The organism is Leifsonia xyli subsp. xyli str. CTCB07, assembly GCF_000007665.1.
In the GTDB taxonomy this organism is placed as follows: Bacteria; Actinomycetota; Actinomycetes; order Actinomycetales; family Microbacteriaceae; genus Leifsonia; species Leifsonia xyli_C.
The window spans coordinates 1,196,097-1,253,767 of the sequence record NC_006087.1 but is presented as its reverse complement, the minus strand read 5'-3'; the positions used below and the strand labels follow the sequence as shown (position 1 = coordinate 1,253,767).

Here is a 57,671-nt window from a genome sequence, read left to right as displayed (position 1 = left end):
CCGGAGACGAGCGCCAGCACCGCCAGGGCGGCCAGCGACCAGCCGAGCGGCGTCACCACACCGCCGATCCGCCCGGCGGCGGCGGCGATTCCGTGGCCGGCCGCCGAACCGGTCCGCACCGCCCCGACGATGACGTCGGCGAGCACACCGTCGCGCTCGCCGACGATGCGGGTCCGTGTGTTTTCGAGTGTCGCCTGGGTGTGGCCGGCCGTGGCAGTCACACGGCGGCCCGGCCGCTCGGCGGCGGCACCTCGATCAGGAACTGGCCGACGACGCTGGAGGCGGTGACACCGTCGAACTCCGCCTCCGGGTCGAGCACGAGGCGGTGTGCGAGCACGGGTTCGGCCAGGGCCTTCACATCGTCCGGCGTCACGTAGTAGCGGCCGGACGCCGCAGCGAAGGTCTTAGCCGCGCGGATGAGCGCGAGAGCTCCGCGCACACTGACACCGAGCCGGATCTCGTCAGCGTTCCGGCTGGCGTCCACGAGCCGGGAGACGTAGTCGTTGATCGTCGTGTCCACATGCACCCCTCGCGCCATCCCGGCCATCTTCGCGACGGTGGCCGCGGAGATCATTTCCGGCACGACGATCTCGTGCGCCCGCCGGCCCGCACCCTCGAGGATGCGCAGCATGGCTTCGTGGTCCGGATAGCCGATCGAGGCCTTCAAGAGAAACCGGTCCAGCTGGGCCTCGGGCAGCCGGTAGGTTCCCGCCTGTTCGATCGGGTTCTGCGTGGCAATGACGATGAACGGCGCTTCGACGGGATGGGGCACCCCGTCCACCGTGACCTGTTGTTCCTCCATGACCTCCAACAGCGCCGACTGCGTCTTCGGCGAGGCCCGGTTGATCTCATCCGCCAGCACGACATTCGCGAAGATCGGCCCCCGATGGAACTCGAACGTCCCGGTTCGCTGGTCGAAGACGTTGACGCCGGTGATGTCGCCGGGCAGCAGGTCGGGGGTGAACTGCACGCGATTGGTCGTGCCCCGCAGACTCTCGGCCATCGCCCGGGCGAGCGATGTCTTGCCGGTTCCTGGGAAGTCCTCCAGCAGCAGATGGCCCTCGCTGAGCAGTGCGGTGAACGCCATGCGGATGACATGGGTCTTGCCGAGCAGCACGCGATCGATGTTCTGCACAAGCTGCTCGAACACGCCTGCGAACCAGCTGGCTTGCTCGGAGGTCATGGTCATTCGGTGGCCTCTCTCTGAGGTGAAGAGCGGGTCGCCAGAGCTAACGGCGCGCCGTCATTATCAATTTTATCGTTATTATTATGCCTTGCTGGGATCATTGCATGCTTGATGCGGGATAGGCGTACCGATAGGCGTCGCCGTTGGCGGAGACGATGATCGTGAGCACCGGGAGCGCGACGCCCGGAGGGACGGTGCAGTCAGCAACCTGCCCGGCAGCCGGCATGTCCTGCCGGGTGATCCCGTCGCAGCCGTACTCGACGCGGTCGTAGCCACTTCCGGTCGGCCAGCCCGTCCAGGTGAACCTCCGGCTCTCCGGATCGTAGCGTGGACTCTCGATCGCCGCGCTGACCGCCGTCCCCATACTGCGGGACGCACTCTGGGAAGCACACAGCTGCGAACCGTCCGGAGAGGTCTCGCAGACGCTCGTGATCCGCACTGTGAGATCCATCCCGTAGTGCTGGCCGCTCGTCCCCGAAAGAACCCCCTTAGTTCCATTCAGCGTTCCGCTGTCGACCACCGCACCGCCGCTGAGGAGCTGGTAGGAGACGGTCGGGTTCGAGCCGCTGCCCGGCGCGTAGCCGACCGAAGCGAAGTAGTCCCAAGTGTTCGCGGCGCCGTTCCGCTCAGGACCGAAGATCCGGACGCTACTTACACTTCCCGGCTTCTGTCGCTGCGTGGCGCTGACCACGGCCGAGGCCGTACACCCCTGACCGTTGTCGGCGTAGACGACGAAGCTGTACGAGTGGTTGGGGAGCAGTCCGGTGAATGTGGCGTTCGCATCGGTGACACGCTGGAACGATCCCGACACGGGATCGACGTGGAGCACCGGCTCGCCCGTCTGCACACCGGTCACCGAGCAGTTCGGCGGCGCACCGCCCTGGAACACCCCGGCGTAGTAGGCGCTGATGGCTTTGCCGTTCTCGCCGAAGACCGACGACCAGGTCAGCGTCGCGCTCGTGCCATCGGTTGTGTCCGGTGTCGCGACGGGTGCGACCCCGGTCAGCACCGGAGCCCCCGAGGGCACAGCGCTGCCTGTGCTCTGGTTCGAGGTCGTGCGGCCCCGGTAGAACCCGTTCCGCGATGCCACGCTGAACGAGAGCACGGCGCCGTTCGCGATTCCCGGGTCGGTGACGTTGAGGGAGTAAGAGGAGCCGACGGCATCCGCGCCGGAGACCTGGACCGTGTTCGTGAGACCGCCGACGGTCACGACGTACGACGTGATCGGGCTAGCGCCTGGGGCATCGACCGGTTTCGTCCAGCTGATCCGCAGGCCGTGGTCAAGCGGCGAGGCGGAGAGCCCGGTCGGTGCGTTCGAGACCACATCCGACCAGACCGGCTCGACATACGCCGTCGGCTCGGAGAGGCCGAGGGCATTCCTCGCCCGGACGCTGAGGGTGACGGCGGCGTCCGGTCCGTTGCCCGGTGTGGGGATGACGCACACTGTGCTGGGACAGCTGGTGGTCGACACGACGGCTCCAGTGGCGGCCCGCGTCTGGGTCACCTCGAACCCCGTGATGGGAGCGTTGTTGAAAGAACCCGGAGTCCAGCTCAGGGTGAGGCTGAGATCCCCGATGGCGGTGACCCGGACGTCCGAAACCGGCGAGGGGCGGTCCTGGACCGAGATGACGACGGTGCCCCAGGTGTAGCGGTCTGGGTCTCCCGTGGCGTCCATGACCTCGTACTGGAGCGTGGTGTCCACCGGGGCGGCCGTGCTCGTGACCGTGACCGCGAGCACGGAGCTGTCTGCGCTCGGGGTCACGGTGACCCCGGCCGGAAGGCTCCCGCCGAGGCCTCGCACGGCGATCATGCGCAGCGCCTGGTTCGGGAACGGGTTCGTCGCGGCGTCGTTCGCCAGAACGTCGACGGTCGTGGTCTGACCGCGCGGGGCGATCACCCGGTCGGGCTGGGGGCTCGCGAGCGGGCGAGTCGAGGGCACCACGGTGAGGTCGATGTGGCCGGGCTGACCGGTCTTCACCACATCCTTCACCCCGATCAGAATGTCGGGCTTGGCGCCCTTCTCCACCCCCGCACCCACTCCAATCGTCAGACTCTGCCCGGAGAGCGACAGCGAAACTCCGTCCGGACGCGGGTCCTGGATACTGTAAGCGAGCTCTGCCAGGTCTTTGGCGTAGGGATAGCTCGTGAGTTTGGTGAGGTCGATCGTCTTGGACTCCCCCGGCTCGAAGTCGATGAGCGCGCCCGTGAACACAGGCGGCTGGTTCTCGCGCGGGGTCACCTCGATCGGCAACACGATCGTCGTGACGTTCCCCTTCGGATCGGTGGGGCTGGATCCGTCCGTGACCTGGAAGGAGATCGAGGCTGGACCGAAGTAGCGGTTGGCCGAAGTGAACTGCAGCGTGTCGCTGTTCGCCACGGGGTCGGCGCCGTTGGAGTGCGTCACCCTGACCGTCGCCGCGTCGGTCAGTCTCACCTTACGTCCGCCGACCGCGACGATGACGTCGTTCAGGTGGATGGTGAGCGTCTTCTCACTCACCACCGAGAGTTCGGGCGCACCGCGTCTCCGTTGCGGCAGCGCGTCGTCATAGCCGGGGACATGCACGAAGCCGTAAGCCGAGTACGACCCGTCCTCGGGGTTCGCCACTTTGAACGGGATGACCTGGCTCTTGGCGCGGATCGTCACCCGGATGCGGCCGGCCGCCGTGGTCTCGGCGCTCCTGCCGTATCCCGGAACGATCGAGAGCTTCAGCGAGCTGACCGGGCCGTCCGCGAAGAACACGCTCGACAGGACGTTGACCGATATCCGGTCCTTCCCCAGGACGTCCGAAAGTTCGAGCGTCGTGTCGGTGACGATCGGCCGCGCGGGAGGGGCGTTCTTGTCCGCCATGACCCGGAGAAAGGCCTGGCTCGTCCCGCCGAGGTCGTTCTGGATAGTGTATAGGAACCCGTACGCGCCCTCCGACCTAGGCACGGCCACCACGACGATATCGCCCCGGATCTCCGCCCTGGCCCTGCTGTCGAGCGAGGTCACCGCCGTGACAGACAGTGGGCTCCCGTCCGGGTCGCTGTCGTTCCTGAGCACCTGGACGCTCAGCGTCTTTCCCGGCCGCGTCGTCACATCGTCCTCGACGGCGACGGGGTTGTGCGCGCCCCCGGACCGCGGCGCGATGCCGACACGGACAGTGCCGGTCGCCCGGGAACCCAGCGCATCCACCACCGTATACGTGAACGAGTCCGTCCCCGCCGCGTAATCGCCGGCCCGGAAATCGAGCCAATCCGACCCGGAAGCGATCACCGCGCCCTTCTGCGGGTTCGTCTCCTGCCCGACGAACTGGACGGAGTCGCCGTCCGGGTCGATTCCCGACAGCGGGATGGCGATCCGCACGGTGTCACCGGCGAGCACGCGCACCGTGACCGTCTTCGGAACCGGGGGATTGTTAGCCGCCTCATCGCGTTCCCGCACCGCGATGCCGACCTCCGCCGTCGCCCACTGCCCGTCCTCGCCGGTGACACGGTAGACAGCGGTGTAGTTACCCGGTCTCGACGGGGCCAAGTAGCGCAGGTGATCGCCGCTGGCGAAGAGCAGTCCCGCACCGGAGGGCAGCGGCGTCGCGAGCGTCGGGTCGAGGGCTAGCTTGCCGCCGTCGGGCTGAACGTCGTTCGCAAGCACGGGGATGTCGACTACATCGTCCACGCGCACCGCGACAGAGTCGGGCGCAGCGACAGGCGGTTGATGCACGGTCAACGGCGGCAGCTGGACAACGGTGACCGTTCCTTCGGCGTCGGCGATGCCATTGGAGAGCCGGTAGTGGAAGTCCACCGACTGCTCGAGGGGGCGGGTGAGGGTCACCCGCAAGGTGCGCTGCTGCAGCGCCTGGACGCGGATGCCGGTCGACGGGCTGGGGCCGGCCACACTCGTGACAAGCAGAACCCCGCCGGAGGGGTCGATGTCGGTGGAGAGGACATCGACGTCCTGGTTGGACAGCTCGCGGATGAACGCCGTGTGCGGTACAGCGATCGGCGCGGTCCTCGCTCCGAGAGACGCCCGGACCACGACCCGGACCACACCGGTCGCGGTCACGGTGCCGTCCGTCACCGAGTACTCGATGGTGTGGGGGCCCGGCTGGTCGGAAACGAAGCGGAACGTGCCGCCCTGGTAGTCGGGCGTGATCGTCGCGTCGGCTTTACTGGGCACGGTGCTCAGGCGGACCGTTCCGTTGCCACCGCGGACGTGGTCGAGCGGCCGGACCATGACTTCCTGGCTCTGGGAGGTCACCACAGCGAACGGGTCGGCGATGATCGGCACCTGGCCCGGCGGCTGCACGGTCACAGCGAGCTGGCCGCTGCCCTCCGCGCGGCCGTCGGAGAGGACGAGGGAGACATCCTTGACTCCGCCGCCCTGACCGTGGTCGGAGAAAGCGACCTGCCCCTGCGGAGTGAACGTCACCGTGTACGGCGCCGGCACGGTCGCCCCGGCGAGGAAGAAAGAGTCGCCGTCTGGGTCGTAGCAGTCGCCGAGCACCGGGGTGGTGACCCGGCCGCCGGCCTGCACCACAGCCTTCGCGGCCCGCACGCACAACGGAGGCGAGTTCTCGACAGGGCTCCGCACGGTGACGGTGACGTGGGCGGTCGCGGTGCCGCCCCGCCCGTCTGAGATCGTGTAGTCGAAAGCGATCGAGCCGGAGGCGGTGGCCGGCAGCGCAATCTGCACCTGCTGATCCGCGTTGGTTAGCTCCAGCGTTCCCTGCGACTCGGGAATGGCCGTGACGGAGTCGATCGTCAGAACATCGCCGTTGGGGTCGTAGTCGTTGAGGAGCACCGGGAGCGGTGTGACCCGGCCCGGACGGGCGCCGAAATGATCGGCCACCGCGACCGGGGGCTGCTCCTGCTTCTCATAGTGTGGCTTCGTGTCCTGCCGGGACTGGTCGACAAGCTCCTTCGCGGTCTTCTGCGAGACCAGTTCGTCCCAGTTGTCGATGCGCGTGTTCCCGTTCTGGACCGCCCAGGCGACACCGGAGCGGGTGTCATTCAGGAGCAGCCGGCCCCGGTTCGCACGGAAGACGAGCGCGCCACCACCCGGAGATCGGTCGATCGTCGAGCGCTGCCCGGGGCCGTCATCCGAGCAGGAACGGAACACCGTGCCGCTTTCCCAAGCCGCGTACGCGCAACCGTGAGACACGGCTGGCGCAACCGGCGTTCCGGACACCGCCGTGAGCACCCGCCGGGGCGCCGAACCGTCGAGCGGAACCCGGAGCAGACCACCGGAGCTCGCGATCCACACCGCTGCGCTCCCGCCCGACGGCTGCTGCACCACGGCGGCGCTGCTGCCGCCGAGCAGCGAAGCGAGGTCCACTTTGCGCCCCGGGAGCCACAGCGTCCGGGCGTCCGGGTCGAACATCGCCCACTGCCCGCCGGCCGTGGTGAGCTGGGCATTCGCGCCGTCCCCGGAGGCGGGAACTCTGCTGGTCGTCCTCGTGGGCTGATCGCCGCCGAGATCGACACGGGTGACGGTCCGGGCGTCGGGCTGGTAGGCGTAGAGCACACCCGCGGGGTCCATCGCAGCGACCGCACGGCCGCCGAGATCCATCGTCGCCACCGAGCTCGAGGCGAACGTCGACAGCTGCCCGACGCTGGTCAGCCACAGCTGCCCCGTCGCCCGCGAGAGCAGAGCGACTCTGCCACCGGCGACGAGTACCTGCGGCGAGCGCGGCGGGAGAGCGACGGACTCGCCAGCCTCCGCCGTGGCCGGGTTGACGACCGCAGCGGTGTTCGCCTCGCGGTCGAGCAGGAGCACGTTCTCCCCGTCCTGCACCACATCCAGCGCCTCACCGGAGCCCGGGACGATCGAGTTGAGCTTGCCGATCTCGGTGTTGGCCCGCCCCAGCGACTTCTTCGCCTCGCTCGCGACCCACACCGAGGCGTCGCCGATCTGGAAGCGCTGGGCGCTGTACCCACCAGAGACCACCGCGAGGGTCGTCACGAAGGCTGTGATCACGGCCCCGCTCACGACTGTCGCCGCGAGGGACTTGTGCGCCATGAGCCAGACGCGGATCACGGCGAATCCATCCGCTGCACGCACTTCTCAGCGCTCGGCTGGCCGGTGTGGTCATCGCGATTCACCGTCACGGTGACGCACACGGTCTCACCCGCTGCGGCATTCACGCGGAACTCCGTGGTGTGCTGGCTGCTCGGCGGATGGCCGTCCACAGCCACCTCGTAGGCATCGCCGTCCTGGAGGCCCGGGTCGCTCCACAGGAACACGATCATCCCGCCGGAGACCCGTCCGCTCAAGTCGCGAACCGTCGGGACGCTTTCGGGCGCTCCCGCTCGAGTGAGCACGAAACCGGCGACGATGGCCAGCCCGACGGCCAGCACCGCGCAGATGACAAGCGCCGCGGTCAGTGCTCGGGAGGGCCACGTCATCGCCACCCGCAACGCATTCGACGCGGTTCCCCTCTGCTGGGGAGCCACAACCGGCGCCCGTGCGGCGGTCACGCGCGGAGTTCTCCGGCGTCGTCGGGCCGTCCCCGTTTCGGTCGTCATCACCTTGACCTGTGTGCGGTCCTCGGGGTCGTCGGCGGTGGCGAGCGCCCAATCGTCCATCGCGACCTCGATCGGCGTCGGCAGCAGCCCGAGCTCCGCCTCGACCATCTGCAGCTCACGCGCGAACTCGAGCGCGCTCCGCTGCCGCTGAGCCGGTCTCTTTGCCATCGCGCGCAGCAGCACCTGCTCCAGCCGTGGAGGCAGGTCCGGCCGGTCGATCGGCTGTGGCTGTCCCTTCGTGATGCGCTGGATCAGCTCGGCAGAGGTGTTGTTCTTGTCCGTCAGCTCGAATGGCGACCGGCCTGCGATCAGCGAGTGTATCGTCGCGCCGAGCGACCACACCTCGCTCGCGATCGTCCCGCTCGTCTCGTCGAGCAGAACCTCAGGAGCCGACCACGGAATAGACAGGCCGAGCGCCTCGCTGACAGCCGATTCCGCCAGCGTCGCCGCGATCCCGAAGTCGCTCAGCACCGGATGCCCGTAGGCGGTGCTCAGGATATTCGACGGTTTGATGTCCCGGTGCAGCACACCCGCACGGTGGGTGGTCTCCACAGCGCTCGCGATCCGGACGCCGACAGCGAGTGCCTCGGTCACCGGAAGCGGGTTCGTGCGGTAGCGCTGCGCGATCTCCGCGGAGCACAGCTCGACGACCAGATACGGGCGCCCGTCCGCCGAGACGCTCGCCTGATACACCGTGAGGATCGAGGGATGCGCGCTCAGCTTGGCCATGAGATTCGCTTCAGCCTGGAACATCTGCTTGACCTGACTCGTCACCACCTCGGTCAGCATGACCTTCACCGCGACCTGACGCCGAGGCAGGTTCTGCTCGTACAGGAACACGTCGGCGAAGCCGCCGGAACCGAGTATTCTCACGAACGAGAAGCCAGGAAGATTCGGCGGCTGAGAAGGCAAGCGCCGGGCCACACGGCTCCTCTCCGGTCGTCATGGATAACATGTCAAAGGTGCAAAAGCGGTTTCCCAATTGTAGGCGGGCTCTCCCACGCTTCGACCAGTCGAATTCAGACGAGATGCACATCACTTACCCCCAAGTCGGGGGACACGGAATCGAGCGACGATACGGACGGCGAAGACGCCGAGCGCTCGTGGGCTGGACGGAGAAAGGCCCTGACAGCTATAGCCCCCGGCAAACACACTCAGCCAGCCCGCCTTTCGGGGACCAGTTCATCAGTGACGGGGGGCTGAGTGGTCCACGCTGCCCTCGGGCGACGCAAGCACATCGACCACAACGACGGTGACGTTGTCGCGGCCACCGTTACCGAGGGCGGCGTCCATCAGCTGCTGGGCGGTGTCGAGCGGCGATCTGCCCGCGGAGAGGAACCAGCGAATGCCCTGCTCGGTCAGCTCTTTGGTGAGGCCGTCGGAGCAGACCAGCAGGCGGGAACCCGCGACGATTGGGAACAGGAAGAAATCGGGGACCGGGTCCTCATTGAAGCCAACCGACCGTGTGATGACATTGCTGTGCGGGTGAACCTCCGCCTCCTCGGGCGTGATGGCTCCGGCATCCATCAGCTCCTGGACGACCGAGTGGTCGACCGTGAGCTGTTCGAGAGCGCTGTCGAAGAAGTTGTAGACGCGAGAGTCGCCGATGTTGAAGACCAGCCAGTACGGCGAGCCGTTCTGCATGGTGAGCGCAATGCCGGTGACGGTCGTCCCGGTTCCCAGGTCGGTCTTGCCCAGGCCGCGCCCCATGTCCTCCACCGCATTGCGAAGCGCGCCCGTGAGCGAGGACTGAGTGACGAAGTCGGCACGAACCTGTTCGGCGAGACGGGTCACCACGGCGGCGCTCGCGAAGTCTCCCGCTGTGTGGCCGCCCATCCCATCGGCGACGGCGAAGATCGGTGAGCGGGCCAGCAGGCTGTCCTCGTTGACACTGCGACGATAGCCGCAGTCGCTCAGCGCCGCCCACGCAAGCGTGATGCGCGCATGCGAGCTGCCGGGGACAGCCACGCTGTGTCGCCTATTGCTGCGACCGATCTGGGTCACTCGGGTCCTTCTTCTCGGCGGTCGCCGATCGGGGCGGCTATGATCTCGATGATATTACCGTCGCCGATCTCCACGACCGTGCCCGCCAACACGACCGCGGACTCCCCTGGCCGCAGCTGAACTGCCTGCGCGCCGGGCCGGAGGACGACGGTCCCATTGGTGGATCGCAGGTCGGTCACGACCGCGGCATCCCCCGACTGCTCGATTCTCAGGTGGGTCCCGGAGACCTCCTGGGTGGGCGAGGGGACCGGAAGCAACCGCGGTGCGACACCGGAGTCGAGACCCCGGACGGTGGGACGCCGGCCCAGCAGAACCGGGACATCCAGAGGAATGTCGTCCCCCGACCCGATCCGGATGGCGTAAGAGACCGGAGCGGGAGGCAGCCGCACAGGCGCGGTCGGTGCGGACTCGTCCGCCAGCGGCGGGTACCGGGCATCGCTGGGCGCTCCGGCGGGCGCCTCGATATCCACCGTACCCGGCAGCTCGTGGGCGACGGGATGCGGTTTCGCCGCCATGAGCCCGTCTGCGCTCATCCGCGCACCCGCTTCCTCTGGGGGTGTCATGTAAGCGAACAGGCTCGAACCCTGCGACGGAGCCGGGATGACCGTCTCCCCAGCGCCCGCCTTGGAGCCCTCGCTGAGGGCCTCCGGCCGGGGTGCGCTGCGTTCGGCCCGATCGATCGGGGACAGCGACCAGGTCAGCAGCTCCCCGCCCACCACGCCGAGCCCGAGGGGGAGCGAGCCGGTGCCGAGTCGCGCGACCGGGCCGGTCGGCAGATCCTCACCGCCGAGCACGAGCCCGGACACCGAACGGAACTCCGCCAGCACCCAGGGCTGGACGCCACCCGCCCCGAAACGCCGCGCCCCTCCGACCGAGAACACATCGATCGCCGCCGAACCGCGCACGACAGCGGTCACCGTGTTCTCCCCCGCCGCGTTCGGCTCGCCGAGATCAGCGACCGCAAACGAGCGGACGCTGCCCGGCCCAGCCAGCGGGAAAGCCCCGACGACCGATTCGATCGTCGCGAGCTCAGAGTCGGCCAGCCGCCAGACCTCATCCAGGACGCTATCGGCGATCGCACTCTCGATGCACGCGACAAACCGGCGGCCGGCGACGAAGAGCCAGCGCGAAGGTCCGGCGGCCGGAGCGTACCGTGTGAAACCGGGCGTCACCGGGTCGGTCCTCCAGGCGATCGGGTCGGGGCTACTCCCCGATGTACGACATGACGTGCTTGATCCGAGTGTAGTCCTCGAAACCGTACGCCGAGAGGTCCTTGCCATAGCCGGAGTGCTTGAAGCCGCCGTGCGGCATCTCAGCGACGAGCGGGAGGTGGGTGTTGATCCACACGCACCCGAAATCGAGGCGTTTGGCCATTCGCATGGCCGTCCCGTGGTTCTGCGTCCACACCGAGGAGGCGAGGCCGTAGGGCACACCGTTCGCGCGACGCAGCGCGTCCGATTCGTCGGAGAATGTCTGAGCCGTGATGACCGGACCGAAGATCTCATTCTGCACGGCCTCATCCTCCTGGCGCAGCCCGGAGACGATCGTCGCCTGGTGGAAGTAGCCGCGGTCGCCCTGCCGCTTCCCGCCGAGCACGAGCTGCGCGTGGTCGGGCAGGCGCTCGATGAAGCCCTGCACGCAAGCCAGCTGGTCGGCGCTGGAGAGAGCCCCGAACAAGATGCCTTCCTCCAGCGGTGCGCCCGTCTTGGCGTTGTCGCGTGAATACTCGACGAGGGCGGCCACGAACTCATCGTGAATTCCCTCCTGCACCAGCAGCCGTGTCGCTGCGGTGCAATCCTGGCCGGCATTGTAAAACCCGGCGGCGCTGATGCCCTCGACAGCCTGCTCGATGTCGGCGTCGTCGAAGACAACGACCGGCGCTTTACCGCCGAGCTCCAGATGGACGCGCTTGAGGTCGAGCGCGGCAGAGCCGGCGACCTCCACACCCGCGCGGACCGAACCGGTGATCGACACCATCTGCGGGGTCCGGTCGGCGATGAGCGCCCGCCCGGTCTCCCGGTTCCCGGTCACGACGTTGACGGTGCCCGCGGGGAGGAACTCACTCGCGATCTCGGCGAGCAGCAGCGAGGACGACGGGGTCGAGTCGCTCGGTTTCAGGACGACGGCGTTGCCCGCGGCCAGCGCCGGTGCGAGCTTCCAGATCGCCATCATCATTGGGTAGTTCCACGGGGTCACCTGGCCGATGACGCCGATCGGCTCGCGGCGGATGAAGGAGGTGTGGTCTTTCAGGTACTCGCCCGCCGAGCGGCCTTCGAGGTTCCGGGCGGCGGCGGCGAAGAACCGCACCTGGTCGATCATGACCTCCACCTCGTCGGCGACGATGCCGGCGCGGGGCTTCCCGGTGTCCTTGACCTCGACATCAGCGAGTTCCTCGGCTCGCGCTTCGAGCGCGTCTGCGAAACGCAGAAGCGCCCGCTGCCGCTCACCGGGAGTGGTCTCGCCCCAGGTCTCGAAGGCACCGGCGGCGGCCCGGCAGGCGAGCGCGACATCCCGTTCCGTGGAGATCGGAGCCGTGGCGAACACCTCCTCGGTGGCCGGGTCGGTGATATCGAGCCGCTCCGTCGCGGTGGAGTCGACGTATTCGCCGCCGACGAAGTTCCTCAGTGCATGGGTGCTCATAGCGATCCTCTCCTCTGCTCCCTGACGACCCCCGATCTCTGATGACCTTAGCTCCGCCCTCGCCGCAGCCGCTCTCCTCACTCGCCGATGTACGACATGACGTGCTTGATCCGGGTGTAGTCATCGAAACCGTAGGCGGAGAGGTCTTTGCCGTAGCCGGAGTGCCTGAAACCGCCGTGCGGCATCTCAGCGACGATCGGGATGTGGGTGTTGATCCACACGCACCCGGCGTCCAGGCCCTTGGCGAAGCGCAGGGCCCGGCCGTGGTCCTTCGTCCACACTGAGGAGGCGAGACCGTACTGCACGTCGTTCGCAGAAGCCATCGCCTCGGCTTCGCCGGCGAACTTCTGCACGGTCTGCACCGGTCCGAAGATCTCGTTCTGCACCGCCTCGTCGTCCTGCCGCAGTCCGGAGACGATCGTCGCCTCCCAGAAGTAGCCGCGATCGCCCTGCCGGCGGCCGCCCAGCTCGATGTTCGCGTGGTCGGGCAGCCGATCCACGAACCCGTTGACTCGGGCCAGCTGGTTCGCGCTGTTCAGAGCGCCGTACAGGATGCCGTCCTCGCGCGGGCCGCCCATCTTCGCGTTCTCGCCCGCGTACTGCGCGAGCGCCGCCACGAACTCGTCGTGGACGCCCTCCTGCACCAGCAGCCGGGTCGCTGCCGTGCAATCCTGGCCGGCGTTGAAGTACCCGGCCGCGACGATCCCGGCGACGGCCTTCTCGACATCGGCGTCGTCGAACACGATCACCGGCGCCTTGCCGCCGAGTTCGAGGTGGACACGCTTCAGGTCGTACGATGCCCCGCGAGCCACTTCCCTGCCCGCACGCACCGATCCCGTGATCGAGATGAGCTGAGGGATCGGGTGCCCGGTCATCGCCACGCCCGTCGTCCGGTCGCCCAGGATGACGTTCAGCACGCCCGCCGGCAGGAACTCGCTCGCGATCTCCGCCAGCAGAAGCGTCGAGAGCGGCGTCGTGTCCGAGGGCTTCAGCACGGTCGTGTTGCCCGCAGCCAGTGCCGGCGCGAACTTCCAGACTGCCATGTTGAGCGGGTAGTTCCACGGGGTCACCTGGCCGACGACGCCGATCGGCTCGCGGCGGACGAACGAGGTGTGGCCCTTCAGATACTCACCCGCCGACCGGCCTTCCAAGTTCCGGGCGGCGCCCGCGAAGAAGCGGATCTGATCGACGGAGAGCAGGATCTCGTCGTCCACGAGCGTTCCCCGGGGCTTGCCGGTGTCCTGCGACTCGGCATCGGCGAACTCCTCCGCGCGCCTCCATCGCGTCCGCGATGCGGAAGAGGGCGAGCGAGCGCTCGGACGGCGTGGTCTGACCCCACTTCTCGAAGGCGGCCGCGTACTCCTCCTCGATCGCCGGGTCGATCAGGGCGATGCTCTCATCGCCGCGTGCGCCGCTGCGCCGGCCGTTCACGAAGTTCTGCAATTCGATCATAGCCGAGAGTCTACTGATTTCGTCATCGATAAGGGCAATATTGTACGGATTCGCTTGCCAGTGCGGCCATCGACTGACAGAATCGCTCTATGAGCACTCCTCGGGCAACGAACGGCGCGAAAGTCGCCGGTATCGATGACGTCTCCAAGGCGATCATCGAGCAGCTCCAGGTGGACGGCCGCAGATCATACGCGGAGATCGGAAAGGCGGTCGGTCTCAGCGAGGCGGCGGTCCGGCAGCGCGTTCAGAAGCTGACCGAGTCGGGCGCGATGCAGATCGTGGCTGTGACGGACCCGATGCAGCTGGGCTTCTACCGCCAGGCGATGATCGGCCTCCGCGTCACCGGGGACACCCGGCTCGTGGCCGACAAGCTGGCGGCGATGCCCGCGGTCGACTACGTCGTGCTCACAGCGGGAACCTTCGATATCCTGGCCGAAGTCGTGTGCGAGAACGACCTCGGCCTGATCGACATCCTCAACTCCGAGATCCGGGCACTCGAGGGCGTGCTGTCCACCGAGACGTTCGTCTATCTCAAACTCCACAAGCAGTTCTACAACTGGGGAACACGATAACCATGACAACCGCAGAAACATCCGGTGAGCCGGCCCTCTCCGGCGAGGCAGTGCTCCAGGCCAAGGCCAAGGACCACCTCTGGATGCACTTCGCCCGCCAGTCGGTGATGGAGGACGGCCACGGCGTCCCCATCATCACCCGGGGCGAGGGCCACCACATCTGGGACAGCCGGGGCAAGCGCTACATCGACGCCCTCTCCGGCCTGTTCGTCGTCAACGCCGGCCACGGCCGCAAGCGCCTCGCCGAGGTCGCCGCGAAACAGGCCGAACAGCTCGCTTTCTTCCCGATCTGGTCCTATGCACACCCCAACGCGATCGAGCTGGCCGACCGGCTCGCGAGCTACGCGCCGGGCGACCTCAACCGCGTCTTCTTCTCCACCAGTGGCGGCGAGGCCGTCGAGACCGCCTTCAAGCTGGCCAAGCACTACTGGAAGCTCCAGGGCCGCCCCGCCAAGCACAAGGTGCTCTCCCGCGCGGTCGCCTACCACGGCACGCCGCAGGGAGCGCTGGCGATCACCGGCATCCCGGCGATGAAGGAGATGTTCGAGCCACTGACACCGGGCGGCTTCCGGGTGCCGAATACGAACTTCTACCGCGCGGGCGAGATGGGCGCACCGGCCGACGACATCGAAGAGTTCGCTGTCTGGGCGGCCAACCGCATCGAGGAGATGATCCAGTTCGAGGGGCCCGAGACCGTCGCCGCGATCTTCCTAGAGCCGGTGCAGAACTCGGGCGGATGCTTCCCGCCGCCTCCCAGCTACTTCCAGCGCGTGCGCGAGATCTGCGACAAGTACGACGTGCTCATGGTCAGCGACGAGGTGATCTGCGCTTTCGGCCGCATCGGCCACATGTTCGCCTGCGATGAGTACGGCTATGTGCCGGACATGATCACCTGCGCGAAGGGCATGACCTCCGGCTACTCCCCCATCGGTGCGACCATCATCAGCGACAAGATCTACGAGCCCTTCAAACACGGGAACACGTCGTTCTATCACGGCTACACTTTCGGCGGGCACCCGGTGTCCTCAGCCGTGGCGCTGGAGAACCTCGACATTTTCGAGGAGGAGCGCCTCAACGAGCGCGTCCGAGAGAATTCGCCGCTGTTCCGCGCCGAACTCGAGAAGCTGCTCGCCCTCCCGCTCGTCGGCGATGTGCGCGGCGACGGCTACTTCTTCGGCATCGAGCTCGTGAAGGACAAAGCCGCCAAAGAGACCTTCGACGACGACGAATCGGAACGTCTGCTCCGTGGATTCCTCTCCAAGGCCCTTTTCGACGCCGGCCTGTACTGCCGAGCTGACGACCGGGGCGACCCCGTCGTGCAGCTCGCCCCGCCGCTCACCATCGGGACGGACGAGTTCGTGGAGATCCGGCAGATCCTGGAGTCGGTGCTGACTGAGGCAGGCAACCGCTTGTGAGCCCCCGTTAGACAGGTCCGTTCCCGGGCGGTGGAAACGGAAGAGAATCCGGCCGTGAGGAAGACCATGCTTCTTTCCCACCGGTGAGGGGCGCGTGTCGCTCACTCCCTCCTGTCCCCGCCCCTCTTAAACGGAGGTGTCGCGCCCGTTTCGACGGGCGCGACACCGGGCGCGCTCAGGACTGGGCGCGCCGTCTGGTCCTTCCCAGCACGACGTCGAACACCAGCGAGCAGCGCGAGCAGCGCAACGCCACCGAACATCAGCGCAGGCTGTGCGTCGCTTCCGGTCGAGGCGAGCCGATCCTTGTCGTTCCCCACGGCGCTCGCTGTGCCGTCGCTGGAGGGTGAGGTCTGGCCCGGCGATGTCACGCCGGGCTGGTTCCCACCCGGCACTGGCGGGACGATGATCGCACCAGGCGGCTGCCACTCGAAGGCCCCGTTCACGGTAAGCCCGGCGGCGCTCGCGGTGATCGCTGAGCCGCCCTCGTCACCGGAGGTCAGGCAGATCGGCGCGGCTCCGCTCGCATCCGTGACCACGCTGCTGGAGCTCTGCGCAACCCCGTCGCTGACCACATCGATCTGCGGTCCGGCGATGCCGGTCCCGCTGCCATCCGTCAGCATCGCCGTCGTGCAGAGATCGGAGCCGACCGGGCCGACGACCGAGGAGGGGTCGAGCTTCAGCGCTGTCGCCGTGGCGATCTTCGCCACCCGGAATCCGCCGGGGTATCCATAGGAGTCGTAGTCGGCCCAGCCGTAGACGAGCATCATGACCGGCCCGCTCGACTTCAGGCTGTGTACGGCGTCGGCGCTGCCCAGGGTGATGACCGCAGCAGAGTAGTCGGAGCCGGGAATGACCTGCCGGAGGTTCGCGTCCACCGGGGTTCCGTCGAAGAGTACACCAGCGGTGTCCGCCGTCCTCGCGGTGATGTTCACATAGTTTTCGAACCCGCTGCTCGGTGGTGCAATGCTCGAGGAGGTGAACCCCTGCTCGACCGAGGGCACGATGGCCATGAACGGGTCGGACATGATTCCGTCGAACTGCGATCCGTTGCTGTACTGCATGACCTGGATGGGTTTGTCACCGGTCACAGCCTGCGGAGCCGCGCCGATCCACTCGTAGTACTCGCCTGCCGCCAGGGAAATGGTCTCCGTGGCGTCGTTCGCAGCGATGGCCACCGTGGTGCCGTCGACATCCGCGACCACACGGAAGGTGTCGCCCTTCGTCCGGGTGGCCAGCGGGTAAGTCACGAAGATGTTCCCCCACGACGCGGTCGGCTGGAGCTGCTCCACCAGATGGTCGCACGCGTACATGTTGCTCGGCACGTTCGCGCAGCGGTTGCTGCCATAGACAGAGACCGGCTTGTCGGTCGTCACGACGGCGCCGGTCAGCGAGATGCCCGCTCCCGCCTCGTACTGGTAGACGTCGCCCTGGGCGATCGTGACGTCGAACGGAGCGATGTTAAGGGCCGCGGGCGGCTCGATGTGCGCTGTCGTCGTCCCGCTTTCCACCGGGACGATCGAGAGGAAGCCACCGCCCAGCGAACCGTAGTCGGCGATGCGGTAGCGAGTCCCGACAGCGGTCACCGGCAACCCGAGATAGCCGTCCGTCGACGTGCTCTTGCGGTTCATCCCGTAGACCGTCACCAGACGGTCCGCGGTGACGTGGACAGCCTTGCTCTGAGCAGCGCCTCCTCCCGCCGGCGTCGTCATCTGCGAGTCGGTGGGGAGGGTGATGAGGGCCACGCTGTCGGCGCCGATCGTGTACTTCCGCTCGAAGCCCATTCCGGGGATCTCGACCGTGCCGGTGGTGCCCGGATCGCCCGTCACTGTCACCGTGATAGTCGGCTCGGACAAGACCGTCGAGTTGAACCCGATCCAGAAGTCGGTGCCGAGCGAACTCGGGTCCGGCGGGGGCGCGGCTTGCGCCGGCTGAACGAGGAGGGCGAGACCCGCGATGGTCGTGGCCGCGAGGCCAGCGGTCATCGCCCTCTTCCCGGGCCGTGAGAGGTGTTTCATGATACTCCAGAAGCCAATCATTTAGGATGTAATTTCAGAAATCTGATCGTCAGCATATAGCATCACGTTCACACAAAAAATAAAATCAATGCACGCATGCCCCGGGAGAACCGCCGTCTCCGGAGTCTGCGCCCCCGGACGAATGCGAATCCGGAGGCAGGACAACACGAGTGCGGGCCTCTCACTCCCCTGGGCCTCTCCGGGAGATCAGGAGTCCTCGAAGCGCAGATGACGGAGGCTCCGCCCATTCCGCCGCACGAGGCGCAGCGCCTCCACTCCGATCCGGACGTGACGCTCCACGAACTGCCTGGTCACCCCGCGGTCGCTCTCGGCGGTCTTCACCCCCTCCGGGATCATCGGCTGGTCGGAAACCAAGAGCAACGCGCCACTCGGGATGCGATTGGCGAAGCCGGCTGCGAACACCGTGGCGGTCTCCATGTCCACAGCCATGCAGCGCGTCTGCCGCAAGTACGTCTTGAACGCGTCGTCGTGCTCCCACACCCGCCGGTTCGTCGTGTACACGGTTCCCGTCCAGTAGTCCTGCCCAAAGTCGCGGATCGTCGTGGAAACACCGCGCTGGAGCTGGAAGGCCGGCAGCGCGGGCACCTCGGGCGGCAGATAGTCGTTGGACGTGCCCTCACCGCGGATGGCGGCGATCGGCAGCACCAGATCCCCCAGCTGGTTCTTCTTCTTCACACCGCCGCACTTGCCGAGGAAGAGCACCGCCTTCGGCGACACCGCGCTCAGCAGGTCCATGATCGTCGCGGCGTTGGGGCTGCCCATGCCGAAGTTGATGATGGTGATGCCGTCCGCCGTCGCATTCGGCATGGAGCGCTCCTCGCCCCGGACCTCGGCGCCGTACAACTCGGCGAAGCGTTGCACGTAGTCGCCGAAGTTGGTCAGGAGGATGTGGTCCCCGAACCCCTCCAGCGGCGTCCCTGTGTACCGCGGCAACCAGTCGCGGACGATCTCCAATTTCTCCTTCATACCCCTCCTCGCTGTTCTGCGTTCCAACCAGCGCGAGCGCGCCTCCGACGATGACCCGCAGCACCGTTCGCGCCGAGCGCTCCCGCCCGCAACCCGGTGAGCCGCTGTGGGAGCCCCTGCCGGTACGGTTCTCCCCCGGGGCGCCCCCGCCCACCGTCTCCGACGTCATGAACTCAGCCTAGGAAGCGGATGCGCTCGACGCCAGCAAAGCAGAGGCATCGGCGGAGACACACCGCTCGACAGCCCAGCGGCGCGGCGGTCGGACATCGGCCCCAGGAGGGTCGCCGCGGCAAACATCGTGCCGCCCCCCGGAACCCGGTGTAGTACATCAGAAACGGAAGAGTAGACTCACAGATCTTGTGTTGAAGAAAGGCCGAGCGTGACTCCTGTGCTCTCCACCCTCCTGGACGACGTCCTCCGCCGGAATGCCGGCGAACCCGAGTTCCACCAGGCCACGCGGGAAGTCTTCGGCTCCCTTGGCCCCGTCATCGCTGCTCAGCCACGCTACACTCAGGCCGCCGTCCTCGAACGGCTGACCGAGCCGGAGCGCCAGCTCATCTTTCGGGTGCCGTGGACCGACGACGAGGGCAACGTCCGTGTCAACCGCGGATTCCGCGTCGAGTTCAACTCGGCGCTCGGCCCATTCAAGGGCGGCCTGCGCTTCCACCCGAGCGTAACGCTCGGCACCGTCAAATTCCTCGGCTTCGAGCAGATCTTCAAGAATGCGCTCACCGGCCTCCCCATCGGCGGCGGCAAGGGCGGCAGCGACTTCGACCCGAAGGGCCGCTCGGACGCGGAGGTCATGCGCTTCTGCCAGTCGTTCATGACCGAGCTGTACCGCCACCTGGGCGAGTACACAGACGTGCCCGCCGGCGACATCGGCGTGGGCGGCCGCGAAATCGGGTACCTCTTCGGCCAGTACAAACGCATCACCAACCGCTACGAGTCCGGGGTGCTGACCAGCAAGGGCATCGGCTGGGGAGGCTCCCTCGTCCGCACCGAGGCCACCGGCTATGGCAGCGTCTTCTTCGCCGAGCGGATGCTGGCCACACGCGGCCGGGACTTCACCGGCGTGCGCGTCCTCGTCTCGGGCTCCGGCAACGTCGCGCTCTACGCGATCGAGAAGGTCCACCAGCTCGGCGGCACCGTCGTCGCCTGCTCGGACTCCTCCGGTGTGGTCTACGACCGCGGCGGCCTCGACCTCGACCTGCTTCGCCAGATCAAGGAGAACGAGCGCGGCCGGCTCTCGGACTACGCCGCCCGCCGCGCCGCCGGGTCCGAGTACCGAGCCAACGGCGACATCTGGGCCATCGCCGCCCAGACGCCGATCGATGTCGCCCTGCTCGCCGCGACCCAGAACGAACTCGATGCGACCGCGGCGGCAACCCTCGCCCAGAACGGCGTCATCGCGGTCGTCGAGGGCGCGAATATGCCATGCACCCCGGAGGCCGTCCACCTCCTGCGCACCGCCGGTGTGCTCTTCGCGCCCGGCAAAGCTGCCAACGCGGGCGGTGTCGCCACCTCCGCGCTCGAAATGCAGCAGAACGCCTCGCGCGACGCCTGGAGCTTCGAATACGCCGAAGGACGTCTCGCGGACATCATGGCGAACATCCACGACAGCTGCGCGGAGACTGCCGAGAAGTACGGCGCCCCCGGCGACTACGTGCTTGGCGCGAACATCGCCGGTTTCGTCCGCGTCGCCGACGCCATGCTCGCCCTGGGTGTCATCTAGCCGCGCAGCGACAGGTGGCGGGTCCGCTTCGCCGGGCCCGCCACCGGCTAGGAGCGGCCGAGCCGCTTCCGCAGGTAGTCGATCCGTGCCTGCAACTGCGTCACACTCGCCTGCGCCACGGCTGGCCCACCGCACACTCGCCGCAGCTCGGCGTGGATGAGGCCGTGGGCCTCCCCCGAGTTCTTCGAGTGGAGACCAACCAGGCTGTTCAGCAGCTGCCGCTGCTCCTTCAGCGTGCGGTGGAGGGGCGCGGGCGGGTGCCCGTCCGCCGCTACGGGCCGTACCGTGTGCCGCCGCGCCTGGCGCTGCTGCCGCTGCTGGAGGAGCTCATGCACCTGGTCGGGTTCCAGGAGGCCGGGCAAGCCGATGAAGTCGAGCTCTTCATCGGTCCCCGGCACCGCATACCCACCGAACTCACGGCCGTCGTAGACCACACGGTCGAAATTCGCCTCTGAGCCGAGCGCTTCGAACTCGAACAGCTCCGTCAGCGAATCAGACGCCCGCTCCTGGCGGTTCGCCTCGGCCATCATCGCGTCTTCGGGGTTCCAGAAGTCGCCCTCGCCGCCCTCCTCGCTCGGACGGTCGAGCGCATGGTCGCGTTCCAGCTCCAGCGCTCTCGCGAGCGCCATCAGAGCCGGGACGTCCGGGAGGAACACCGATGCCGTCTCGCCGCGGCGGCGCGCGCGAACGAAACGGCCGATGGCCTGCGCGAAGAACAGCGGGGTGGAGGCGCTGGTCGCGTACACCCCGACCGCGAGCCGCGGCACGTCCACCCCCTCCGAGACCATCCGCACCGCGACCATCCAGCGGGCCTCAGACTGAGCGAACTCGTCGATCCGGTCGCTCGCCTCCTTCTCGTCGGAGAGCACGACGATGACCCGCTCACCGCTGATCCGCTCAAGCAGCTCCGCGTACGCCCGCGCCGCATAGTGGTCGGTCGCGATGACGAGTCCCCCGGCGTCCGGGATGGAGACGCGCACCTCGGTCAGCCGCCGATTCGCCGCCGACAGCACGGCCGGTATCCACTCTCCACGCGGGTCGAGCGCCGTCCGCCACGCCTGGGCGGTGATGTCCTTGGTGTTGCCCTCGCCGAGGCGCGCCTCCATCTCATCGCCGGCTTTGGTCCGCCAGCGCATCTGGCCGGCGTAGACCATGAACATGACCGGCCGCACCACGCCGTCCTCCAGCGCGCGGCCATAGCCGTAGCTGTAGTCGGTGAGCGAGGTGCGGATGCCCTGCCGATCGGGCAGGTAGCTCACGAACGGGATGGGCGCCGTGTCCGACCGGAACGGGGTGCCGGTCAGCGACAGCCGCCGCGTGGCCCGTTCGAAGGCGTCCCGGATCCCGTCGCCCCAGCTCAGGGCGTCGCCGCCGTGATGCACCTCGTCCAGGATGACCAGCGTGCGGTCGCCCTCGGTGATGTCCCTGTGCAGGCTCGGCCGCATCGCGATCTGCGCATAGGTGACCGCGATGCCCTTGTAATGACGTGCGGGCCGTCCATCGGCGTTCCTGAACTCGGGGTCGAGATGCAGCCCCACCCGCGAAGCCGCCTCCGCCCACTGCCGTTTCAGGTGCTCGGTCGGCGCGACGACCGTGACCCGCTCCACCGTCCGCCGCGAGAGCAGTTCGGTGGCCAGCCGGAGCGCGAACGTGGTCTTGCCCGCGCCCGGCGTCGCCGCCGCGAGGAAGTCCCGCGGTTCCGTCGCGAAGTAGGCGTCGAGCGCCTCGGCCTGCCAGGCGCGCAGCTTTCCCGCGGTCCCCCAAGCGGCGCGTTCCGGAAACGAAGGCGAGAGATGCTCGGCGGCGAAACTGCCGACGCGGACGGCAGAAGGCACGCTGTCTGCCGTGCGCGGCTCGTCGTCTGGCAGTGCTGTCGTCTCCACGTGAATCCAATCTACCGGGTCGGTCCGACATCCTCTCGCTATGCGAAAATGGAGGCATGGTCGAAGCTCAGCACCCTTGGTCCCGCTACGTCGCACTCGGCGATTCCTTCACGGAGGGCATCGGCGATCCGGAGCCGGGCAGCCCGGGCGGCCACCGGGGCTGGGCCGATCGCGTCGCCGAGGTGCTGAGCAGCCAGACCGACGACTTCGCCTACGCGAACCTGGCCGTCCGCGGCAAGCTCATCAAGCAGATCCTGGCCGACCAGATCGAACCCGCTCTGGCCCTCCGGCCGGATCTCATCACCCTCTCCGCCGGGGGCAACGATGTGATCCGCCCCGGCACCGATCCCGACCAGATCGCCGCACTGTTCGACGAGGCCGTCTCCCAGCTCAGCGCAGACGGCGCCACGATCGTCGTGTTCACCGGTGTGGATGTCGGATTCTCGCCCGTGTTCCGCGGCATCCGGGGCAAAGTCGCCATCTACAACGAGAACGTCCGCGCCATCGCCGCGAAGCACGACTGCATCGTCGCGGATCAGTGGTCGCTGACCGAGATCCAGGATCAGCGGATGTGGGCCGCCGACCGCCTCCACCTCGCCCCGCTCGGTCACCACACCGTCGCCCGAATGGTGCTGGCTGCCCTCAACGTGCCGAACGGGCTGCAACCGCTCGAGCCCGAGCCCCTGCCCCCGTACACCTGGCGGCAGGCGCGCTCTGAGGACCTCTCATGGGCGCGCGAGTACCTCGTTCCGTGGGTCATCCGCCGCATCCGGCACCAGTCCTCCGGTGACCATGCGCTCCCGAAGCGGCCCGACGTCGGGCCTTACCGGCTCGACCGATAGCTGTTGTCTCCGCACCGCTCCCCTGCCGTCGCAAACGGAGAGGGGGATCAGCCCCTTCGCCCCCCACCAGCGACGAAAACGGAGCAGCCCCGGGAACGAAAGAGTCAGGATGCCGGGAAAGGGAGGAGATTGGGGCCGCTTGAGAAAACGGAGCTCAGAGTACGGTACGGCGCTTTTTGAGGGCGTGCCCCGTTTCTCTTTCCGGTCGTGGTGTGCGTCCATCGAGGAGTTGGCTGTGGAGCCGCTCGAGGAACGAGGGCAGGCTCGCTGCGGCGGTTTCGGGTTTGAGAAGTCGATGAAGTTGCAGTTCTTGCGCGGGCGAGAGGAGGTCTCTTCCGATGGGGACTGTGGACTGGATGGCGTAGATCAGCACGGCTCGGAGGGGCTCGGACAGCGGGCGTGGCGTGGGGATGAATCGTCCGCCCTTTTCCAGGCGTCGTAGGGTGGCGCACAAACGAAAGAGCGCTGTGTACTGTTCCGACTCTGGCTGAGGTGTTCGGGTGGCGATAATTGCGGTGCTGAGTGTGTTTTCCAGAGCGGCTGCACGTTGGGAGGGCAAGCAGGAGCACATTGAGGATGAGTGCGCCCGACGCTAGCAGAATCGGGAGTGCGGTTACGAGGGACGCGCTGGATATGAGTAGTACTGCGGCGACGGATCCCTCAAAAATTGCGGCGCAGAATGCGAAGACGGCGATCATGCGTAGCCACATGGGCTCGTCCCAGGAGCGAACAACGATGAGAGGTGGAGCGGTCAGGATCATCACCACAGCGAGGGGTACGGATAGGAGAGCGAGTAGCACGAGGACTATCAGGTTTATTCGTGTGTGGGGGACGAACATGATGGCGCCGACGCCGAAGGCAAGCAGGAGCATGACAGCGACAAACGCGATGACCGAGATCGTTGCCCTGGCTCCGCGAGTCACGCGAAGCATCCGTCGGGTAAGCGCGTCGTCAGCGCGCCACCAGGCCAGTGCCCCGAGAACGCAAGCACAGAGGAGTGCTGCGATTAACACAGCTGCAGCAGCGATAGGCAAGTTGATTGCTTCGAGCACACCCAGGAGGACGATGCCTGCGGCGGCTACTACAGCCGCGAGCCCAAGCAGCGCGCCGGCTGCTCACGGCCACGAGTAGGCGCTCTGCTTCAAGCTTGTCGTGTACTTCAATTCGCTCGAGGCAAGCGCCCACAAGTCCGCGGTCTCAGGCTGGTAGTCGGGCTTGGCTCTCTTCCATCGCATTCGTCGAGTCTGTCGCAAACGGGACTCTGTGCCGATAAGTCCTCACCCGGCGGTTGCTGGTTTCCAGTGGTAGAGCTGCTTCGCGTTGCCGGAATGTGGCTCGACCCCGTATTGGAGATGCGCCGCGAGATGCTCGGGCTGCACGCCATCATCCACTGGCCAACATGTGAAGCAGGGTGCAAAGCGACGAGGGGCAGGACCGAGGCGACCGGTCCCACCCCTCGGAGCCGGGGTTAGTACGTTGTGACGTTGCCATTGGGCACTCGGATTCCGAACTGGCCGCTTGCGCCGATCCAGGTCCAGGTGGTCACGTTGTAGTTCAGGTAGGCCCAGGCTGGTCCCGCGCTGCTCTGGGTTGCGCGGCCAATCTGGCCGTTGACGTTACAGGAACCGCCCAGAATCTGACATCCTTTTCCCCGGAAGTCACGAACCTGCGATGGCGCGGCCGCCTTGTAGTCGATGACGAACCATGCCGAACTGACCAGATCGCTGATGTCGATTCAACAGTTGACCTTCCAAGCGCCGGAAGTCGAGCAGTTGGTCATCGCAGAACGTGCTGCGACTCCACCTGAGGGTGACGACTTTTCAAGGTCGATCCAACTGCGAGACCCGTCCTGGAACACCTTGTAGGTCCGCATCGAGGAGACGAGATCCTCGGTGAAGGTGCGAATCTGCTGCGCGCCCGTCATTGAGTCAAGCGGCTGATGCGCCTGCAGCTTGGCGATCAAAGAGTCCTGCGTGTTGGAATCGATTCCGACCGATGCCATTGTGGTACGGATTTGGTTCAGATCAGTTGGACTCGGAGACTCGGAGCTGACCGCCTGGGCTGGCCCCGCGGCGGCGATGCTGAAGAGCACGAGGATCGGTACGGCAGTGAACATCAGCTTCGATGTGAACTTCACGTGAACTCCTTTGTATCGGGCACCCGGCTTGGGGGCCTCGACCTCAATATGTGAGAGTTCTCAGAAAGCGGTCAAGGAGTATTCGTCGACGAGGAATTCTCGCGCTGTTCATGCTGGCGTCGGCGACGTGCTGGAAGAAACCAGATCACCAGCCATGCGATTGCGCAGGCGAGAAGCACAAGTGAGATTGCTGTGAAGATCGTTATATTTCCAAACATACCCAAAGGCTACATGGCGATGCCCAAGCCAACAGGTCTTCACCTGGCGGTTGCTGGTATCCAGCGGTAGAGGGTGAAGACGAATATGCCGAGTACGCCAACACCACCGGCGAAGAACGCCCTTATCGCACTCTAGACTCCGTTTTCTCAAGCCGCCCCGAGAGTCGCGATGACACCACCGAGAACTCCCCGCCAGGCGTAGGGGGAGAGACTTTCGGGGAACGGGAGGCGGAAGCCCTACGCCCCGATGTACGCGGCTAGATGCTCGCCGGTCAGCGTCGAGCGCGCCGCGACCAGCTGCGCGGGCGTCCCTTCGAACACGATGCGGCCGCCGTCGTGCCCCGCCCCCGGGCCGAGATCGATGATCCAGTCGGCATGGGCCATCACAGCCTGGTGGTGCTCGATCACGATCACCGACTTGCCGGACTCGACCAACCGATCGAGTAGGCCGAGCAGCTGCTCGACATCCGCCAGGTGCAGCCCGGTCGTCGGCTCGTCCAGGACGTACGCGCCGCCCTTCTCCGCCATGTGCGTTGCCAGCTTCAGCCGCTGCCGCTCCCCTCCCGACAGGGTGGTGAGGGGCTGACCGATGGTGAGGTAGCCGAGGCCGACATCCACCAGCCTGTCCAGGATGGCGTGCGCGTCCGGAAGCCGGGCCTCCCCGTCTCCGAAGAACCGCTCGGCGTCATGCACCGACATCCCGAGCACCTCGCTGATGTCCTTGCCCCCGAGTCGGTAGTCGAGCAACGACTGCTCGAAGCGCTTGCCCTCGCAGACCTCGCAGACGGTGGAGACGCCCGCCATGACGCCGAGATCCGTGTAGACGACACCGGCGCCGTTGCAGTTCGGGCAAGCGCCCTCCGAGTTCGCCGAGAACAGCGCGGGCTTCACACCGTTCTCTTTCGCGAACGCTTTCCGGATCGGTTCCAGCAGTCCGGTGTAGGTCGCCGGATTGCTCCGACGCGATCCCTTGATGCCGGCCTGGTCGATGGATACCACGCCCTCGCGCGGAGCGACCGAGCCCTGGATGAGCGAGCTCTTGCCAGAACCCGCGACACCGGTGACCACCACGAGAACACCGAGCGGGATGTCGACGTCCACGTCCTTCAGGTTGTGCGATGCGGCGCCGCGCACCGGAAGCGTCCCTGCCGGTTTCCGCACCGTCTCCTTCACCCGGGCCCGATCGTCCAGGTGCCGGCCGGTGAGCGTACCGCTCGCGCGCAGCCCGTCGACCGTCCCTTCGAAGACGACAGTGCCCCCGGCTGTTCCCGCACCCGGGCCGATGTCCACGATATGGTCGGCGATCGCGATCGCCTCCGGTTTGTGCTCCACGACGAGCACCGTGTTGCCCTTGTCACGCAGCTGCCGCAGCAGGGCGTTCATGCGCTGGATGTCGTGCGGGTGCAACCCGATCGTCGGCTCATCGAAGACGTAGGTGACATCCGTGAGCGACGACCCCAGGTGGCGGATCATCTTCGCGCGCTGGGCCTCCCCGCCGGAGAGCGTACCCGAAGGCCGATCGAGGGAGAGATAGCCGAGTCCGATCTCCACGAACGCGTCCAGCGTTCCGCGCAGATTCGCAAGCAGCGGAGCCACACTCTCCTCGTCGAGATCCCGCGCCCACTGCGCCAGGTCGCTGATCTGCATGGCACAGGCGTCGGCGATGCTGATCCCGGCGACCCTGGACGAGCGCGCGCCTTCGTTGAGCCGCGTCCCGCCGCAGTCCGGGCAGGCGGTGTAAGTGACGGCCCGCTCCACGAAGGCGCGGATGTGCGGCTGCATCGCCTCGGGGTCCTTCGACAGCATCGACTTCTGCACGCGCGGCACCAGACCCTCATAGGTCATGTTGATACCGCTGATCTTGACTTTGACCGGCTCCTTGTACAGGAAGTCCGCCCGCTCCCCCTCGCTGTAATCGGCGATCCGCTTCTCGGGGTCGAGGAACCCGGACTCGCTGAACATCCGCACCGACCAGCCCGCCGAAGTGTACCCGGGCACCGTGATCGCGCCCTGGGCGAGAGACTTGGTCTCGTCGTAGATCTGGGTCAGGTCGATGTCGGTGACCGAACCCATCCCCTCGCAGCGCGGGCACATGCCGCCCGTCTGGCTGAACGTGCGCCGCTCGACCGTCTTGCCGGGCTTGCCGGCCGCTCCGGCGCGCTCGATCGTGATGGCGCCCCTGCCCGTCACCGTCGGGACGTTGAACGAGAACGCCTGCGGCGATCCGAGCCGGCTGAACAGGATGCGCAGAATCGCATTCGCGTCCGTCACGGTCCCGACGGTCGAGCGCGAGTTCGCGCCCATCCGCTCCTGGTCGACCAGGATGGCCGTGGTGAGCCCTTCCAGCACGTCCACATCGGGGCGCGCGAGGGAGGGCATGAAGCCCTGGAGGAAAGAGCTGTACGTCTCGTTGATGAGCCGCTGCGACTCGGCGGCGATCGTGCCGAACACGAGCGAACTCTTGCCGGATCCGGAGACACCGGTGAAGACTGTGAGCCGGCGCTTCGGGAGCTCAACGCTCACGTCTTTCAGGTTGTTCGCCCGCGCGCCGTGGACGCGAATCCGATCGTGGCTGTCCGGTGTGGCTATCATCCTGTCCTCACTGTCGCCCGGGCGCTGTCCCCTCATACACCGAACCCGCCGGGGTGGGCGAGCCGCCACCCGAAGCCGGGACCGGGCACATCCCTCGCCAGCGCGAGTTCGACGGTCTCGCTCTTGCCGCCGAGCGTGAACGTCACCCGGCCGAGGAGATCACCCCGGGCCCCGGACCGCAGCGCCCGTGTCTCCAGGTGGACCCGGAGCGGCGTGTCCGACCAGACGACGAACGTCTTCCCCGCCGTCGCGACCAAGTCGGAGCTCGACCCCCACGGAGTGTCGTACGAACCGAACACCTGTCCGGCCTTCACCGCCTCCACCTCGTGGAAACCGTTCCGCATGCTCTGCAGCAGTTCCTTGACATTCGCCCACAGGGTGTCGCGGCTATCCGCGCCGAGCACCGCGCCGACGACGCGCACCTTGGCCTTGCCGACCGGCACCTCCGCCGAGAACAGCAGGCAGAACCCCGCCTCGTCCGTATTGCCGGTCTTGATACCGTCGACGCCCTCGACGCCCAGCAGCGAATTCGTGTTGTCCTGGTCGCCCGCGCCCGGCAGCGTCGCGGTCTTCTTCGAGACGATCGAGGACAGCGCGGGCGAATCGAGGACGAGCTTCCCGATGCCGATGAGATCTTTCGTGGTGCTGACATTGCCCGGGTCCAGCCCGTCTGGGCTGGTGATTTTCGTGCCGGAGAAGCCCTTCTTCCCGAGCCAGTCGTTGGCCGCCGAGACATACGCCCCGGTCGAACCGAACGCCCAGTTCGCGAGCGAGATCGCATAGTTGTTGGCTGACGGCAGAAGCATCGCGGTGAGGGCCTCTTTCTCCGTCATCGAGGTCCCCGCCTTGACCGGCGCCCAGGAGCCGCCCTCACCGACGACCTGGTTCCAGATGTCGACGTCCTTCTGCGTGAAAGAGATCTCCGGCCCCTGCTCGCTGCCGCTGAGCGGTTTCTTATCGAGCACGACCAGCGCCGTGATCGCCTTGGTGACGCTCGCGATCGGCAGGCTCGCGTCGCTGCCGTCGAATGCGGTCGCCCCGGGATAATCTGGCGCGGCGATCACCGCCGACCCGTACCCCGGCCACACCAGCTGCGCCGCGGGCTTCGTGAGCGTCTTCTGGGGCTCAACCGCTGCGGCCGTCGCCGGCACCGGGGCGATCAGAGAGCCGAACACATACAGGAGCACGGACAACAGAGCACCCCCGCCGCCGAACACCGCGATCCGCCGGCGGCGGTAGATCTGCCGGCGGTTCGAGCGGCGCGATGGATCGACGGGGACTTGCGGAGACATTCTGGTCATTCTAGGGGCAGTCGGCACCGCGACCCTGAGAACGCACCCGCAGCGCCCACAGCGCCACCGCGCTGGCCGAGGCCACATTGAGCGAATCCACCCCGTGCAGCATCGGGATGGCGACAACGCGGTCCGCCGCGGCCAGCTCTCTCCGGCTCAACCCGTCGCCCTCAGAGCCCAGCACCATCGCCACCCGCTCGGGAGGGGCCACTGCGTACTCGTCCAGTGCGACGGCCTCGTCCGCCAGCGCCAGCGCCGCGATCTCGAAACCGGCGTCGCGCAGGAGCGGCGCCGCTTCGTCCCATTCGGGGATGCGCGTCCACGGAACCTGCAGCACCGTGCCCATGCTGACCCGCACACTCCGCCGATAGAGCGGATCGGCGCAGCGCGGGCTGACGAGCACAGCATCGGCTCCGAGCCCCGCGACACTGCGGAAGATCGCCCCAACGTTCGTATGATCGACGATATCCTCCAGCACCACGATCCGCCGCGCTTCCCTCAGCAGGTCTACCGGGGCCGGCAAGGCCGGACGGTGCATGGCCGCCAGCGCACCGCGGTGGAGGTGGTAGCCGGTGAGCCTCTGCAACGCCGCCGCCTCGCCCACGAAGACCGGCGCCTCCGGAAACGGCGCGAGCAGCGGCTCCACATCGGGCAGCCACTGCTCCTGCAGCAGAACCGAGCGCGGGCGGTGGCCGGCGGCCAGGGCACGGGTGATGACCTTCGTCGATTCGGCGATGTAGAGACCGCCCTCGGGCTCGCTGACCCGGCGGAGGGCGACATCGGTCAGGCGGGAGTAGTCGGCCAAGCCGTCGGCGTCGAGGTCGGTCACACGGTGGATCTGCACCCGTCCAGATTGCCAGGACGCGGAAACAAATCCGAAAACTGCGCCGGTTAAACTCGGGAGACATCCAGGAGGTTTCTGTGAGCACAGAGCCATCGGGCAGCGCACTGTCGGCCGAACTCGCGCGGGGCCTCGACCAGACGGTGGAGGTGCTGAGCGGCCGCCGGTTCGCTGTGCTGACCGGCGCCGGTGTCTCGACCGACTCCGGCATCCCCGACTACCGCGGCGAGGGAGCGCCGAAGCGCACCCCGATGACATTCCAGCAGTTCCTCGCCGAGGATCGCCATCGCAAGCGCTACTGGGCCGGAAGCCACCTCGGCTACCGCCGTTTCTCCGCCGCTCGCCCCAACGACGGGCACCGCGCCCTCGCGGCGCTCGAGGACGCCGGCGCGGCCGCCGGAGTCGTGACGCAGAATGTGGACGGACTGCACAAGAAGGCGGGCAGCCGGCGCGTCGTCGATCTGCACGGCTCAGTGGACCGGGTCCTCTGCCTCGTCTGCGGCCAGCTGTTCGCGCGCGAAGCGATCACCGCGGGCATCGACGCGGCGAACCCGTGGCTGGACGCCGAAGGCGCGGTCGAGTTCGCACCCGATGGCGACGCGATCGTGACAGACATCGACGCGTTCGTCATCCCGGACTGCACGGTCTGCGGCGAGCGGCTGAAACCCGATGTGGTCTTCTTCGGCGAGTTCATCCCCGCCGAGACGTACCGGGAGGCGAGCGCCCTCGTCCGCTCGGCCGACGCTCTCGTCATCGCGGGCTCGTCTCTAGTGGTCAACTCCGGCGTCCGGCTCCTGGAGGAGGCACGGCGCAGACGGCTCCCGATCGTCATCGTCAACCGCGGCCAGACGAAGGGGGATGCGCGCGCGACCGTTAAGCTGAACGCGGGGACCACAGAGACGCTGACCGAACTCTCCCGCCGACTCGTTTAGCCTTCGCTCGGCGGGCGCCCGACCCGTCCTCAAACGAAAGGACGCGCGTGACGCTCATCTCCCTTGTCCGGCACGGTCAGACCGATTGGAACCTCGCTAAGCGTATCCAGGGCGCGAGCGACATCCCGCTCAACGAGACCAGCCGCGTCCAGGCCGATGCCACGGGACGCGCCCTCGCCGCCGGTCGCTTCGACGCCCTGTACGCGAGCCCACTCAGCCGCGCCTACGAAACCGGACGGATCATCGCCGGGCATCTCGGCCTCGGCGACCCGCTGCCGCTCCCCGCCGTCGTCGAACGCAACTACGGCGAGGCCGAGAGCCTCACTGGGGAGCAGGCCCTCGAACGCTGGCCCGGGGACACACCGGTGCCGGGCCAGGAAACCCGCGAGGAGGTCGTGGCGCGGGCGCTGCCGGCGCTGCTCCAGCTCGGCGAACGGCACCCGCCCTAGGTGTGATGTCCAGGGGGGTTGTTTCGGCGATACGGTCGTGAGGAGTTGAGGGGCGAGGGCCTCCGGTTGTGAAGTGGAGCTGTTCAGTTCAACCGCTTCACGATCCAGGAGGCCTTCGTGTCCCACGTTAACGCTGCTCTCACACCGCGCGCTCGTCTGCGCCTTGCCAGGCTCATCGTCGAGGACCATTGGCTGGTCTCCGTCGCAGCGAAGATGTTTATGGTCTCGCCCGTTACCGCGCGGAAATGGGCGGCGAGGTTCCGCGCCGAAGGCACGGGAGGGATGACCGACCGGTCTAGCCGCCCACGATCGATGCCAACGCGGACGCCGTTGCCCGTGCTCAAGCGGATCGTGCGGGCGAGGTGGCGACGACGCCTGGGGCCGGTGCAGATCGCCGGCGAGCTTGGCCTTCCCGCCTCGACCGTCCACGCCGTCCTGGTGTGCTGCCGCATCAACCGGCTCTGCACCATTGATCGGGTCACGGGCGAGCCGATCCGTCGCTACGAGCACGACCACCCTGGATCGCTGATCCATGTCGACGTGACGAAGTTCGGCAACATCCCCGACGGCGGCGGCTGACGATTCGTCGGCCGCGTCCAGGGCGAACGCAACCGGGAAGCGACCGCCACCCGCACGAAGAGCAGGAACCACCGCTACGAGCCACGGTTGGGCACCGTGTTCGTCTACACGATCATCGACGACCACTCCCGCGTCGCCTACGCCGAGATCTGCTCCGACGAGAAGGCGGACACCGCGATCGGTGTCCTGCGGCGTGCTGTCGCCTGGTTCGCCGACCGGGATGTCAGCGTCGAACTCGTCCTCTCGGACAACGGCTCCGCCTACAAGTCCTACGCCTGGCGAGACGCCTGCACAGAGCTCGGGATCAGGGCGAAGAAGACCCGACCATACCGACCACAGACCAACGGGAAGATCGAACGCTTCCACCGCACACTCGCCGACGGCTGGGCCTACGCCCAGTTCTATGGTTCAGAGGCCGAACGACGAGAAGCACTCCCCGGCTGGCCCCACTTCTACAATCATCACCAGCACCACTCCGCCATCAGAGCCCCACCCATTAGCAGAATCGACAACAACCTCCCTGGACATCACACCTAGCGCGTCGTGTTGGTCAGCCACGGCGGCGTCATCGGCTCACTGGCCCACCACCTCACCGACCATGCCGCCCCCGCCCCGGGTGAGTTCATCCCGAACGGTTCGGTGCATCGCTTCGTGTACGAGGACGGGACGCTGACCCTCGATCGCTTCAACCTCGGCCCGGAAGACCGCGATCTGCTCACAGCGTCGGTGAGGTGAGACCGGCGCTGCCCGGTTCTGTTCCCGGCCAGGTCATCCGCACCGGCAGCGCCCAGCCCCCGCAACGGCTCCCGGCTGGCCTCGCCGCGGTCGCGGCCTGCGCCTCGTCCTACCGCTTCCCGCGGGCGGACGTCGCGGTCAGCGCGGTCAGCAGACGCTCGGCCGACGCCTCCCAAGTGAACCGCGACGCATTCTGCCGCGCCGCCGCCGAGCGCGAAGCCCACACGCCGGGCTCCTCGACGTGCCGCACGCGTTCGGCCAGCTCCTCGGGCGAGTCGGGAGAGAAGTACAAGGCCGCCTCCCCCCCAATCTCGCGGAAGATCGGGATGTCGCTGACGACGACCGGCGTCCCGAGCGTCATCGACTCCACCAGCGGGATGCCGAAGCCCTCATCGCGAGACGCCGTCACCAGCGCGGTCGCGCTCGCCAGCGTCTCCGCGTACTCCTCATCGCTCGCCCCGTCGTGGAACACCAGCCGCGTACCCGGCGCGAGGGCGCTCAGCCGCGAGACCTCGGCCCCGGTGACCCTGCTCATGAGGTGCAGTTCGTAGTCGGGCAGCAGCGCCGCCGCACGGACGAGGGTGTCGACGTTCTTGTACGGCATGAAGGAACCCATGTAGACGAGCCGCTTCGTCTCCGGCGCTGTGCGGAGGGCTCGCGCTCCGGGAAGCGCGGGCATCTCGGCCGCGTTGGTGACGACGGAGACCGGTCGCTTCGTCAGCCGATGCTCGGCCATCAGCTCCCTGGTGGTCTCCGAAACCGTGACCACCGCGTCCGCCCGGTTCAGCAGCATCCGCTGCGGCCACCACGACAGGTGGTAGAGACGCCACAGCACCCGGACGAACCCGGGCAGATCGCGCGGTGGGGCGGGGTGCCGATAGTAGATCAGATCGTGAACGGTCAGCACCAGCCGGTATCGCCGTCCGAATCCGCCCATCGTCTGCATCGGCGTGAAAACCACATCGGGCTTCAGCTTGTTGACACGGCGCGCCACCCACGGCTCGCCCAGGCCGGTCGGCGGGCCGATGAGCTCCCACGACAGTTCGGGCAGCATCTCCAACTGCCGGTGATCGCTGATGAGCATCGTGACGGGGCACCGCTTCGCGAGAGCGGTCACGAGCCCCGCCGTGAACCGGCTGATGCCGTCGTGCCGGCCAATGCGCGTGTAGCGGCAATCGAAGAGGACTCTCACGGGAGGCGCTTCCCCTCGGCCGGGCCGTTCCTCTCGGCGAGGAAGGCCCCAATCGCCCTCGCCGCCTCGACCGGCTTCTCGTAGTGGATGAGGTGGCCCACGTCCGCGATCTCCACCAGCCGGGCGTCCGGAAACAGCGTCTGCAGCCGCCGCTCGGCCTCAATGGGCGTAATGTCGTCGTCGACCGCCGCCACCAGCAGTGTAGGCTCCGGGATGCGCGCCGCGTACTCGCTCACATCGTGCGAGACCGATGCGGTGAACGCTTCCAGCACCACACGTCGGTCGCCGAAGGCCGAGAAGTGGCGGTCGTGCTGCCCGTGGACCCAGCGCCGCAATGCTTTGTCCTTGGTCTTGGCCATCGCGACGCTCATCGCCCGCACGATGAGCCGGTTCCGCAGCAGCGCGAAACCGAACCGTTCGGGCAGCGCCGCCGCGAGCCCGTAGTAGACGATCGCGAGCCGCATCAGGATGCCGCGCGGACCGCGCAGCGCCGGCTGGCCGATCGGGTTGACCAGCACCACGGCGTCCGGTCGCCAGCCTCCCGGCTCCGCCAGCGTCCCCGCGACGACAATCGAGCCGAACGAGTGGCCGAGCAGCACAACGCGCCCGTCCAGGTCGAGCTCTGCGAGGAACGCGCGCAGCCAGCGACCGTATCCCGCGATGTCGTGGGCCGCCTCCGTGAGCGGAGTCGATTCCCCGAAACCGGGCAGGTCCGGCGAGAGGAGGCGCATCCCGTGCAGCTGGGCGACGACGGGCTCCAGGCCGTGATGATCACCGCGGAAGCCGTGGACGAGCACGAGGGTGGTGCGGGCGTCCGGGGCCCCGTAGTCCCAGTACCGTGTGAGCCCGCCGAGCAGCGGAACCTCTTTGCGGCGGACGGGCATCGCAGCGAGCGCTGCGGCGTAGGGTGAAGCTGCGTCTGTGGTCGAAGGGGTCATCGGGTCCATTCTAGGCAGGAGTGAACAGGTGGGCGCCGGGTACACCTAGACTTCTCTGGGTGTAGTCACTCGCACCGGGCGCCTCAGCGTCGGAAGGAGAACCGTGAGTTTCACCGCACCGATCACGCTTCCCGGGCTCACCCTCGACCCGCAGTGGTATCGCCGATCCGTCTTCTACGAGGTGATGGTCCGCTCCTTCGTCGACAGCAACGGCGACGGCTCCGGCGATCTCGCGGGTCTGACCTCCAAACTCGACTACCTGCAGTGGCTCGGCATCGACGCGCTCTGGCTCCCGCCGTTCTTCCAGTCCCCCCTGCGCGACGGCGGCTACGACGTGAGCGACTTCCGCGCGATCCTGCCCGAGTTCGGAACCATCGACGAGTTCCGCGACCTGGTCACCAAGGCGCACGAGCGCAACATGCGGATCATCATCGACCTGCCGATGAACCACACCTCCGACCAGCACGAGTGGTTCCAGCAATCGCGGTCCAACCCGGAAGGGCCCTTCGGCGATTTCTATGTCTGGAACGAGACCGACGACAAGTACCCGGACATCCGCATCATCTTCGTGGACACCGAGGACTCCAACTGGGCCTTCGACGAGGCGCGTCGCCAGTACTACTTTCACCGGTTCTTCTCGCACCAGCCGGACCTCAACTTCGAGAACCCCGCCGTACACGACGCAATGTTCGACATCGTCCGGTTCTGGCTCGACCTCGGCGTCGACGGCTTCCGGCTCGACGCTATCCCCTACCTCTACGAGTCGGACGAGGGCAACGGCGAGGGCGAGCCGCCCACGCACGAGTTCATCAAGAGGCTCCGCGAGGTGGTCGATCGGGAGTACCCGGGCCGGATGATGGTCGCCGAGGCCAACCAGTGGCCGCGCGAAGTCGCTGCCTTCTTCGGCAGCGAGGAGGAGCCGGAGTGTCACATGGCCTTCGACTTCCCGGTGATGCCGCGTATCTTCTACGCGCTCCGCTCGCAACAGGCCTCCGAGCTCATCCACGTGCTCTCCGAGACCACGGACGTGCCCGATGGGTACGCCTGGGGCGTGTTCCTGCGCAACCACGACGAGCTGACGCTGGAAATGGTAAGCGAGGAGTACCGCCAGGCCATGTACGGCTGGTATGCCTACGACCCGCGCATGCGCGCCAACATCGGCATCCGCCGGCGGCTCGCGCCGCTCCTGGACAACTCGCGCGCCGAACTCGAACTCGCCCACGCCCTCCTCTTCTCCCTCGCCGGCAGCCCGTTTCTCTACTACGGCGACGAGATCGGGATGGGCGACAACATCTGGCTGCCCGATCGCGACAGCTCGCGCACGCCGATGCAGTGGACCCCCGACCGCAACGCCGGTTTCTCCAGCGCCGACCCGGGCAAACTCTTCCTCCCGGTCGTCCAGTCGCTCGTCTATCACTACAACCAGGTGAATGTGGAGGCGCAGCTCGCGCAGTCGCGCTCGCTGCTGCACTGGGTGCGCAACGTCATCCATGTGCGGAAAGCGCATCCCGTGTTCGGTCTGGGCGACATGCGTGTGCTGCCGACCAACCACGAGTCGGTGCTGGCCTTCGTGCGGACGTACGAGGGCAGCGGCAGCCACTTCGGCGACCAGCCGGAGGATGTGCTGTGCGTGTTCTCGTTCGCGCACAATCCGGTCTCCGTCACCCTCGAAGCGCCGGAGTTCGCCGGTCGGACACTGTACGATCTGTTCGGCGGCGCAGAGTTCCCGACCGTCGCCGAGGACGGCCGCTTCACCCTGACCCTCGGCACCCAGAGCTTCTACTGGCTGCACATCGAACCGCGCCGCGATTAAACGCCGCCGGAGCCCGGTGTGGCGCGCGGACGGCGCCCGCTCTACCCCGTAGCATCGGCTCATGAGCTGGCACCACGAACTCGGTGTGTTCGATCTGGAGACCACGGGCGTCGACGTGGAGACCGCCCGCGTGGTCACGGCGCACATCGGCCTGCTCGACGAGCACGGCGAGATCGTCCACGGCCGCTCCTGGCTGCTCGACCCCGGTGTGGAGATCCCCGCCGAAGCCTCCGCAGTCCACGGCATCAGCACCGAGCTGGCGCGTGAGAAGGGGATGGACGCCGCTCGCGGGATCGCGGGGATCGTGGATCAGCTGCGCCGGCTCTTCGCCCGCAGCGTCCCCGTCGTCGCCTACAACGCACCCTACGATTTCAGTCTCCTCGACCGCGAGGCACGGCGTCACGGAATCGAGCCGCTCCACTCCCCCGGCCCCATCATCGACCCGCTGGTCATCGACCGCGCCGTCGACAAGTTCCGGCCCGGCAAGCGCACCCTCACTGTCACCGCGGACCACTACGGCATCGTCCTCACTGACGCCCACGACGCGGGAGCGGACGCCATCGCGGCCGGTCGCCTGGCACAGGCGCTCGCACGCCGGCACACCGAGCATCTGGCGATCGACGCGGCCGAGCTGCACCGGAGACAGATCGGTTGGTGCCGGGAGCAGGTGGCGGATTTTCAGGAGTACATGCGCCGAGTGCGCGATCCGGAGTTCACTGCGTCGGGAGACTGGCCGCTGCTCTGAGCGCCGCCGATCGGCCGATTCAGCTCGTCTCGGGGACGCCTCGCGCTCCAGGACGGGTGAGTGTCTTGACGCGAGCTCCGCCTCTTCCGGTTCGCTCCCTCCAGCTGGCTGAACAGGAGCGTCTCGCAGGGACCTTACCCTGAATCGGAACGAGAGGTAGCCTGAATTCTATGAGCGATCCGCTGACCCCTCAGGTCCAGCCACCGCAATACGGCTACACGCCCCCGGCTCCCGGCTACAACCCCATCTCGATTGTGGCCTTCGTGCTCGCGTTCTTCACGAGCGCCATCGGCGTCATCCTCGGGTTTGTGGCGCTCTCGCAGATCAAGCGCACTGGTGAGCAGGGCCGTGGACTGGCGATCGCCGCGATCGTCATCGGTTTCGCCGAGTTCGCGCTCGTGGTGCTGCTCATCGTCATCGCGATCGTCGCGGCCGGGATCGCTGCGGCGAGCTATCACATCCGCTGAGCCCGCTCCGCTCCGCGAAAAGACCCCCGGTTTGAACTGACCACCCCGATCAGGGATTCCACCACCAGCACACCTTCCTGGTTCAGCACCGGCAGGAACCGCTCAACGCTCAAGGGCCTGGGCCCGGTTGCACACCGGACTCAGGCCCTTGCCGCCCAGCCCCACTACGATCTCACCTGGCCAGCCCGGCAATCGGGAACCAGTTCACGTGGACAGGGGCCTCGCGGTCGCTTATTTGCCGAAGTTCTTGTAGCGGGTGTTGAATTTCTCGACCCGGCCAGCGGAGTCGAGGATGCGCTGCTTACCGGTGTAGAACGGGTGCGACTCGGAGGAGATCTCGACGTCGATGACCGGGTATGTGCTGCCGTCCTCCCACTCGATCGTCTTCTGGCTGGAAACGGTCGAACGGGTGAGGAAGGTCGCGCCCGAGGCCAGGTCGCGGAAAACCACGGGGGCGTAGTCGGGGTGGATGCCAGTCTTCATGAGGACTTCCTTGTTGCGTAGTGATCGGTCGTGTCCACGCTCGATGCGCGAGGACGGAAAGCGGTGGGCCCACGACAGCCCGGGAGGCAGGGTGCCAGCTGATAAGTTTAGCAGATCGGTCAATCCGGGGAGACCGGACGCGCCCGGGCCACGTAACGGCCATCGGTCTCGGTCAGTTCGATGTCGACATCGAACGCCGCGCTCAGCGACTCGCTCGTGAGGACCTTCTCCAGCGGGCCCTGCGCGGCGATCCTGCCGTCTTTGAGCAGCAGCGCACGGTTGAAGCCGAGCGGGATCTCCTCGACGTGATGGGTGACCATCACGATCGCGGGCGATGCGGGATCGCTGGCGTAGCCGCCGAGCAGCCGAAGCAGCTCTTCGCGGCCACCGAGGTCGAGGCTCGCGGCGGGCTCGTCGAGCAGGAGCATCTCGGGATCGGTCATCACTGCGCGCGCGATCTGCACGCGCTTCTGCTCGCCGTCGCTCAGGCTGCCGAAGGCGCGGTCCGCCAGCTGCTCCAGGTTCCACTCACCGAGCACGCGGCGGGCGCGGCGTTCGTCGATGTCCTCGTACTGCTCGTTCCAGCGGCCGGTGACCGCATAGGCGGCGGTCATCACGACATCCACCACCTTCTCGCCCCGCGGTATGCGACGGGCCAGGGCGCTCGACGCGAACCCGAGCAGCGGGCGCAACTCGGCGAGAGCGCTGCCCCCGAGTCGCTCGCCCAGCACCTCGGCCGCGCCCGCGGAGGGTTGCAGGGCTGCGGCGGCGATCTGAAGGAGCGTCGTCTTGCCGGCGCCGTTCGGGCCGAGGACCACCCAGCGCTCATCCGGCTCGACGTTCCACTCCACTCCGTCAAGGACAGCGGCGCCCTCCCTGGTCACGGACACATTATGGAGTCGGAGAACGCTGTTGGCCATGACTTCTAGCCTAGTCGCCGTCCCGGTCGCGCTCAGACCAGCGAGCGGTAGACGAGCCGGGTCTGCTCTGCGATGGCGGTCCAGCTGAACTCCGCCTGCGCCCGCGCCCGGCCGGCCGCCCCCATTCGCGCCGCACGCTCTCGGTCGCCGACGACCTCGGTCAGCGCTGCGGCGAGATCGCGGACGAACGCCTCGGGATCGAGCGGCGTGCCGCTGCCGTCCTGCTTTTGGTCGATCGGCACCAGCCTGCCGGTGACACCGTCCACGATCACCTCGGGGATACCGCCCGTGGCGGTCCCGACGACCGGGAGGCCACACGCCATCGCCTCCAGGTTCACGATCCCGAGCGGCTCGTAGACCGACGGGCAGACGAAGACGGTGGACGCCGTGAGCGTCGCTCACAGCTCATCGTTCGGGAGCAGCCGATCGATCCAGACCACACCGTCCCGCTCCTCCTGCAGCTGGCCGACGAGCCCGCTCACCTCCGCGAGGATCTCCGGCGTGTCCGGAGCCCCGGCGCACAGGACGAGCTGCACGTCCTCCGGGAGCGTCCTGGCAGCGCGGAGCAGATACGGCAAGCCCTTCTGGCGCGTGATGCGGCCGACGAAGATCACCGCGGGACGCTCGGGGTCAATCCCGAGCGCCCGTGCCTTCTCGCCGTCGTCCAGCGGCTGCCAGCGTTCGAGGTCGATGCCGTTGTAGACGACAGTCACCTTCGACGGGTCGAGCGCCGGATAGGACGCGAGGATGTCGCGCCGCATCCCGTCACTCACGGCGATGACCGTGTCGGCCGCCTCAAACGCGGTCTTCTCGATCCAGCCGGAGACGGCGTAGCCACCGCCGAGCTGCTCAGCCTTCCACGGCCGGAGCGTCTCCAGGCTGTGCGCGGTGACGACGTGCGGAACGTCGTGCAGCAGCTTCGCGAGGTGGCCGCCCGCGTTGGCGTACCAGGTGTGCGAGTGGACGATGTCGGCGCCGCCGCAGTCCTGCGCCATCTGCAGATCCACCCCCAGAGAGGCGATCGCTCCATTCGCGCCGGCGAGCTCCCCCGACGCCCGGTAGGCGACGGCGCCGGGCTCCTCGCGAGGCTCTCCGAAGCACCGCACGAACACCTCGGTTCCGGTCCGGAGAGCCCGGACGAGCTCGGTCACATGCCCCCCCCCCCCCCCCCGCCACCGTAGACAGCAGGCGGGTACTCACGGGTGAGAAGATCGACGCGCATGCGAGAACGCTAGTACAGCCCTGGGGATGCCTCTACTGTGGTGGAATGGGAGCAGGTAAGAAGATCTTCGGAATCGTCCTCGCCGGTGGCGAAGGCAAGCGGCTGATGCCGCTCACCACAGACCGGGCGAAACCGGCGGTTCCCTTCGGCGGGCAGTACCGCCTGATCGACTTCGCCCTCTCGAACCTCATCAACTCGCAGCTGCGCCAGATCGTCGTCCTCACCCAGTACAAATCGCACAGCCTCGACCGCCATATCTCGCAGACCTGGCGACCAGACGGGATGCTGAACTCCTACATCGCCTCCGTCCCCGCCCAGCAGCGCCTCGGAAAGCGCTGGTTCTCCGGGTCGGCCGACGCCATCCTGCAGAGCATCAACCTGCTTCGCGACGAGAAGCCGGACATTGTCGTCGTGGTCGGAGCCGACCACGTCTACCGGATGGACTTCGGCCAGATGATACGGTCTCACCTCGACTCCGGCTCCAGCGTCACCGTCGCCGCCATCCGCCAGCCGGTCTCCCTCGCCGACCAGTTCGGGGTCATCGAGGTGGACCCGGCCAGCCCGGAGCGCATCGCCGCCTTCCGCGAGAAGCCGTCCGACCCGGTCGCCCTCCCGGAGTCCCCCGGCGAGGTGCTCGCTTCCATGGGCAACTACGTTTTCACCGCCGACGCGCTCATCGCGGCCGTCCGGCGCGACGCCGACCGCCCCGACTCGAATCACGACATGGGCGGCGACATCATCCCGGACTTCGTGGCCCGCGGCGAGGCCGGCGTCTACGACTTCACGAACAACGAGGTGCCCGGCTCCACCGACCGCGACCGCTACTACTGGCGGGATGTCGGGACGATCGACTCGTTCTTCGAAGCGCACCAGGACCTCATCTCCGCGCTCCCGGTGTTCAACCTGTACAACCGCCAGTGGCCGATCTTCAGCCAGGTTCTCAACTCCCCGCCCGCCAAAATCGTGCGCGACGGACGCGGCGCGCTCGGCACGACCATCGACTCCATCGTCTCGCTCGGGTCGGTCATCTCCGGCGCGCACCTCGAGCGCAGTGTGCTCGGCCCGTGGGCCACCGTTGACTCCGGGGCCAAAGTCATCGACTCGGTCGTGTTCGAGCGCGCCCTCATCGAGCCGAATGCGTTCGTCGGACGTGCCATCCTGGACAAGGACGTCGTCGTGGCGGCGGGAGCAAGTATCGGCGTGGACCCCGACAGGGACCGTGCGCGCGGCTTCACCGTCACCGAGTCCGGAATCACCGTCGTCGGAAAGGGAGTGCATGTCGTTCCCTGACAGGAAAGAGCATCTGGTGAGCGAGAAGAGCACCATCCACCACCGGCACGCCCGCTTCCTCGTCGTCCTCGACGCGGACTCGACCCTCTTCCACGATGAGGTGATCGAGCTTCTGGCCGAGGAGGCCGGAGCGCGGAACGAGGTGGCCGAGATCACCGAGCGCGCCATGCGGGGCGAACTCGACTTCGAGGAGACCCTGCGCGAGCGCGTGTACACGCTGGCCGGCCTTCCGGTCGAGGTCTTCGAGCGGGTGGGCGAGCGCCTCCGGGTGACGGACGGCGTCCCCGAACTCATCGCGGGCGTCCGGGCTGCCGGGGGCCGGGTGACCGTCGTCTCCGGTGGGTTCCACGAGGTGCTCGACCCCCTCGGGGAACGCCTGGGCCTCGACCACTGGCGGGCCAACCGCCTCCGCGTCACCGGCGGTGTCCTCACCGGCGAGGTCGAGGGGCCGGTGGTGGACGCTGAGGCCAAGGCCCGAGCCCTGCGGCACTGGGCCGCGGACGCCGGCGTTCCCCTCCGACAGACCATCGCGATCGGCGACGGTGCCAACGACCTCCGTATGATGGCCGAAGCCGGGCTCGGCGTCGCTTTCAACGCCAAACCCCGCGTCCGCGCCGAGGCCGACCTCGTCATCCAGCGTCAGGACCTCGCCCAGGTCCTCCCCCTCCTCGGCCTCCGCGGCTGACCCGGTCCCCTCGCGCCCCGTCGCCCCCTCGCCGGAAACGGAGGAGAGCTCCGCCCCGCCACCCCAGAATCTCCTCCCTCTTCCGGAAGCGGGAGCAGGGGGACGGCAGCGGCTAGTGTCCCATGCCCAGGCCGCCGTCCACGGGGATGACCGTGCCGGACACATAAGCCGCGTCGTCTCCGGCGATCCAGGTCACCACGCGAGCGACCTCCTGTGGCGAGGCGAACCGGCCGGCCGGGATGTTCCGCTTGTACTCAGCCTGCTGCTCCTCGGGCAGCTCGGCGGTCATATCGGTCTCGATGAAGCCGGGGGCGACGACATTGGCGGTGATCCCGCGGGCGCCGAGCTCGCGCGTTAGCGAGCGGGCCATGCCGACGAGGCCCGCCTTGCTGGCGGCGTAGTTCACCTGACCGGCGGAGCCGTACAGGCCGACCACGCTGGAGATCAGCACCACGCGGCCCCAGCGGGCCTTCAGCATCCCCTTGGAGGCGCGCTTCACCACCCGGAACGCGCCGCCGAGGTTGGTGTCGACTACGCTGTCGAAATCCTGGTCCGACATCCGCAGGAGGAGGGTGTCGCGGGTGATCCCCGCGTTCGCGACGATGACCTCCACCGGGCCGAGCTTTTCCTCGACCTCGGCGAACGCGACGTCCACGGCCGCGCTATCCGTCACATCGGCGCGCACTGTCAGCGAACCGGCGGGGCCTTCGCCCGAGCGAGCGGTGACCGCGACGCGGTGCCCCTGCGCGACGAACTCCTCCGCGATGGCGTATCCGATGCCGCGGTTGCCGCCGGTGACGAGGACGGTGCGTGGGATGGTCATGGATGCGGGTCCTTTCGATGAAAATTGGCCCGGGGCGGGCCTCTGCCGGCGAATGGACGTACGCTGGAGTGAACGCCCATGAAGCCGACACGCCCCGCCCTCACGAACCTCCCCGTCGCGCCAGACGAGGAACGAAAGCACCGGATGATCAAGTATACGGTGGCTATGGGGGTCCGCATTGTCTGCGTGTTCGCCGCCATCCTCGCGCCGGGCTGGTGGGCCGCCGCGCCCATCCTCGGCGCGATCTTCCTGCCGTACTTCGCGGTCGTGCTCGCGAATGTGTCGGCGGACCCGCGCAAGGGAGAAGTGCAGCGGCCCGGCGCTATCCTGCCTGTGGCGCCGTCGCCCACGGGGCCGCGCGGCGAACGGCGGGAGGACCGGTGATCGGACGGGACGAACCGGAACCGCTGACCTGTTCGCGCGCCAGCTGCGGCGAACGAGCGTCCTGGCGGATCGAGTGGCGGAATCCGAGGATCCACACCGCTGACCGGGTGAAAGTGTGGCTGGCGTGCGCCGAGCACATCGGCTTCCTGCGGGAGTTCCTGGCGACGCGCGGCTTCCCGCTCACCGTCGTCGCGCTCACCGCCGGTGGGGGCCCCGAGAGGAGCGGTGCGTGACCCGGGAGGCCGCGGACCAGTCCGGCTGGCGGTTCGCGTTCTCGCGGCGCTGGCTTGGCTACATCGCGTTCGCCGTCCTCTTCGCGATCGCTTGCGGTTTCCTCTCCACCTGGCAGCTCGCACGCAGCAAGGAGGCCGCGGCGGCGAATGCGCTCATCGCGGCGAACTTCGGCTCAGAGCCCGTCTCTCTCACGGACGCGCTGCCCTCCCTCGACGCCTACTCCCCCCGGCAGGAATGGACGCGGGTCACGGTGACGGGCGTCTACGAGAAGGACAAGGAACTCCTGGTCCGCAATCGCCCGTTCAAGGGCAACCCCGGTTTCGAAGTGCTCACGCCGCTGCGCACCGCCGACGGCGCGCTGTTCATCGTAGACCGTGGCTGGGTCCCGACCGGCTCCAGCACCGACGACCCCGACCGGGTGCCCGCCGCGCCATCGGGAACGGTGACCGTCGTCGCACGTCTCAAAGCCAGCGAGCCCGCCATCCCCGGACGAACCGCAGCCGGAATGCAGGTCGGCACCATCCAGCTCTCGGTCGTCCGGCAGAAGCTCGGCGACGCGGATGTCTACACCGGGGCTTACGGCCTCCTCGACTCACAGCGCCCACAGCCCACCGGCTCACCGACCCCGACAGTCACCGCCCCGCCGACCCGCGACGAAGGTCTGCACTGGTCGTACATGATCCAGTGGATCATCTTCGCCCTGATCGGATTCTTCGGCCTGGGGTACGCGCTGCGCACCGAGTACCGCAAACGCAACGAGCACGACCCGGCGGAACAGGCCCGGGCGGCCGAACGCGAGCGGAAGCGGCGCGCGAGGCACAGCGACGCGGAGGCCGAGGACGAGCTGCTGGACGCAGCACCGTAGAAGCCATCCGGCGGCTATGCCAGGGAAATGAGCTCCAGGTAGTCCCTGTTCCAGTGGTCCTCGACGCCGTCCGGCAGGATCAGCACCCGCTCCGGGTTCAGCGCCTCCACCGCCCCCTCGTCATGGCTGACCAGGATCACCGCGCCCTCGTAGTGGGCGAGCGCATCCAGGATCTCGTCACGGCTAGCTGGGTCGAGGTTGTTGGTCGGTTCGTCCAGCAGCAGGACGTTCGCCCCCGAAACCACGATCATCGCCAGGGCGAGGCGGGTCTTCTCCCCACCCGAGAGCACCCCGGCCTGTTTGTGCGCGTCGGCTCCGGTGAAGAGAAACGATCCGAGTACCTTCCGCGCTTCGGTCTCGGTGAGCGCCGGTGAGGACGACACCATGTTCTGAAGCACACTGCGCTCGACGTCGATGGTCTCGTGCTCCTGGGCATAATAGCCGATGCGGAGCCCGTGGCCGGGCTCGATCGCGCCGGTGTCGGGCTTGTCGACGCCGGCGAGCATCCGGAGCAGGGTTGTCTTCCCCGCGCCGTTGAGGCCGAGCACCACAACCTTCGAACCGCGGTCGATCGCGAGGTCCACGGCAGTGAAGATCTCCAGCGAGCCGTAGCTCTTCGACAGATCGCTGGCTTGCAGGGGTGTCTTACCGCACGGGGCCGGGGTTGGGAAACGCAGTTTCGCCACCCGGTCCGCCTGGCGGACCTCATCGAGCCCGGCGAGCAGCTTCTCGGCCCGCGCGACCATCTGGTGCGCGGCGGCGGCCTTCGTGGCCTTCGCACCGAACCTGGCGGCCTGCGACTGGAGGGCGCCCGCCTTCTTCTCCGCGTTCGCGCGCTCCTTCTTGCGGCGTTCCTCGTCGGCCGCGCGCTGGCGCTGATAGTTCTTCCAGCCCATATTGTAGATGTCGATGACCTGCCGGTTCGCGTCCAGGTAGAAGACGCGGTTGACAGTCTCCCCCACCAGATCCACATCGTGCGAGATCACGATGAACCCGCCGGAGTAACCCTTCAGGAACTCCCGCAGCCAGACGATGGAGTCGGCGTCGAGGTGGTTGGTCGGCTCATCGAGGATCATCGTGCGGGCATCGGAGAACAGGATGCGCGCCAGCTCGATGCGCCGCCGCTGACCGCCCGACAGCGTCTTCAGCGGCTGATCCAGGATGCGGTCGGGCAGGTTGAGGTTGCTCGCGATGGAGGCTGCCTCCGCCTCCGCCGCGTAGCCGCCGAGCATGTGGAAGCGCTCCTCCAGCCGACCGTACGTCTTCATCGCGGCCGCGAACACCGCCGCGTCGTCGCTCGCCATGTCGAGCGTCGCCTGCTGCATCCCGAGCACGATGGAGCCGAGCCCGCGGGCGTCCAGGATGCGCGTGCGGGCGAGGTCGTCCAGGTTCCCCGAGCGCGGGTCCTGCGGCAGGTAGCCCAGCTCGCCGCTGCGGTCGACTGAGCCGGCGGTCGGCAGCAGATCGCCGGCGAGCACTTTGGTCAGGGTCGTCTTCCCGGCGCCGTTGCGCCCGACGAGCCCGATCTTGTCGCCTGCGGCCACGCGGAAGCTGACGTCCTCCATCAGCAATCGCGCCCCCACGCGCAGCTCAAGCCCCTGCACACTCAGCACAGTTCATCCATTCGTTCGTGAAGCAGCCATCCGTTCCTCACGTTTCAGGGGACACACGGGGAGCGAGCCGGAAGAAGCGAGGAACGGATGGCGGGAAAGGTGGTGGTCAGATCGCGAAGCCGAGGGCGCGCATCATGTCGCGACCGTCGTCGGTGATGCGCTCGGGACCCCAGGGGGGCATCCACACCCAGTTGATGCGGAAGGCTTCGACGATACCGTCGAGGCTCTCGGCGGTCTGCTCCTCGAGCACATCGGTGAGCGGGCAGCCGGCGCTGGTCAGCGTCATGGAGATGATGAGCGCGTTGTTCTCGTCGTCCCAGCCCAGATCGTAGATCAGGCCGAGGTCGACGACGTTGATCCCGAGTTCGGGGTCCATGACATTCTTCAGCGCCTCCTCGACCAGGTCGAAGAGCGCCGGGCTCAGCGTGCTGGACATACGATCAGCCTACGCCCCAGCCTGTTCGCTGGAGACGCCGGACGCGGACTCGGGAGCGCCGACGAAGCGGTCGTAGCCTTCCTCCTCCAGGCGCTCCGCGAGCTCCGGGCCGCCCTCCTCCGCCACCTTGCCCGCGACGAAGACATGCACGAAGTCCGGTTCGATGTAGCGCAGGATGCGCGTATAGTGCGTGATCAGCAGGATGCCGAGCCCGGTGTTCTCCTTGGCCCGGTTGACACCCTCCGACACAACCTTCAGCGCGTCCACATCGAGCCCGGAGTCGGTCTCGTCCAGCACGGCGAACGTCGGCTTCAGCAGCTCCAGTTGCAGGATCTCGTTGCGCTTCTTCTCGCCGCCCGAGAAGCCCTCGTTGACGTTGCGCTCCGCGAACGACGAATCCATCCGGAGATTCGCCATGCTCTCGCGGATGTCTTTCACCCAGGTGCGGATGGCGGGGGCCTGGCCGTCGACGGCGGTCTTCGCGGTGCGGAGGAAGTTCGTGTTGGTCACCCCGGGGATCTCCACCGGGTACTGCATCGCGAGGAAGAGGCCGGCGCGGGCGCGCTCGTCCACGCTCATGGCGAGCACATCCTCGCCGTCGAGGGCGATGCTGCCCTGCGTGACGATGTACTTCGGGTGACCGGCGATGGTGTACGCCAGGGTAGATTTACCGGAGCCGTTCGGGCCCATGATGGCGTGGATCTCCCCCTCTCGGATGGTCAGGTCGACACCGTTCAGGATGGGCTTCACGCCCTGGTCCGTCTCGACGGTGACGTGCAGGTCGCGGATCTCGAGGACTGACATGCTTACTGGATCTCTTTCGTGATGGTCGGGTCGATGTAGACGTCTCCGTCGATGACCTCGACCGGGAAGACGGGAACCGGCTCGTACGCCGGGAGGTTAAGGGGTTTGCCGGTGATCAGCGAGAACGGGGAGCCGTGGGCCCAGCACTCGAGCGTCTCGCCTTCGACGAAGCCTTCGGACAGCGAGATCTCGCCGTGCGTGCAGGTGTCGCCGATGGCGTGGATGTCGCCGGCCGAGTCCTTGACGAGCGCGATGGGGACGCCGCCCACCAACACGCGGGTCGGCTGGTTCTCGACCAGCTCCGCCGCCGAGAGCACGCGGGTGCCGGCCATCAGCTCGCCGCCGTGACGGAGAGGGCGAGTTCGGCTTCGATAGCGGTCTGCAAACGCTCCTGCAGCGCGGGCGAGCCGATCTGCTGCACGATCTCGAAGAGGAAGCCGCGCACGACCAGGCGGCGAGCCTCCTCCTCCGGGATGCCGCGGGACTGCAGGTAGAACAGCTGCTCGTCGTCGAAACGGCCGGTCGCGCTGGCGTGACCGGCGCCCACGATGTCGCCGGTCTCGATCTCCAGGTTCGGTATGGAGTCGGCCCGGGCGCCGTCCGTCAGGACGAGGTTGCGGTTCTGCTCGTAGGTGTCAGTGCCGGTCGCTTTCGGGCCGATCAGCACATCGCCGATCCACACTGTGCGCGCGCCCACACCCTGAAGGGCGCCCTTGTAGGTCACCCGGCTGCGGGTCTCCGGGCCGTCGTGGTACACGTACACCTGCTGCTCGAGGTGCTGATCGGCGTCGGCGAAGTACGCGCCGAGGAGTTCGGCGTCCGAGCGGGCCCCGGCGAGGTGCGCCGAGGGGTTCAGCCGCACGACCCCGCCGCCCAGGGTGACGGCCACATGCTTGATGCGAGCGCCCTCCGCGAGTTCGGCGAAGTGCGCCGCGACGTGCAGCGCGTCGTCGTCCCACTCCTGAACGGTGACGACGGTGAGATCGGCGTCCTTCCCGACGAGGAACTCGACGTTCTCGCTGAGATGCGCGGGACCGCTGTTCTGCAGGATGAGCGTGGCACGAGCGCCGCCGGCGACCTCCACGACGGTGTGCGCCGCGCGTGCCGCCCCACCGAGGGCCGAACGGGTGAGGGTGACCTCCTTGGCGTCGTCCCCGGCGATCGAGACGAGCAGCGCCCGCTCGAAGCCGGTCCACGCGTTGGCGGAGGCGCGGTCCTCCGGGGTGCCGGCGGCGCCGATGTGGGCGTCGTCGCGGCCGATCCAGGCGGTGGTCACCCCCGGAGCCGTCGTCGCGTCATAGACGTACGGAGCGCCGTCGAGCTCACCGGTGAGCAGCTCGGTCAGCCGGGCGACCGGGGTATGCTTCCACATGACTTCGCGGCCGGTGACCTCGGGGAAGTCGGCTACCTCCGTGGAGGTGAAGCGCTCCGAACGGGTCTGAACCGGGACGGGCGCGCGCAGGTGCGCCGGTGGGACCGGCTCGGTGGTCTGCGCCGGTGTGCTTGCGGACGTCATGGTCAGCCCACATTTCCTTTCGAGGAGGTACGAGGAGAGAGGATCATCCGACGGAGCCTTCCATGCCCATTTCGATGAGCTTGTTGAGTTCGAGTGCGTATTCCATCGGGAGCTCCCGGGCGATCGGCTCGATGAAGCCGCGGACGATCATGGCTATCGCCTCGTCCTCCGGAAGCCCCCGGGACATCAGGTAGAACAGCTGCTCCTCGCTCACGCGCGAGACCGTGGCCTCGTGGCCCAGCTGCACGTCGTCCACCCGGATGTCGATCGCCGGATAGGTGTCGGAGCGCGAGATCGTGTCCACCAGCAGCGCGTCGCAGCGCACGGTGTTCGCCGAGTGGTGCGCGTTGGCGTCCACTCGCACCTCGCCCCGGTAGCCGGCCCGGCCGCCGCCGCGCGCGATCGACTTCGAGACGATCGAGGATTGCGTGTAGGGCGCCATGTGGATCATCTTCGCGCCCGCGTCCTGGCGCTGGCCGGGGCCGGCGAACGCGACGGAGAGGGTCTCGCCCTTGGCGTGCTCGCCCATCAGATAGATCGACGGGTACTTCATCGTCACCTTGGAGCCGATGTTGCCGTCGATCCACTCCATCGTCGCGCCCTCAGCGGCCTGTGCGCGCTTGGTGACGAGGTTGTAGACGTTGTTGGACCAGTTCTGGATGGTCGTGTACCGCACCCGCGCGTTCTTCTTGACGATGATCTCGACCACCGCGGAGTGCAGCGAGTCGGACTTGTAGATCGGTGCGGTGCAGCCTTCGATGTAGTGAACGTAGCTGCCCTCGTCGGCGATGATGAGCGTCCGCTCGAACTGGCCCATGTTCTCGGTGTTGATGCGGAAGTACGCCTGAAGCGGGATCTCAACGTGTACCCCCTTGGGGACGTACACGAACGACCCGCCGGACCAGACGGCGGTGTTCAGGGCGGCGAACTTGTTGTCCCCGGCCGGAATGACCGTGCCGAAGTACTCCTCGAAGAACTCCGGGTGCTCTTTCAGCGCCGTGTCGGTGTCGAGGAAGATGACGCCCTGCTGCTCCAGGTCCTCGCGGATCTGGTGGTAGACGACCTCCGACTCGTACTGAGCGGCGACACCGGCAACGAGACGCTGGCGCTCAGCCTCCGGGATGCCGAGCTTCTCGTAAGTGTTGCGGATGTCCTCGGGCAGGTCTTCCCAGCTCTGGGCCTGCTTCTCGGTGGAGCGGACGAAGTACTTGATGTTGTCGAAGTCGATCTCGGAGAGATCGGCGCCCCAGGTCGGCATCGGCTTGCGCTCGAAGAGCTGGAGGGCCTTGAGGCGACGCTGCAGCATCCACTCGGGCTCGTTTTTGAGAGAGGAGATGTCTTTCACAACCTCGGGGCTGAGCCCTCGACGAGCGGAGGCGCCCGCCGCGTCGGAATCGGCCCAGCCGAACTCGTACTGCCCCAGGGAGTTGAGTTCCGGCCGGTCGATCAGGATGTCTGACATATCTACCTCGTTCTCCTTCCATCCGTAACCGGGTATCAGTCCGGCTCATTCCCCTCCCGGCGCGGCGAACCGGCTGGGAGCGTCCTGATTGTGCGGGTGGCTGGTGTGCGTACCTAAACTAATCGAGGACACGGGCGACAGCGCCCTGACCGCGGGCACGAACAGCGCCCGCTGACACGCGCATGCACAGCGCGTTTCTCGAACCCACCGATTCTACAGGTGCGGGCCGGCAATAAGAGTGACGCGCCTGCGCGTTACCCGAGTATCGAGCGAAAGAGACACCGAGGAATCACACACATGAACCGAATCATCGCTTGGCTGCCGGACCGCGTGGATGCCCGGCTCACGGTCATCGCGTGGATCTACCTGGTCGGCCAGATCGTGCTGGTCGGCACCGGCGGACTCGTCCGGCTCACCTCGAGCGGCCTCGGCTGCCCGACCTGGCCGAAGTGTACGGCGGACTCGCTCGTGAACACGCCCGAGATGGGCGTCCACGGGATCATCGAGTTCGGCAACCGGGTGCTGGGCATCGCGCTCGGGCTGATCGCCGTCGTGGCGTTCGTCGCCGTCCTGCGACTGCGCAGGGAACGGAAGGACCTGTTCTGGCTGACGCTGCTGGCCGGTCTCGGCATCCCGGCGCAGGCCGTGATCGGCGGCCTCAGCGTGCTCACGAAGCTGAACCCGTACGTGGTCGGCCTCCACTTCGTCGTCTCGATCGTCCTGGTCGCGCTATGCACGACGTTCCTGCTGCGACTGCGGACCGCGCCCGACCCACGCGCGCAGGCGGTGCCGGGATGGTTCGCCGGCGTCGCACACGTCACCAGCGCCGCCGTCGCCGTCACGATCCTGTCCGGTATCCTCACCACGGGCTCGGGGCCGCACGCGGGGGACGCCAACGCGCCGCGCAACGGGTTGAACCCGGAAATCCTGCAGCATGTCCACGCCCTCCCGGCGTATGCGACGCTGGCCCTGACGCTGGTGCTCGTGGCCGGGTCGCTGGGCCACCGCGCGGCGTCGGTGCGCCGGTGCGCGATGTGGCTGCTCGCGGTCGAAGCGCTCCAGATCACTGTCGGGCTCGTCCAGGCGAACACCGGCCTGCCGGGCATCCTCGTCGGTGTCCACATGATGCTGGCTGCGGCCCTCGCCGCCGCCATGACCGCGGTCATCCTCACACTGAAAGCCCCCGCCGAGCCTCGGCCCGACACCGCCAGCGCGGTCGCCTGACGAACCGCCCCGCGGCCTCGAAAACGGAGGGGACCGGGGCGGGACGGAACGGCGATGTCCTCCGTTTGCGCGAAGGGTGCGAGTGCGGTCGTTTCCGATGAGGTGGCCCCCGCGCAGACGGGTGTAGCGAGGCCGTCCGGAGCGGGGGCGAGCGCATTGCTGCAGACGGCGGCGAGGGCCTCGCCTATGAGCCCGCGGCCACGGGCCGTCCGGCGCCAGCCAGCAGCCGAGGGAGGCCGACCCCGGGGCCTCGTCGCGGCACACCTCGACCACGCCGGCCAGTAGCTGCGCACGAAGAACTCGGCGCTCTCGTGCGTGTAGGGACGAAGCAGCGGCACCCAGCGCTGCGTCTCCGCGTCCTGACACGCCTCGAAGACCGCGACGATGTCCGCCTCGCGCGGGTTCGTCGAGGACGAGCCGATCCGTCCTCGGCGTCCGCCCCTCAGAACGGGAGCAGCGGGTCGATGGCGACGGCCAGGAAGATCAGCGTCAGATAGGCGATGGAGCCGTGGAAGACGCGCATCGGCGACACCGTCGCGTGACAAATCGCAAGGTTGTAGAGGCGGTGCGACTCGTAGAGGAACCAGCCGCCGGCGACGAGCGCCACCGCCGTGTAGAGCACGCCCATGCGCGCGACCGGGATGAGCAGGAGCGAGCACGCCACCATCGCCCACGCGTACAGCACGACCTGGAGACCGACCACGGCGCGTCCACGGACCACCGCCAGCATCGGGACCCCGGCGTCTTTGTAGTCCTCGCGGTACTTCATCGACAGCGGCCAGTAGTGTGGCGGGGTCCACAGGAAGATGACGCCGAACAGGATGACGGGCGCCCAGCCGACCGAGTTCGTGACCACCGCCCAGCCGATGAGCACCGGCATGCAGCCGGCCACACCGCCCCACACGATGTTCTGGGTGGTGCGGCGCTTGAGGATCAGCGTGTAGAACACGACGTAGATCAGGATGGCCGCGACCGAGAGGCCGGCGGCGAGCCAGTTCGTGAAGAAGCCGAGCACGAGCACCGACGCCACACCGAGCGCCCAAGCGAAGACGAGGGCCTCGCGGTCGCTCAGCTCGCCGGTGACGAGCGGGCGGTTCTTCGTGCGCCGCATCACACGGTCGATGTCGCGGTCGATGTAGCAGTTGAACGCGCCGGCCGATCCGGCCGACATGTAGCCGCCGACGACGGTGGCCAGCACCAGCCAGAGGTTCGGGATGCCTCTCGCCGCGAGGATCATGGTCGGCACAGTCGTCACCAGCAACAGCTCGACCACGCGCGGCTTGGTCAGGGAGATGTACGCTTTCACCTTGCGGGAGACGCCGATGCGTCCGACCGGTTCGACACGGCTCTCTACGGCGACGTCCATTGCTCCTCGGAAAGATTTCGATGATGTGTTACGGCCCCGCTCAAGTCTACGGCACGCCGGTTTCCGGGGCAGTGCTCCCCCCGACGGGGCTTCAGCAGGCGACCGGGAACAAGGCTCCTTGTTGGTGTGGTACCTATACTTAAGAATGCTCGCCAGCCGAACCCCTGTTCCCTTTCCCGCCATGTGATGGAAAAAGGGACCGGCGCCGAATGACATCCACGGCGCGCACTACTCTCAATCGGTGCGGGCACCGTTCGACGACCCCCCCACCACCTCTACGAAGGGTCAGTTCTCCAGTGGCAGCTCTGCAGTGGGATCCCATTGACAACAAGGCGGTAGACACAGCCCGCGTCCTCGCGGCCGACGCGGTGGAGAAGGTGGGAAACGGCCATCCCGGCACCGCTATGAGCCTCGCCCCCGCTGCCTATCTGCTCTTCCAGAAGGTGATGCGCCGCGACCCCCGCGACCAGCACTGGCTGGGCCGGGACCGCTTCATCCTCTCGGCCGGCCATAGCTCGCTGACTCAGTACATCCAGCTCTACCTCGGCGGCTACGGACTCGAGCTGGCAGACCTCGAGGCGCTCCGCACCTGGGGCTCGCTCACGCCGGGCCACCCCGAGTACGGGCACACCGACGGCGTGGAGATCACCACCGGGCCCCTCGGCCAGGGAATCTCCTCCTCCGTCGGCTTCGCCTACGCGCAGCGCTACGAACGCGGCCTGTTCGACCCGGAGGCCGGGCCCGGAGCCAGCCCATTCGACCACTTCACCTATGTGATCGCCTCCGACGGCGACCTGGAGGAGGGCATCAGCTCGGAGGCCTCCAGCCTCGCCGGCCACCAGCAGCTCGGCAACCTCATCGCGATCTACGACGACAACCAGATCTCGATCGAGGACGACACCACCATCGCGTTCACCGAGGACGTCAAGGCGCGCTACGAGGCGTACAACTGGCACGTGCAGGTGGTGGACTGGAAGAAGACGGGCGTCTACGCAGAGGACGTCCACGAGCTGTACCAGGCCATCCAGAACGCTCAGGCGGTCACCGACAAGCCCTCGCTGATCGTCCTGAAGACGATCATCGGCTGGCCCGCCCCGAAGAAGCAGAACACGGGCAAGATCCACGGCTCCGCACTCGGCGCCGACGAACTGAGAGCGGTCAAGGAGGTGCTCGGATTCGACCCCGAGAAGACCTTCGAGGTCGCCGCGGAGGTCATTGAGCACACGCGCAGGGCGGTCGGCAGCGGCGCCGAGCAGCGGGCCGCGTGGCAGAAGGGCTTCGATGCCTGGGCCGCTGCCCACCCGGAGCGCAAAGAGCTCCTCGACCGCCTGCTCTCCGGCGCCGCGCCCGCGGGGATCGCGGACGCGCTGCCCGTGTTCGCAGCCGGCGCGGAGATGTCGACCCGCGCCGCCAGCGGCAAAGTCATCAACGCCATCGCTCCGGTCATGCCGGAGCTGTGGGGCGGATCGGCCGACCTCGCCGAGTCGAACAACACGACGATCGAGGGCGCCGCTTCGTTCGTTCCCAGCGAGCACTCCACCCACGAGTGGACCGGGAACCCTTACGGCCGTATGCTGCACTTCGGCATCCGCGAGCACGCGATGGCAGCGATCATCAACGGCATTGTGCTGCACGGACCGACCCGGCCCTTCGGCGGGACGTTCCTGATCTTCAGCGACTACATGCGCCCCGCGGTTCGCCTGGCCGCGCTGATGCGGGTTCCGTCGATCTTCGTCTGGACGCACGACTCCGTGGCTCTCGGCGAGGACGGACCCACCCACCAGCCGATCGAGCAACTCGCCACTCTGCGCGCGATCCCGCATCTGGATGTCGTGCGCCCCGGCGATGCGAACGAAGTCACCCACGCCTGGAAGACCATCCTCACCCGCCGGAACGGCCCGGCCGGAATCGCGCTGACCCGCCAGAACATCCCGGTGTTCGAGCGCGGCGACGGTGAGGCAGCGGGCGACACCCTGGCCTCAGCCGAGAATGTCGCCAAAGGCGCCTACATCCTGGCCGAGGCGCCGGGTGGCACGCCGGACGTGCTGTTCATCGCCACGGGCTCCGAGGTGCAGATCGCGCTCGAGGCCCGCGACGTGCTGCGCGGCGAAGGGATCAAAGCCCGCGTCGTCTCCGCCCCGTGTCTCGAGTGGTTCGCCGAGCAGGACGCCGCCTATCGGGAGAAGGTGCTGCCCGCCGCCCTCAAAGCCCGCGTTTCCATCGAGGCCGGGCTCGCCTTGAGCTGGAGCACGATCGTCGGCGACCACGGCCGTAGCGTCTCGATCGAGCACTTCGGCGCTTCGGCGGACTACAAGACGCTGTTCCGCGAATTTGGAATGACCACCGAGCACGCCGTCGCCGCCGCGAAGGAATCGCTCGCGTCGCTGTGAGCGCGGGCACGAAGGAAGAGAAAAGAAGACAATGACAGACGCATCCTCCACCGCCGTCTCCCCGACGGCCGCCCTCTCTGCCGCCGGCGTCAGAATCTGGCTCGACGACCTCTCGCGCGAGCGAATCGCGAGCGGCGGCCTGCAAAGGCTCATCGCCGAGAAGAACGTCGTCGGCGTGACCACAAACCCGACGATCTTCGCCGCCGCTCTCGCCCAGGGCGCAGCCTACGACGAGCAGGTGCGCGGTCTCGCGGCGACCGGCGTCAGCGTCGAGGACGCGATCTTCGAGATCACGACCGACGACGTCGCCGACGCAAGCGACATCTTCCACGACGTGTACACGGCCACCGGCGGCGTCGACGGCCGAGTCTCGATCGAGGTGGAGCCGGGGCTGGCCCACGACGCCGCCGCGACCATCGCGGAAGCGAAGCGCCTCGCCGCGAAGGTCGACCGCCCAAACGTCCTCATCAAGATCCCCGCGACGGTCGAGGGCCTCGAGGCCATCACCGAGACCATCGCAGCCGGCATCAGCGTCAACGTGACGCTCATCTTCAGCCTGGAGCGCTACCGTGGCGTCATCGACGCCTACCTCACCGGGCTTGAGAAGGCCAAAGCCGCAGGCATCGACCTCTCCGGCATCCAGTCGGTCGCTTCGTTCTTCGTCTCGCGCGTCGACACCGAGATCGACAAGCGGCTCACGGCCATCGGAACCGGCGAGGCGCTCGCTCTCAAGAGCAAGGCCGGCATCGCGAACGCCCGCCTCGCTTACAAGGTCTACGAGGAGGCCTTCGCGGGCGACCGCGCCAAGGCGCTCGTCGCCGCCGGCGCAAACGAGCAGCGCCCGCTCTGGGCGTCCACCGGCGTCAAGGACCCGAGCCTGCCCGACACTCTCTATGTGACCGAGCTCGTCGCGCCGAACACCGTCAACACCATGCCGGAGAAGACGCTCGACGCGACCTTCGACCACGCACAGCTCGCCGGCGACACCGTCACCGGCGAGTACGCGGGAGCGCAGGGCGTCCTGGACGCACTGGCGGCCCTCGGGGTCGACTACGACGACGTGACCGCAACCCTCGAACGCGAAGGCGTCGACAAGTTCATCGTGTCGTGGGGCGAACTCGTGGAGACCGTGCGAAAAGCGCTGACGGACGCGCAGGACTCGGAGGCAGCGCAGTGACCTTCCGCATCCACGTCAGCGGCCCCGCCGCGCAGGCGGTCGCGACCGTCGTCCCGCAGCTCGTCGCCGACCGCGTCGCATCCGGCATCACCGCGCAAAACCCCGCCCTGTGGGGACCCGCCGCCGAAGCCGAGGCCGCCAAGCGCCTCGGCTGGACGGAAGCCGTCGCGATCTCCCGCCCGCTCGTGGGCGAGATCGTCGCCCTGCGCGAGGAGCTGCACGCCAAGGGCGTGAACCACATCGTCCTCGGCGGCATGGGCGGCTCCTCGCTCGCGCCAGAGGTCATCACACGCACGGCCGAAGCCGAACTGACCGTCCTCGACTCCACCGCGCCCGGCCAGGTGCTCGCGGCCCTCCGCGACCGCCTCACGGAGACGGCTGTGGTCATCTCCTCCAAGTCGGGTTCGACCCTGGAGACCGACAGCCAGCGCCGCATCTACGAGAAGTGGTTCCGGGAAGCCGGCATCGACCCGCGCGAGCGCATCGTCGTGGTCACCGACCCAGGCTCCCCGCTCGACGCGTCGGCGCGCGAGGCGGGCTACCGCGTCTTCAACGCCGCCCCGGACGTCGGCGGCCGCTACTCGGCGCTGACCGCTTTCGGGCTGGTCCCCTCCG

45 protein-coding genes and 3 pseudogenes (2 of these 48 cut by a window edge) are annotated in these 57,671 nt (G+C 67.6%); 20 read left to right on the top strand and 28 right to left on the bottom strand.

Annotated features, from left to right (window positions below; all coding sequences use genetic code 11):
* The 8 genes and pseudogenes from LXX_RS05980 to LXX_RS05945 all read right to left on the bottom strand — a co-directional run.
* Positions 1 to 221: the beginning of a DUF58 domain-containing protein gene (locus LXX_RS05980; protein WP_041767512.1), read on the bottom strand. It extends 1,123 nt beyond the left edge of the window; only the first 221 of its 1,344 coding nucleotides appear in the window; its start codon is at positions 219 to 221; the stop codon falls past the left edge of the window.
* On the bottom strand, positions 218 to 1,189 hold the full coding sequence (locus LXX_RS05975; protein ID WP_011186048.1) for an AAA family ATPase: 972 nt from the start codon (positions 1,187 to 1,189) through the stop codon (positions 218 to 220). Before LXX_RS05975 ends, LXX_RS05980 begins: the two co-directional genes overlap by 4 nt.
* A 94-nt stretch (positions 1,190 to 1,283) precedes the next feature.
* Positions 1,284 to 7,202 carry an Ig-like domain-containing protein gene (locus tag LXX_RS05970; RefSeq protein WP_041768268.1) on the bottom strand — a complete coding sequence of 1,973 codons (5,919 nt, stop codon included), beginning with the start codon at positions 7,200 to 7,202 and terminating at the stop codon, positions 1,284 to 1,286.
* Positions 7,199 to 8,563 (bottom strand): serine/threonine-protein kinase, encoded by a 1,365-nt coding sequence (locus LXX_RS05965; RefSeq protein WP_223227736.1) that lies wholly within the window; start codon positions 8,561 to 8,563, stop codon positions 7,199 to 7,201. The genes LXX_RS05970 and LXX_RS05965 overlap by 4 nt, the downstream gene beginning before the upstream one ends.
* Before the next feature lie 312 nt (positions 8,564 to 8,875).
* Positions 8,876 to 9,694 (bottom strand): PP2C family protein-serine/threonine phosphatase, encoded by an 819-nt coding sequence (locus LXX_RS05960; RefSeq protein WP_041767511.1) that lies wholly within the window; start codon positions 9,692 to 9,694, stop codon positions 8,876 to 8,878.
* A complete protein-coding gene (locus LXX_RS05955; RefSeq protein WP_041767510.1) occupies positions 9,691 to 10,866 on the bottom strand; it encodes an FHA domain-containing protein in 1,176 nt (391 codons plus the stop codon). The genes LXX_RS05960 and LXX_RS05955 overlap by 4 nt, the downstream gene beginning before the upstream one ends.
* Before the next feature lie 31 nt (positions 10,867 to 10,897).
* Entirely contained in the window at positions 10,898 to 12,334 is a 1,437-nt protein-coding gene (locus LXX_RS05950) for an aminobutyraldehyde dehydrogenase (RefSeq protein WP_011186042.1), read from the bottom strand.
* Between the two features lie 77 nt (positions 12,335 to 12,411).
* Positions 12,412 to 13,786 (bottom strand): annotated as a pseudogene (locus LXX_RS05945) (gamma-aminobutyraldehyde dehydrogenase).
* Between the two features lie 89 nt (positions 13,787 to 13,875).
* On the opposite strand from LXX_RS05945, the gene LXX_RS05940 reads away from it, so the two are divergent.
* Both LXX_RS05940 and LXX_RS05935 read left to right on the top strand, forming a co-directional pair.
* Positions 13,876 to 14,358, top strand: a complete 483-nt coding sequence (locus tag LXX_RS05940; protein ID WP_011186040.1) for an Lrp/AsnC family transcriptional regulator — start codon at positions 13,876 to 13,878, stop codon at positions 14,356 to 14,358.
* Between the two features lie 2 nt (positions 14,359 to 14,360).
* Positions 14,361 to 15,773 carry an aspartate aminotransferase family protein gene (locus tag LXX_RS05935; RefSeq protein WP_011186039.1) on the top strand — a complete coding sequence of 471 codons (1,413 nt, stop codon included), beginning with the start codon at positions 14,361 to 14,363 and terminating at the stop codon, positions 15,771 to 15,773.
* A gap of 101 nt (positions 15,774 to 15,874) precedes the next feature.
* Here LXX_RS05935 and LXX_RS05930 read toward each other — a convergent pair whose 3' ends face one another.
* Complete coding sequence (locus LXX_RS05930) at positions 15,875 to 17,755, bottom strand: hypothetical protein (protein WP_041767509.1); 1,881 nt, start codon at positions 17,753 to 17,755, stop codon at positions 15,875 to 15,877.
* 240 nt (positions 17,756 to 17,995) lie between these two features.
* On the bottom strand, positions 17,996 to 18,775 hold the full coding sequence (locus LXX_RS05925; protein ID WP_011186037.1) for an AMP nucleosidase: 780 nt from the start codon (positions 18,773 to 18,775) through the stop codon (positions 17,996 to 17,998).
* Positions 18,776 to 19,154: 379 nt separating this feature from the next.
* On the opposite strand from LXX_RS05925, the gene gdhA reads away from it, so the two are divergent.
* Positions 19,155 to 20,507, top strand: a complete 1,353-nt coding sequence (gene gdhA, locus LXX_RS05920) for an NADP-specific glutamate dehydrogenase (protein WP_011186036.1) — start codon at positions 19,155 to 19,157, stop codon at positions 20,505 to 20,507.
* Positions 20,508 to 20,554: 47 nt separating this feature from the next.
* On the opposite strand, the gene LXX_RS05915 is transcribed toward gdhA, so the two are convergent.
* Entirely contained in the window at positions 20,555 to 22,342 is a 1,788-nt protein-coding gene (locus LXX_RS05915; protein WP_011186035.1) for a DEAD/DEAH box helicase, read from the bottom strand.
* A gap of 104 nt (positions 22,343 to 22,446) precedes the next feature.
* Here LXX_RS05915 and LXX_RS05910 point away from each other — a divergent pair, with 104 nt between their 5' ends.
* A complete protein-coding gene (locus LXX_RS05910) occupies positions 22,447 to 23,232 on the top strand; it encodes an SGNH/GDSL hydrolase family protein (RefSeq protein WP_011186034.1) in 786 nt (261 codons plus the stop codon).
* A 1,735-nt stretch (positions 23,233 to 24,967) separates the two neighbouring features.
* Here LXX_RS05910 and LXX_RS05900 read toward each other — a convergent pair.
* The 4 genes from LXX_RS05900 to LXX_RS05885 form a co-directional block, all read right to left on the bottom strand.
* A complete protein-coding gene (locus tag LXX_RS05900; protein WP_041767507.1) occupies positions 24,968 to 25,369 on the bottom strand; it encodes a hypothetical protein in 402 nt (133 codons plus the stop codon).
* A gap of 455 nt (positions 25,370 to 25,824) precedes the next feature.
* Positions 25,825 to 28,179 (bottom strand): ATP-binding cassette domain-containing protein, encoded by a 2,355-nt coding sequence (locus LXX_RS05895; protein WP_041767506.1) that lies wholly within the window; start codon positions 28,177 to 28,179, stop codon positions 25,825 to 25,827.
* Positions 28,180 to 28,211: 32 nt separating this feature from the next.
* Positions 28,212 to 29,471 (bottom strand): D-alanyl-D-alanine carboxypeptidase family protein, encoded by a 1,260-nt coding sequence (locus tag LXX_RS05890; protein ID WP_223227735.1) that lies wholly within the window; start codon positions 29,469 to 29,471, stop codon positions 28,212 to 28,214.
* A gap of 10 nt (positions 29,472 to 29,481) precedes the next feature.
* The gene (locus LXX_RS05885) at positions 29,482 to 30,315 is read right to left on the bottom strand and encodes a TrmH family RNA methyltransferase (RefSeq protein WP_011186030.1); all 834 of its coding nucleotides are present in this window, start codon (positions 30,313 to 30,315) and stop codon (positions 29,482 to 29,484) included.
* A 77-nt stretch (positions 30,316 to 30,392) separates the two neighbouring features.
* On the opposite strand from LXX_RS05885, the gene LXX_RS05880 reads away from it, so the two are divergent.
* From LXX_RS05880 to LXX_RS05865, 4 genes and pseudogenes are all read left to right on the top strand, one after another.
* The gene (locus LXX_RS05880; protein WP_011186029.1) at positions 30,393 to 31,244 is read left to right on the top strand and encodes a Sir2 family NAD-dependent protein deacetylase; all 852 of its coding nucleotides are present in this window, start codon (positions 30,393 to 30,395) and stop codon (positions 31,242 to 31,244) included.
* Positions 31,245 to 31,291: 47 nt separating this feature from the next.
* Positions 31,292 to 31,693, top strand: a complete 402-nt coding sequence (locus LXX_RS05875) for a histidine phosphatase family protein (protein WP_011186028.1) — start codon at positions 31,292 to 31,294, stop codon at positions 31,691 to 31,693.
* A 117-nt stretch (positions 31,694 to 31,810) separates the two neighbouring features.
* Positions 31,811 to 32,809: pseudogene (locus tag LXX_RS05870) on the top strand (IS481-like element ISLxx4 family transposase).
* A gap of 9 nt (positions 32,810 to 32,818) precedes the next feature.
* The gene (locus LXX_RS05865) at positions 32,819 to 33,007 is read left to right on the top strand and encodes a histidine phosphatase family protein (RefSeq protein ID WP_041767504.1); all 189 of its coding nucleotides are present in this window, start codon (positions 32,819 to 32,821) and stop codon (positions 33,005 to 33,007) included.
* A gap of 109 nt (positions 33,008 to 33,116) precedes the next feature.
* Here the strand turns inward: LXX_RS05865 and LXX_RS05860 are convergent, their stop codons facing one another.
* Together LXX_RS05860 and LXX_RS05855 are read right to left on the bottom strand one after the other, a co-directional pair.
* Complete coding sequence (locus LXX_RS05860; protein WP_011186027.1) at positions 33,117 to 34,199, bottom strand: glycosyltransferase family 4 protein; 1,083 nt, start codon at positions 34,197 to 34,199, stop codon at positions 33,117 to 33,119.
* Positions 34,196 to 35,137, bottom strand: coding sequence for an alpha/beta fold hydrolase (locus LXX_RS05855; RefSeq protein WP_041767503.1), 942 nt, complete (start codon positions 35,135 to 35,137; stop codon positions 34,196 to 34,198). Before LXX_RS05855 ends, LXX_RS05860 begins: the two co-directional genes overlap by 4 nt.
* A gap of 103 nt (positions 35,138 to 35,240) precedes the next feature.
* Here LXX_RS05855 and treS point away from each other — a divergent pair, with 103 nt between their 5' ends.
* The 3 genes from treS (at position 35,241) to LXX_RS05840 (ending at position 38,162) form a co-directional block, all read left to right on the top strand.
* Entirely contained in the window at positions 35,241 to 36,950 is a 1,710-nt protein-coding gene (treS, locus tag LXX_RS05850; RefSeq protein ID WP_011186025.1) for a maltose alpha-D-glucosyltransferase, read from the top strand.
* A gap of 61 nt (positions 36,951 to 37,011) precedes the next feature.
* The gene (locus tag LXX_RS05845) at positions 37,012 to 37,695 is read left to right on the top strand and encodes a 3'-5' exonuclease (RefSeq protein ID WP_011186024.1); all 684 of its coding nucleotides are present in this window, start codon (positions 37,012 to 37,014) and stop codon (positions 37,693 to 37,695) included.
* Between the two features lie 170 nt (positions 37,696 to 37,865).
* On the top strand, positions 37,866 to 38,162 hold the full coding sequence (locus LXX_RS05840) for a DUF4190 domain-containing protein (protein ID WP_011186023.1): 297 nt from the start codon (positions 37,866 to 37,868) through the stop codon (positions 38,160 to 38,162).
* A 231-nt stretch (positions 38,163 to 38,393) separates the two neighbouring features.
* On the opposite strand, the gene LXX_RS05835 is transcribed toward LXX_RS05840, so the two are convergent.
* From LXX_RS05835 to glgA, 3 genes and pseudogenes are all read right to left on the bottom strand, one after another.
* Positions 38,394 to 38,645, bottom strand: a complete 252-nt coding sequence (locus LXX_RS05835) for a type B 50S ribosomal protein L31 (RefSeq protein WP_011186022.1) — start codon at positions 38,643 to 38,645, stop codon at positions 38,394 to 38,396.
* Between the two features lie 119 nt (positions 38,646 to 38,764).
* A complete protein-coding gene (locus tag LXX_RS05830) occupies positions 38,765 to 39,565 on the bottom strand; it encodes an ABC transporter ATP-binding protein (protein ID WP_011186021.1) in 801 nt (266 codons plus the stop codon).
* Positions 39,566 to 39,597: 32 nt separating this feature from the next.
* Positions 39,598 to 40,787: pseudogene (glgA, locus tag LXX_RS05825) on the bottom strand (glycogen synthase).
* A 45-nt stretch (positions 40,788 to 40,832) separates the two neighbouring features.
* Between glgA and LXX_RS05820 the strand changes: the two are divergent.
* Both LXX_RS05820 and serB read left to right on the top strand, forming a co-directional pair.
* Positions 40,833 to 42,077 carry a glucose-1-phosphate adenylyltransferase gene (locus LXX_RS05820; RefSeq protein ID WP_011186020.1) on the top strand — a complete coding sequence of 415 codons (1,245 nt, stop codon included), beginning with the start codon at positions 40,833 to 40,835 and terminating at the stop codon, positions 42,075 to 42,077.
* Positions 42,064 to 42,762, top strand: coding sequence for a phosphoserine phosphatase SerB (serB, locus tag LXX_RS05815; RefSeq protein WP_011186019.1), 699 nt, complete (start codon positions 42,064 to 42,066; stop codon positions 42,760 to 42,762). Before LXX_RS05820 ends, serB begins: the two co-directional genes overlap by 14 nt.
* Before the next feature lie 112 nt (positions 42,763 to 42,874).
* Here serB and LXX_RS05810 read toward each other — a convergent pair whose 3' ends face one another.
* Positions 42,875 to 43,585 carry a beta-ketoacyl-ACP reductase gene (locus LXX_RS05810; RefSeq protein ID WP_011186018.1) on the bottom strand — a complete coding sequence of 237 codons (711 nt, stop codon included), beginning with the start codon at positions 43,583 to 43,585 and terminating at the stop codon, positions 42,875 to 42,877.
* Between the two features lie 78 nt (positions 43,586 to 43,663).
* On the opposite strand from LXX_RS05810, the gene LXX_RS05805 reads away from it, so the two are divergent.
* Genes LXX_RS05805 through LXX_RS05795 form a run of 3 tightly spaced genes read left to right on the top strand, consistent with a single transcriptional unit; the run spans position 43,664 to position 45,068 of the window.
* The gene (locus tag LXX_RS05805) at positions 43,664 to 43,969 is read left to right on the top strand and encodes a DUF3099 domain-containing protein (RefSeq protein WP_011186017.1); all 306 of its coding nucleotides are present in this window, start codon (positions 43,664 to 43,666) and stop codon (positions 43,967 to 43,969) included.
* Positions 43,966 to 44,202: a hypothetical protein gene (locus tag LXX_RS05800; RefSeq protein ID WP_041767501.1), complete on the top strand. Its 237-nt coding sequence runs from the start codon at positions 43,966 to 43,968 to the stop codon at positions 44,200 to 44,202. The genes LXX_RS05805 and LXX_RS05800 overlap by 4 nt, the downstream gene beginning before the upstream one ends.
* On the top strand, positions 44,199 to 45,068 hold the full coding sequence (locus tag LXX_RS05795; RefSeq protein ID WP_011186015.1) for an SURF1 family cytochrome oxidase biogenesis protein: 870 nt from the start codon (positions 44,199 to 44,201) through the stop codon (positions 45,066 to 45,068). The genes LXX_RS05800 and LXX_RS05795 overlap by 4 nt, the downstream gene beginning before the upstream one ends.
* Before the next feature lie 14 nt (positions 45,069 to 45,082).
* On the opposite strand, the gene LXX_RS05790 is transcribed toward LXX_RS05795, so the two are convergent.
* The 6 genes from LXX_RS05790 to sufB form a co-directional block, all read right to left on the bottom strand.
* Complete coding sequence (locus LXX_RS05790; RefSeq protein WP_011186014.1) at positions 45,083 to 46,681, bottom strand: ABC-F family ATP-binding cassette domain-containing protein; 1,599 nt, start codon at positions 46,679 to 46,681, stop codon at positions 45,083 to 45,085.
* Positions 46,682 to 46,787: 106 nt separating this feature from the next.
* Complete coding sequence (locus LXX_RS05785; protein WP_011186013.1) at positions 46,788 to 47,117, bottom strand: metal-sulfur cluster assembly factor; 330 nt, start codon at positions 47,115 to 47,117, stop codon at positions 46,788 to 46,790.
* Positions 47,118 to 47,126: 9 nt separating this feature from the next.
* Entirely contained in the window at positions 47,127 to 47,921 is a 795-nt protein-coding gene (sufC, locus tag LXX_RS05780; protein ID WP_011186012.1) for a Fe-S cluster assembly ATPase SufC, read from the bottom strand.
* A gap of 2 nt (positions 47,922 to 47,923) precedes the next feature.
* The gene (locus tag LXX_RS05775; protein WP_011186011.1) at positions 47,924 to 48,253 is read right to left on the bottom strand and encodes a non-heme iron oxygenase ferredoxin subunit; all 330 of its coding nucleotides are present in this window, start codon (positions 48,251 to 48,253) and stop codon (positions 47,924 to 47,926) included.
* Positions 48,253 to 49,437: a Fe-S cluster assembly protein SufD gene (gene sufD, locus LXX_RS05770; protein WP_011186010.1), complete on the bottom strand. Its 1,185-nt coding sequence runs from the start codon at positions 49,435 to 49,437 to the stop codon at positions 48,253 to 48,255. The genes LXX_RS05775 and sufD overlap by 1 nt, the downstream gene beginning before the upstream one ends.
* Positions 49,438 to 49,480: 43 nt before the next feature.
* The gene (gene sufB, locus LXX_RS05765; protein WP_011186009.1) at positions 49,481 to 50,899 is read right to left on the bottom strand and encodes a Fe-S cluster assembly protein SufB; all 1,419 of its coding nucleotides are present in this window, start codon (positions 50,897 to 50,899) and stop codon (positions 49,481 to 49,483) included.
* 297 nt (positions 50,900 to 51,196) lie between these two features.
* On the opposite strand from sufB, the gene LXX_RS05760 reads away from it, so the two are divergent.
* Positions 51,197 to 52,123 (top strand): COX15/CtaA family protein, encoded by a 927-nt coding sequence (locus LXX_RS05760; RefSeq protein WP_011186008.1) that lies wholly within the window; start codon positions 51,197 to 51,199, stop codon positions 52,121 to 52,123.
* 442 nt (positions 52,124 to 52,565) lie between these two features.
* Here the strand turns inward: LXX_RS05760 and LXX_RS05755 are convergent, their stop codons facing one another.
* Positions 52,566 to 53,489, bottom strand: a complete 924-nt coding sequence (locus tag LXX_RS05755) for a heme o synthase (RefSeq protein ID WP_011186007.1) — start codon at positions 53,487 to 53,489, stop codon at positions 52,566 to 52,568.
* A 296-nt stretch (positions 53,490 to 53,785) separates the two neighbouring features.
* Between LXX_RS05755 and tkt the strand changes: the two genes are divergently transcribed.
* The 3 genes in view from tkt to LXX_RS05740 are tightly spaced (at most 31 nt apart) and all read left to right on the top strand, a layout consistent with a single transcriptional unit that may run on beyond the window.
* The gene (gene tkt / locus LXX_RS05750) at positions 53,786 to 55,879 is read left to right on the top strand and encodes a transketolase (RefSeq protein ID WP_041767498.1); all 2,094 of its coding nucleotides are present in this window, start codon (positions 53,786 to 53,788) and stop codon (positions 55,877 to 55,879) included.
* Between the two features lie 31 nt (positions 55,880 to 55,910).
* Positions 55,911 to 57,056: a transaldolase gene (tal, locus tag LXX_RS05745; RefSeq protein WP_011186005.1), complete on the top strand. Its 1,146-nt coding sequence runs from the start codon at positions 55,911 to 55,913 to the stop codon at positions 57,054 to 57,056.
* Positions 57,053 to 57,671, top strand: the start of a protein-coding gene (locus LXX_RS05740; RefSeq protein WP_011186004.1) for a glucose-6-phosphate isomerase. It continues 992 nt past the right edge of the window; 619 of the gene's 1,611 nt are visible here — the first part of the coding sequence; it begins with the start codon at positions 57,053 to 57,055; the stop codon falls past the right edge of the window. The genes tal and LXX_RS05740 overlap by 4 nt, the downstream gene beginning before the upstream one ends.

What these genes read in the sequence shown, in the direction of transcription:
- LXX_RS05835 (WP_011186022.1), bottom strand. Translation starts at nt 38,645, where the DNA reads ATGAAGACTGGCATCCACCCCGACTACGCCCCCGTGGTTTTCCGCGAC.
- LXX_RS05910 (WP_011186034.1), top strand. Translation starts at nt 22,447, where the DNA reads ATGGTCGAAGCTCAGCACCCTTGGTCCCGCTACGTCGCACTCGGCGAT.
- LXX_RS05760 (WP_011186008.1), top strand. Translation starts at nt 51,197, where the DNA reads ATGAACCGAATCATCGCTTGGCTGCCGGACCGCGTGGATGCCCGGCTC.
- LXX_RS05940 (WP_011186040.1), top strand. Translation starts at nt 13,876, where the DNA reads ATGAGCACTCCTCGGGCAACGAACGGCGCGAAAGTCGCCGGTATCGAT.
- LXX_RS05810 (WP_011186018.1), bottom strand. Translation starts at nt 43,585, where the DNA reads ATGACCATCCCACGCACCGTCCTCGTCACCGGCGGCAACCGCGGCATC.
- sufD (WP_011186010.1), bottom strand. Translation starts at nt 49,437, where the DNA reads ATGACGTCCGCAAGCACACCGGCGCAGACCACCGAGCCGGTCCCACCG.
- LXX_RS05930 (WP_041767509.1), bottom strand. Translation starts at nt 17,755, where the DNA reads ATGACCGCTGGCCTCGCGGCCACGACCATCGCGGGTCTCGCCCTCCTC.
- LXX_RS05975 (WP_011186048.1), bottom strand. Translation starts at nt 1,189, where the DNA reads ATGACCATGACCTCCGAGCAAGCCAGCTGGTTCGCAGGCGTGTTCGAG.
- LXX_RS05855 (WP_041767503.1), bottom strand. Translation starts at nt 35,137, where the DNA reads ATGACCCCTTCGACCACAGACGCAGCTTCACCCTACGCCGCAGCGCTC.
- LXX_RS05890 (WP_223227735.1), bottom strand. Translation starts at nt 29,471, where the DNA reads ATGTCTCCGCAAGTCCCCGTCGATCCATCGCGCCGCTCGAACCGCCGG.
- LXX_RS05950 (WP_011186042.1), bottom strand. Translation starts at nt 12,334, where the DNA reads ATGAGCACCCATGCACTGAGGAACTTCGTCGGCGGCGAATACGTCGAC.
- sufC (WP_011186012.1), bottom strand. Translation starts at nt 47,921, where the DNA reads ATGTCAGTCCTCGAGATCCGCGACCTGCACGTCACCGTCGAGACGGAC.
- LXX_RS05785 (WP_011186013.1), bottom strand. Translation starts at nt 47,117, where the DNA reads ATGTCCAGCACGCTGAGCCCGGCGCTCTTCGACCTGGTCGAGGAGGCG.
- sufB (WP_011186009.1), bottom strand. Translation starts at nt 50,899, where the DNA reads ATGTCAGACATCCTGATCGACCGGCCGGAACTCAACTCCCTGGGGCAG.
- serB (WP_011186019.1), top strand. Translation starts at nt 42,064, where the DNA reads ATGTCGTTCCCTGACAGGAAAGAGCATCTGGTGAGCGAGAAGAGCACC.
- tal (WP_011186005.1), top strand. Translation starts at nt 55,911, where the DNA reads ATGACAGACGCATCCTCCACCGCCGTCTCCCCGACGGCCGCCCTCTCT.
- LXX_RS05820 (WP_011186020.1), top strand. Translation starts at nt 40,833, where the DNA reads ATGGGAGCAGGTAAGAAGATCTTCGGAATCGTCCTCGCCGGTGGCGAA.
- LXX_RS05775 (WP_011186011.1), bottom strand. Translation starts at nt 48,253, where the DNA reads ATGGCCGGCACCCGCGTGCTCTCGGCGGCGGAGCTGGTCGAGAACCAG.
- LXX_RS05830 (WP_011186021.1), bottom strand. Translation starts at nt 39,565, where the DNA reads ATGGCCAACAGCGTTCTCCGACTCCATAATGTGTCCGTGACCAGGGAG.
- LXX_RS05895 (WP_041767506.1), bottom strand. Translation starts at nt 28,179, where the DNA reads ATGATAGCCACACCGGACAGCCACGATCGGATTCGCGTCCACGGCGCG.
- LXX_RS05805 (WP_011186017.1), top strand. Translation starts at nt 43,664, where the DNA reads ATGAAGCCGACACGCCCCGCCCTCACGAACCTCCCCGTCGCGCCAGAC.
- LXX_RS05755 (WP_011186007.1), bottom strand. Translation starts at nt 53,489, where the DNA reads ATGGACGTCGCCGTAGAGAGCCGTGTCGAACCGGTCGGACGCATCGGC.
- LXX_RS05845 (WP_011186024.1), top strand. Translation starts at nt 37,012, where the DNA reads ATGAGCTGGCACCACGAACTCGGTGTGTTCGATCTGGAGACCACGGGC.
- LXX_RS05925 (WP_011186037.1), bottom strand. Translation starts at nt 18,775, where the DNA reads ATGAAGGAGAAATTGGAGATCGTCCGCGACTGGTTGCCGCGGTACACA.
- LXX_RS05935 (WP_011186039.1), top strand. Translation starts at nt 14,361, where the DNA reads ATGACAACCGCAGAAACATCCGGTGAGCCGGCCCTCTCCGGCGAGGCA.
- LXX_RS05840 (WP_011186023.1), top strand. Translation starts at nt 37,866, where the DNA reads ATGAGCGATCCGCTGACCCCTCAGGTCCAGCCACCGCAATACGGCTAC.